Origin of the sequence: Allomuricauda sp. F6463D (assembly GCF_023015965.1) — a bacterium.
Taxonomy (GTDB): Bacteria; Bacteroidota; Bacteroidia; order Flavobacteriales; family Flavobacteriaceae; genus Flagellimonas.
In genome coordinates, this window is the sequence record NZ_JALKAN010000004.1 from 57,672 (window position 1) to 115,342 (window position 57,671).

Below are 57,671 nucleotides of genomic sequence, written 5' to 3' on the forward strand. Positions count from 1 at the left end.
GAATATAAATTGGTCAAAGATGAAACGGTAAACGCTTGGTGTATGCCGGGAGGTAAAATTGTTTTTTACACTGGAATTTTACCAATTACCCAAAATGAAACTGGGATTGCCGTGGTAATGGGTCATGAAGTAGCTCACGCTTTGGCCGATCATGGTGCCCAGCGTATGAGTGCAAGTACCATTCAACAAATAGGGGCAGTTGCTGGCAATGTGGCGATACAGGATGAAGAAAAAAGAAACATGTTTAATCAAGCTTATGGATTGGGATCACAATTGGGGGTAATGCTGCCATTTAATAGAAGTCATGAAACAGAGGCCGATAAAATTGGACTTCAGATCATGGCCATTGCAGGCTATAACCCGGATGAGGCTGCGGAACTATGGAAACGCATGAAGGCAGCATCGGGCGGACAGGCACCACCTGAATTCTTGAGTACGCACCCTTCCAATGATACAAGGATCAGTAACTTGACCGCATGGGCTCCTGCTGCTAAAGAAGAAGCCAAAAAGTTTGGCGTAACCTCTTTCAAATAATGAATCATTATTGTACAAAATAGAAAATGTCATTTCAAAGTTGATTTGAAATGACATTTACTTTGTAACAAAAAAACTATGGCGCAAATACTGGCATTGAAAGGAAGTAAAAAACTATTAAATGCCTGGGCGTTTTACGATTGGGCCAATTCTGTTTACAGTTTGGTTATTTCCTCCGCTATTTTCCCACTTTTTTATGGGCTTTTGTTTAGAACCGCAGGTATTGAACAAGTCACTATTTTTGGCGGTGAGATAGCACGGGCCCCTTTGATCAGCTACGTTACATCGTTGGCCTTTATTTTTATTGCCATTGTTACCCCACTTGTTTCCGGTGTTGCAGATTATTTGGGAAACAAAAAGGTGTTTTTAAAATTCTTTTGCTACTTGGGAGCAGCTTCGTGCATTGGATTGTATTGGTTTTCTTTGGAGTATATCTATTTTGGTCTTCTCTGCTATTTTTTTGGACTTGTTGGTTTCTGGGTAAGTTTTGCCATTAACAATTCATACTTACCGGATATTGCCTACCCTGAGCAACAGGATCGTATTAGTGCCAAAGGTTTTTCGATGGGATATATTGGCAGTGTTATTTTGCTGGTCTTCAATTTGGCCATGGTAATGAAACCAGATTTTTTTGGCATTACGGATAGTGGTGGTGAAATCGCTGAGATTAAAGCCATGAAATACTCTTTTATTTCTGTTGGAATTTGGTGGATTCTTTTCAGTCAATACACTTTTGCTCATTTGCCCAAAGGCTATAAAAGGGAGGGCAAACGGGACCATATTGTGCTTAATGGTTTTAAGGAGTTGAAACTTGTTTGGCACCAATTGGGAGAAAATCAAAAATTAAAACGATATCTAGGAGCCTTTTTTGTTTACAGTATGGCCGTACAGACCATTATGCTCATTGCTACCTATTTTGGAGAAGAGGAAATTGTTTGGGGTTCCGATAACGAACGTACCATGGGTTTGATCGTTAGTATTTTACTTATCCAGATTGTTGCCATTTTGGGAGCTACCGTTACTGCATGGGCTTCTAAAGGATTCGGGAATATCAGAACACTTGTTGTGATCAATGTTATCTGGGCTTTGCTCTGTATTTATGCCTATTTTTTGCAAACCCCAATGGATTTTTACATTGCTGCCGGATTGGTAGGGGTTGTAATGGGGGGCATCCAAGCACTGTCACGTTCCACTTATTCCAAGTTTTTGCCCGAAACCACGGATACTACTTCGTTTTTTAGTTTTTATGATGTGGCCGAGAAGATCGGTATCATCATAGGAACCTTTTTGTATGGTGTTGTGGCGCAACTCACGGGGAGTATGCGCAACAGTACAGTATTCTTAGGAATCTTTTTCTTGATTGGCATATTCTTACTACTGCGTGTCAATAAGGTTAAACCGTCAAATTAACCCATAAAAAAAACCCTGACTAAATCAGGGTCTTTTCTGTTTTTGATTGATGATAAACTCGGTGTTATCCTTTTGTTATGTCTCCCGAACCGGAGGCTTTTGAAGATATTTTTTTTGGGTTGCCACGGTAATGGATATCTCCAGAACCGGATACTCTAGCATCAATGGATTCGTTGGCGGTTACTTTGATATCGGCAGAGCCTGAAACTGTAGCTTTCACAAAATCAGCTTCCAGATCATATGCTTTAATGTCGCCAGAACCAGAAACCCTTACTGTAAAATCGGTGGCCCTACCAGAGAGATTTATATCGCCTGATCCTGAAAGTGACGCTTCTAAATCATCTGCCTCCACCAGTAAGGTTACATCTCCGGAGCCTGACATACTTGCATTAAATGAATCGGACCGTATCATGGTTTTTCCAACAACGTCGCCTGAACCAGACAGACTCACAAACGCAATGGATTCCACTGGAACGATGATTCGGATGCCTTTGTTCCAGCTAGATGGTCTCAGATTTTTGCCTTTTTCGGTCTTGATTACCAATTTTCCGTTTTTTACTTCTGTGGTGATATGTTCCAATAGGTTTGATTCGCCTTCAAGGGTAATCTCCCCTTCATTCCCGGATACCAGTTCCAAATCAAACCATCCGGAAAGAGCCACCCCTTCGTAATCACCCACGGAGCGTTCAATTGTGACGTAGTCGCCGTTTCCTTTTACCCTGTTTCCCCATTGAGCACTTGTACAGGCAATCATTCCCAATGTAAGCGTAAGTGTGATAATTTTTTTCATGATCTTGTGTTTAAAGTTGTTTTTGATTTGATGTTAATTTTGATAAAAAGTGATTCCGCCGTAGTCACTGGTAATGTTCAACCTGTTTCCGGAATTTGACTTACCGTAGTAACCACTATAATATTTTTCGGTAGATCTTTCCTTGCTTATATTGATTTCAAAATCATCTTTACCACTTACCCCGGCATATTCGGTGGTAATTTCAAAATCAAAGTTGTACCCAGGATCATAGCCAATTTTGATCCCTGTATAGTCGGAACGGATTTCTACGTTTCCGGCGTCTGGAGTTAATCGGTCGATTCTAATGGAACCGTAATCGCTCATTATGTCCACATTGCCATGCACATTACCCAATTTGACACCGATATAGTCTCCGTTTCCATCTACGTTTTTCACATTTCTCACATCAATAGAGCCGTAACTGCTGGTGTATTCCAAGTTTTCCATTTCTTCAACAACAGCATTGGTGTAGTCGGCCTTAATAATAAGGTTGCCTGCTTTTTCAATTGTAAATCCGGAGTAATCGGCCCTAATTTCTGCACTGTTCACATAATCAAAGGTGGAACGGGAAGTGTAATCAAACCTAAGCTCGTTATTGCGCCCACGCAGTTCTCCTATTTCCAAACTTCCGTAATCACAACTTATTTTTGCATGCCCGTCAATACGATCCAAGAGAATACTTCCGTAATCATTGCTCAGGTTAACATTGTTTTTTACGGGTAACTTAATAGTATAATTTACTTGGACACTTATATTTTTGCGTTTTCCCCAACTCCATCCCCAGCTATTGCTGCGATCTCCAAAACGGGTAGTGGCCGATACCATGTTTGCACTGTTTTCAAAATCCACGTCAATTTCGTTCAATCGTTCTTTTACACGGTCTTCGTCGTTGCCATTGGTTTTTATATGTACTTCGATGACCACACGGTTTTCGTTCCAAGAAGTTACGTTAAGGTTCCCGTAGCTGTTTTTAACCTTAAAAAGGGCATCTGGATTAACATTGTATTCTTTTTTTATGGTTTTTTCTTTAGTGTACCTGCCATTTAATTTGTCGTTGCCACTATTGGCGCTGATAGCAAGCGGAAATAAAGCCAGGGCGAAAAAGATGTATTTAAATTGTAAAGCTTTCATCATTCTGTGAGTTTAAATTTTTAATATTTTCTATTTGGCTCAAAACTTCTTTTAAAAGATCTATTCGTGTTTGAAAATTGGTAATCATAGCGCTCAAGATTATTTTACTGTCGCCACCGTTGACCATGTCGCTCTCAAGGGCTTCATAGTCTTTATCTAGCCGTTGGAGTTGCGCCATGGCATCATTTACCAATTGTGCTGTTTCTGGTGTTTTCTCGCTTTGGAGCACCTCAATTTGCTCTTCGATAAGGTTTGCAAAGTAGAACTCGGTTTTGGAAACCTCGGGTGCCATTCTCACTACTTGTTGTTTGATCGTGGGCTTGGGCCCAAATGCTTGGTATCCCAAAAGCACCACTATGGCAATGGAAGCTGCAACCGATAATGGTTTCCACCATATTCTTTTCTTTTGGTTCAGGACAACGGTGCCCTGCTTTTGGTTCAATTTTTCCAAAAACCGCTCTTGGTGCCCGCTTTGTGGCTCCGCTACATCAAGCTCTCCATGGAGTCTCTCAAACAAACTATCTAAACTATCTTTGTTCATATCTAAACATTTACGGTCAATTTTTTTCTCAAGCTTTGTTTGGCCCTCGAAATCATGGTTCTACAATTAGCATAGCTAATATTCATTATTTTGCCTATTTCTTCGTAATCATACCCTTCGATTAAATGTAAGGTCAAAGAAACTCTGTAATTATCTTTCAAACTGTTCATGGTTTCCATCACTTTTTGAGCCTTCAGTTCTGTATAGCCATTCTGGTCCGAAGCAACTGCATCATTATCTTCGACCTTGTACATTACATTATCCAAATCGACAGCGTATTTTTTCTGCTGCTTTCTGTAATGGTAAATACTGTTGTTGATCACAATCCGCTTCAACCATGCCCCGAAGGTGACGTCTCCTTTAAAGGTGTGCAGTTTGGTAAACGCGCTCAGGAACGATTCCTGCATCACATCCTCAGCCTCAGCAGTATGTTTTACAATCCTTAAAGCGGTATTGTACATCGCTTTGTAATAACGGTTGTAAATCTCTAACTGAGCACTTTGTTTCCCCTGCATGCACAATTGGAGCAGTGTGTCAATATGTTCATTTTGTTGGCTCAAAAAATGAATGCTTTGTCTTATAGATTACCTAATTTACCAATTGTTACACTTTTTTCTTAAAATTTGATTTTTAATGGCACAGGAATTGCCAACTAATGGATGATAATAAGCTTCTGAATCCTTATAAATATTGATTTTTAAGGCTTTACGAGAGTTTAAAGATGGAATAAAAATGTTGGTTGTTTGTTTGTTATGACAAAATGACCGAAAAGATGATATGGGAGAGATGAAAATTACCAAATTTGACAATATAGAGTTACAGGGATTGGATGAAGATGCGGAGTTGATACCGTTGTTAACCCCTGAAGATGAGGAGCAGATGAACAAAGAGAGCTTACCGGAGACATTGCCGGTACTGCCTCTACGAAATACTGTTTTGTTTCCTGGTGTTGTAATACCGATTACTGCAGGGAGGGACAAGTCCATTAATTTGATCAAAGATGCCAACAATGGCACCAAGACTATCGGGGTAGTTTCCCAAAAAGATGAAGCTGTTGAGAACCCGGGGGTGGAAGACATAAATACTGTTGGGACAGTGGCACGAATACTTAGGGTACTACAAATGCCGGATGGGAATACCACAGTGATCATTCAAGGAAAAAAGAGGTTTAAGATAGATGCCGTCCTTACCGAGAAACCATATATCACGGCCAAGGTGAGCGAGGCAGCTGAAGAACGCCCAGATGATAAAAACACTGAGTTTGAGGCTATTATAGATTCAATCAAGGAATTGGCATTTAAGATCATTAAGGATAACCCGAATATCCCGAGTGAAGCCACTTTTGCTATCAAGAATATTCAGAGTAATTCATTCTTGATCAATTTTGTGTCATCAAACTTAAACTTGGCAGTTAAAGAAAAGCAGGAGCTTTTGGAAATTGCCAACCTTCAGGAAAGGGCGTTGACTACCTTGAAGTATATGAACATGGAACTTCAAAAGTTGGAACTGCGCAACGATATCCAAAGCAAAGTACGCAGCGATATGGACCAGCAGCAACGTGAATATTTCCTTCACCAGCAAATGAAGACTATCCAAGAAGAACTTGGTGGGCTTTCGTATGAAGAAGAGGTGGATGAAATGAGTGAAAAGGCCAAAAAGAAAAAGTGGGGCAAAAAAGTACAGGAGCATTTTGAAAAAGAACTGGCCAAAATGCAGCGTATGAACCCACAGGTGGCGGAGTATTCCATTCAACGCAACTATTTGGATCTTTTAATAGACCTTCCTTGGAACGAATACTCAAAAGATAAATTTGACCTTAAACGCGCCGAAAAGATTCTGAATCGAGATCATTATGGTCTGGAGGATGTAAAACGTAGAATTATAGAATATTTGGCGGTACTTAAGTTGAGGAACGATATGAAATCGCCCATTCTTTGTTTGTACGGCCCTCCTGGAGTGGGTAAAACTTCTTTGGGGAAATCCGTGGCGGAAGCCCTTGGTAGGGAATATGTACGAATGTCTTTGGGTGGACTGCGCGATGAAGCAGAAATTCGCGGACATAGAAAAACCTATATCGGTGCGATGCCCGGTAGAATAATCCAAAGTTTAAAGAAAGCAGGGACTTCCAATCCTGTGTTTATTTTGGATGAGATAGATAAATTGGCGAGCAGTCATCAAGGAGACCCTTCATCTGCCATGTTGGAGGTGCTGGACCCTGAACAGAACAGTGAGTTCCACGATAATTTCTTGGAATTGGGCTATGATCTGTCCAAAGTAATGTTCATTGCCACAGCGAACAATTTATCCACTATTCAGCCAGCATTGCGCGACCGAATGGAAATTATTAATGTGACGGGATACACTATCGAAGAAAAGGTAGAGATTGCCAAGCGCCATTTATTGCCCAAACAATTGGAGGAACATGGCCTCGTAGGCAAGGACCTGAAAATTGGGAAGCGTCAGTTGGAAAAAATAGTGGAAGGCTATACCCGCGAATCTGGAGTCCGTGGTCTAGAAAAGCAAATAGCCAAAGTAGTGAGGTTTGCCGCAAAATCCATTGCCATGGAAGAGGAGTACAATATAAAACTGACCAATGAGGATATAGAAAAAATTCTTGGACCTGCCCGTTTGGAACGCGATAAGTACGAAAACAACGATGTGGCTGGAGTGGTCACTGGTTTGGCATGGACAAGTGTTGGGGGTGATATTCTGTTTATCGAATCCATTCTTTCCAAAGGAAAGGGAACCCTGAATATTACCGGTAACCTTGGTAAAGTAATGAAGGAATCGGCAACTATCGCCATGGAGTACATAAAATCCAATGCGGATATTTTTGGAATAGATTCCGCTGTGTTCGAGAAGTACAATGTGCATATCCACGTACCTGAAGGTGCGACGCCCAAAGATGGGCCAAGTGCAGGTATTACCATGCTGACATCCTTGGTATCGCTCTTTACACAACGTAAGGTGAAAAAGAGTTTGGCCATGACGGGTGAGATTACACTTCGCGGCAAGGTGTTGCCCGTAGGTGGAATCAAAGAAAAAATATTGGCTGCCAAAAGAGCCAAAATCAAGGAGATTATCCTTTGTGCGGACAATAGAAAAGATATTGAAGAAATCAAGGAGGAATATGTAAAGGGACTTACGTTCCATTACGTGACCGATATGAGCGAGGTAATCGATTTGGCCATTACCAAACAAAGGGTGAAAAATGCTAAAACCCTATAATGGTATGATACAAATCATAAAGCAGTAATAGCTTTTCTGATTATTTTTGGCGCATGGGAAAAATAACAATAGCAATTGATGGTTATTCCTCTACAGGAAAAAGTACCATCGCCAAACGATTGGCTTCAGCTTTAAATTATATTTATGTGGACACCGGGGCCATGTACCGGGCGGTGACCCTTTTTGCACTGCAACAAGATATCATCAACAATAAAGGGGAGGTGGATGACGCTGCTTTGGTGGCAAGATTATCCGAAATACACCTCAAATTTGTTCCCAATAAAGCTACGGGTCGTTCCGAAATGTTTTTGAACGATGAAAACGTGGAACAGGAAATCCGATCTATGCGGGTTTCAGGTTTTGTAAGCCCTGTTGCTGCCATAAAGGAGGTCCGTGAAAAGTTGGTGAAAATACAGCAGGAAATGGGTAAGGACAAAGGCATTGTGATGGACGGCCGTGACATTGGTACCGTTGTTTTTCCGGATGCGGAGCTAAAATTGTTTATGACAGCCTCTCCTGAAACCCGAGCGGCACGCCGGTATAAAGAGTTATTGGAAAAAGGGGAGGAGGTCACCTATGCCGAAGTGCTTAAAAATGTGGAGGAACGTGACCGCATTGACTCTACCCGAAGCATATCTCCGCTCACCAAGGCCAAAGATGCCATTGAGTTTGATAATAGCGATATGGGCTTGGAAGAACAGTTTGAACGTATCCATGATTACTCGCAACGGGTGATTGCGAAGGAAGGGTGAGAACTATTAAGTTGTGGAGTTGTACTTAGGTCGGTTATGCGTGGTTGAGTTAGACCTTCGTATGTAGGCATAAAATAGGGAATAAGCACTAAAGTGAGGATCTAGCAACAAGCAGCTATTTTTTACACCGGGTTATACTTAACATTTTTTTATTTAAAATCTACCCTTGGTCTTTTGCCCAATATCCACATTAAAATTCCACCAGTTAAAAACATCCAAATAGAATAGGCTGCTGTTGGAATTCCCATTTCTACATTGTTTAATATGGAAGTGGCAATTACAAAAGCTAACGTACCATTCTGTATCCCACTTTCAATTGTGATTGAGATAGTGTTTTTCGCATTCAACCTAAATAATTTAGCGGTCAGGTAACCCAATCCCATAGTTACTATATTAAGTATCAATGTAACTAATCCAGCAGCTTTCATTCCGTCTACAAGTTTATCAATATTGGCGGCCAAAACTGCTATAAACACTAATATAAAAATGACTGTTGAGGCATTGCGCATTGGCTTTTCCATCCGTTTTGCAAAATTGGTTTTGTGTTTACGAACGAACATTCCAATCGAAATAGGAATAACTGTGATTCCCATTATTTGTATTATGGTATCTAATATTGGTAATTTGATTGTAACATCGGTGTTACTACTAAAATACTCCAATGTATAAGAGAGAATAAACGGTATGGTCAGGATGGTTGTTAAACTAGCAATAGCAGTTAATGTGACCGATAATGCAATATTCCCTTTGCAAACCTGTGTTATTAAATTACTGGTTGGTCCACCAGGGCAACTAGCTAAAATCATTAATCCAATTGCGATTGTGGGGTTTAGATTAAAAACTATAGCTAGTGAAAACCCAATAAGAGGTAAAAAAACAAGTTGATTGGTAAAACCAATTAGAATTGCTTTTGGCTGCTTTATAATTCTAGTAAAATCGGCTGGAATCAAAGTCATTCCCATTCCTAGCATTATAATAGCAAGGGACAACGGTAAAAATACTTTACTAATTAGTTCAGCTAGACTCATAAGTTGGTAATTTATTTAAAGTTTCTGGTGCATATTAAGCCCAACTTTATTTAGATATTAATTATTTCGCCCGATTACTGAAATAAGTGCGGCATGGGAAGTGAAGTTAGTTTTTTTTACTTAAAATTCCGGTATGGATTTGTGGATGTATTTGTTGAGTTGACAAAATACAGTTTTGAGTTTACGTGGAATTCCTTAAAACTAAAAAGACGCTTAAAAGAACGCCTTTTTTAAAAGTTCTTGACTCCCTACTATTACTCACAACAGGTGATTGCGAAGGAGGGGTGAGAAGAGAAATTTTCTCCGATAGAAATACCTCGCTACAAGAATGCAGTTAATGGAATGTAATAGGAAACCTAGTAAATTGTCGCGCTGGCCAGTCTTTACTCAATCTTCATTGAAAATATTTAGATAAAAAAGATTGAAATCATCCGAATTAATCACAGTAATATCCATCCAGCCATCAGCATTTATATCCCCAACTTCCACATCGTAAGTTCTCGCGGACATATTGGTCAAATTAATCTCGTCAAAGGTTTCACCATTGAGATTCATAAAAACGGTGTTTGGTTTTAAGTAATTGCCGGTAACAATATCCATAAAACCATCTTTATCAAAATCGGCAAGAGCAATACTATACGTGTCCGTATCATCATTGCCATAAGCTACAGTTTTATCAAAAGTAAAATCTTCACTTCCCAAGTATATACTGTTGGCACTGTTGAGGTTTCCGGTAATAATATCCAAGAATCCATCATTGTTCATATCTGCCACTGCAACAGATCGGGTCTCAAAAGTGCCTGTTCCAAAATTCATTTTTTTCTCAAATGTTCGATTGCCCTTATTTATAAATATCTCATTTGGAATGTTATCCCTGTTGGCAAGAACCAAATCTGGTAAGTTGTCGTTGTTTAGGTCTTTTATGGCAATGTCTATAGTTGAATTTTGTTGTGTTTCCAATTTAACGCAGTCAAAGTTTAAGGACCCGTTATTATAACAAATCATGTTCTGTTGTCCTCTATTTGTAATGATAAAGTCGATAAAACCATTATTATCAAGGTCTGCAATTGCCACGTTTCTGGCGTTGGAAATTTCACCCACTTCCGAATGAAATTTAAAACTTCCTGTACCATCATTTACATAAATTTTATGTGATGCCTTATCATTAATTTCTATAATATCTAAATCACCATCATTATCAAAGTCGGCCAATTCCGCGGCATAGGAGGTTGAATGTATGGTTCCTAATAAACTCATAGAATTAAACACCTTTCCAGAATTGAAGAAGATAAAATTTGTTTCGGGCCAATGCCTGCCATTGGATACAACAGCATCCAGTTTACCGTCATTGTTCACATCGCCAAGGCTAATCGATGAGCTTCTTTGCTTTTTAGTGCCAAAACTATATCTAGGTTCCTCTTCGTTCATATCATTTCTGCTAAAGAACCCCCGTTCTTGGGCGGAAGTTGACATAGCTAGCAAAACAAAATAAAGCAAGATGATTTTTTTCATTCGTAAATGTAAATAGGTTTTAGATGAGATCTTTTTCTATTGACTTGATTTGAAGCATCGGTTAACAACTTCAATATGGGAAATCAAGGTACTATTTTTCTGGGTAAGATTCTAAAGAGACTGGGGGAATATGTTGTAAGGTTAATAGAGAACCGCATTATAAAGGTGTAATAATCTACATGGATTGTCGTAAGTGTACATAAATGCTCAGGTTTCATTTATTTAGTAGATTCATAGGAGGCTTATACGACCTCATAGTTGGTGATTTTATCATCATTTAAAATTTTTCGGACGGTAGCCCAAAAACTCAACAACGAACTTGTTGACCTATCTGAAAGTTCAGAAAGCAATAATAAATTATTTACAAACTGTATTATATTGTCATGGTTTGGTTGATGATAAGCCATATTCCATTTCGGAAAATATCTTTTGTCAATAGAATTTTCCCAAAGTACGGTTACCGTATGGTGTCTATCATCGGCTTGGATTTTTTCAAACACCTCAAGTACATCGTTTTTATTTCCTTCCAAAATTTGTACGAAATGGTTGTTATGGTAAATGAGGCAACCAGTAATATCTTTTGCTGAGTTCACTTTTATGGCAGTCTCAAGAATATTGTCTAACTCTTTATGGCTTAACTCTGGTTGTGATATTGAATGGTAATTTAATTGATACATATTTTTATTCTGACCTTGTGCGATTGGTCAAAGATATAATTCGTTTTTAATTACGAGATTAACCTGTTCGGAATTCAGCTAGGATATAAATCTTAAAATTGACTTTAATATTGAATTTTCATTTTGGATTGATAGATTCATTAACAAAGTTGAAGAAGTGCCGTTATGGGTAAGGTGCAAACCCAGTAAACAAAAAAGACGCCCAACGGGCGCCTTCTTATTATATTAATATCGGTAAGTATTAAATGTTTGGAATCACCAATACTTGATCCGGATGTATCACGTTCGGGTCCTTTAAAATATTGGTGTTTGCATCAAAGATCTTAGTGTATTTCATGGGGTCACCATAATATTGCTTCGCTATTTTACTCAAAGACTCCCCACTCTTTACCGTGTGTCTGTGGTACACGGATTCATCTTCCACGGTAAGGTTCGCTTTAATATCAGAAGGGCTTTCCCCGCCAATTTCCTTGATCTTATCCCACAGCAGGTTTTTTTCATACTGTGTTTTGGTCATCCCTTTTATTTTTAAGACATCACCTTCAACATTCACATCGCCATTTTTTACATTCAATTCTTCACCTAGGTCCAAAACAGGTTGATATTTTGCTTTAACGCTCATAATTTAATTTTTTATAGTTAACATTTTAGAACTTCAATATAATCAATATGACCATATTTTACTATTAAATAATTGTAATACTTTTTTTCTTGAAACTAAAACTAGGGGCTTTGTATATCAATAATTTAATTGTATTTTTGCACCCCTTTTAGCAAGGAGGCAAGAGAAAAAGGGAATTAAGAAAAGTATTTTAAAAACCACTTCCGCGGTAATTGTTTAACTCTTGTAAAACGTGGAATACAAATTTTAATCAGCAAATGGCTGAAGAAAAGCAAAACGTTGAGGTAGAAGAAACTGCCACAGCAACAGAAGTAAAAGAAACAGAACCCAAGCAAGATCCACAAGAATTTCTTGAAAATTTTGACTGGGACAAGTACGAAGAAGGAATTGAGCGCGTAGATGATACCAAGCTGAAGGAATTCGAAACACTTGTAGAGGAAAACTTTGTGGACACTGCCGATGAGGAAGTAGTGGAAGGAACAGTGGTTCACATGACAGACCGTGAGGCGATCATTGACATCAATGCTAAGTCCGAAGGTGTGATTTCCTTAAATGAGTTCCGCTACAACCCCGACCTTAAAGTTGGTGATAAAGTTGAGGTACTTATAGATATCCGTGAGGACAAGACCGGTCAATTGGTATTGTCTCACAGAAAAGCAAGAACAATCAAGGCATGGGAGCGTGTTAACAACGCACACGACCAAGAAGAGATTGTAACTGGATTCGTTAAGTGTCGTACCAAAGGTGGTATGATCGTGGACGTATTCGGAATTGAGGCGTTCTTGCCAGGTTCTCAGATTGATGTTAAGCCTATCCGTGATTACGATCAGTATGTAGGTAAGACCATGGAGTTCAAAGTAGTGAAGATCAACCACGAATTTAAAAACGTAGTAGTATCCCACAAAGCTTTGATCGAAGCGGATATCGAAGAACAGAAAAAAGAGATCATCGGCCAGTTGGAAAAAGGACAGGTATTGGAAGGTGTGGTCAAAAACATTACATCTTACGGGGTATTTATCGACCTTGGAGGTGTGGATGGATTGGTTCACATTACCGACCTTTCTTGGAGCAGGATCAACCACCCGAACGAGGTTGTGGACCTAGACCAGAAATTGAACGTGGTTATCTTGGACTTTGATGATAACAAGTCAAGAATCCAGTTGGGTCTTAAGCAATTGGAGAAACACCCATGGGATGCTCTTGGAGATGAGATCAAAGTTGGTGATAAAGTAAAAGGTAAAGTTGTTGTAATCGCAGATTACGGTGCCTTTATCGAAGTTGCTGAAGGTGTAGAAGGTTTGATCCACGTATCAGAAATGTCATGGAGCACGCACCTAAGGTCGGCCCAAGACTTTGTGAAGGTAGGAGATGAAGTTGAGGCAGTAGTATTGACCTTGGATAGGGAAGATCGTAAAATGTCGTTGGGTATCAAGCAATTGACACCAGACCCATGGACTGATATTACCACTAAATATCCTGTAGGATCTAAACACAAAGGAATCGTTAGAAACTTTACCAACTTTGGAGTATTTGTTGAGTTGGAAGAAGGTATTGACGGTTTGATTTATATTTCTGACCTTTCTTGGACCAAGAAAATCAAGCATCCATCAGAGTTTGTTGCCGTGGGCGACACCTTGGAAGTGGAAGTATTGGAATTGGACGTGGAAGGACGCAAATTGAGCCTTGGACACAAACAAACCACAGAGAACCCTTGGGACAAATACTCCGAAGAGTTTGCTGAAGGTACCGTGCACAAAGCTGCAATTGCAGATGTTGTTGATAAAGGAGCAACTATTAACTTCAACGAGGATATCGTTGGATTTGTTCCACAACGCCACATGGAAAAAGAAGACGGCAAGAAACTTGTAAAAGGAGAAGAAGCCGAATTCAAGATCATCGAGTTCAACAAAGATTTCAAAAGAGTTGTGGCCAGCCACACAGCAATCTTTAGAGAGCAAGAAGACAGAAATGTGAAAGCTGCAGCCAAGAAAAGAGCCTCATCTAGCGATGAAGCAGCTCCAACCCTTGGTGATGCCAACTCCGCATTGCAAGCATTGAAAGATAAAATGGAAGCCGATTCCAAGAAAAAGTAATCGGACTTTTCAATGATACAAAGCCCCACTGGAAACAGTGGGGCTTTTTTATGTCCCAAACATTTTAAAGAATTGCTTACTTTTGTGTTCAACCGCGTTGGTCGCACATAGCATATGAGTCAAAAAGTACTGCTTACTTCAAAAGAAATCAACATCATACTGCACCGGTTGGCCTGTCAACTAATGGAAAACCATTTAGATTTCAAGGATACCGCACTTATTGGTATACAGCCCAGGGGTGTGTATTTAGCAGAAAGATTGGTGAAGATTCTTCAAAAAGAATACAAGATCAAACATATTGACCTTGGGTTCTTGGATATCACATTTTTTAGGGATGATTTTGGTAGAGGCGAAATCCTAAAGGCCAATTCCACACAAATGGATTTCTTGGTGGAAGATAAAAAAGTAGTGTTCATAGATGATGTACTGTATACCGGAAGAAGTATTAGGTCGGCATTAACAGCGATTCAATCCTTTGGAAGGCCAAGTAATATTGAGCTTTTAACATTGATAGATAGAAGATTCAGTAGACATTTGCCCATACAGCCCACATATAGGGGTCGACAGGTAGATGCAATCAATGATGAAAAAGTCAAAGTCATGTGGGAGGATAACGATGGAGAGGATATAGTGTATTTAGTAAGCAAATAAAATATAATGGGCGAGTTAAGTGTAAACCACTTGTTGGGAATTAAGTATCTGGATGAAAAAGATATATCCCTCATTTTTGAAACCGCCGATCATTTTAAGGAAGTAATCAATCGTTCCATTAAAAAGGTACCGACGCTACGGGACATTACCATTGCCAATATCTTTTTTGAAAACAGTACCCGTACCAGGCTCTCTTTTGAACTGGCCGAAAAGCGACTTTCTGCCGATGTTGTCAATTTTTCAGCAGGGCAATCATCCGTAAAAAAAGGGGAAACACTAATAGATACCGTTAACAATATACTGTCCATGAAAGTGGATATGGTGGTGATGCGCCATCCAAATCCAGGTGCGGGTATATTTTTATCAAAACACGTAAAGGCGGCAATAGTTAATGCAGGCGATGGAGCCCATGAACACCCTACGCAAGCTTTGTTGGATTCTTATTCCATACGCGAAAAACTCGGCGATGTAGGCGGGAAAAACGTTGTAATTGTTGGAGATATCCTTCATTCAAGGGTCGCTTTATCCAATATTTTTGCCTTAAAGTTGCAAGGGGCCAATGTAAAAGTCTGCGGTCCACGCACCCTTATTCCTAAGCATATCGAATCGTTAGGGGTAGAAGTGGAGACCAATTTAAAAAATGCATTAGAGTGGTGCGATGTGGCCAATATGCTGCGTGTTCAGAACGAACGAATGGATATTAGCTATTTTCCATCCACACGGGAGTACACACAACAGTTTGGAGTAAACAAGGAGCTCTTGAACAGTTTGAAGAAGGAAATTGTGATCATGCACCCGGGGCCAATTAATCGTGGAGTGGAGATTACCAGTGATGTGGCCGATTCGGACCAATCCATCATTTTGCACCAAGTTGAAAATGGAGTCGCAATTCGAATGGCAGTACTTTATTTATTGGCATCAAAAATTAAGTAAAAGATGATTTTCGACAAAGAAGGAACAACAACTATTGTTTTCCAGGAAAAAACAACACTTTCTGGATTTTTGGAACACCTGAACAAAGCATACCCTAAACTAAAGCATGATAATATAGTTGTCAATCTTTTTTCCTTTGAAACCTTAAAAGTTGACAACTTGCTGGAGTTTTTGGATATGTCCAATACCCACAAAAGTTTTGGAAAATCCTTTATTTTGGTTACCGACAAACTGAGCTATGATGACGTTCCCGACGAACTCAGTGTGGTGCCCACGTTGCAAGAAGCCAAAGATCTCATCGAAATGGAAGAAATAGAACGTGACCTAGGAATTTAAAATTCAAAGTGAAGAATTGAAAATGCTGTTATTTGGGTAATCAAAATATCATACATAAAAAGAGTTTTGATTTTGCATTGGAAATTGTACGTATGGCCAAGTACATGGAAAAAGAGCAGAAGGAATTTGTATTGTCAAGGCAGTTATTGAGGTCAGGAACGGCAATTGGCGCATTGGTCAGGGAGGCAGAGCACGCTGAAAGTAAAAAAGATTTTATTCATAAAATGTCCATTGCCTTAAAAGAAGCCAATGAAACTAGATACTGGATGGATCTTTTGAGCAAGTCTGGATTAATTGGAAACTTGGATTCCACAAAGGCTGATAATGAAATCGAACAAATAATTCGACTTTTAGCCGCTATTGTGAAATCATCAAAACGGAATTATTCAACTATATAATGGAGACTTTCAATTTTCCATTTTTAATTTATCATTTGTGAAACTTACCATTCTAGGTTGTTATGCCGCTACACCACGAACATTTACAAATCCGACATCACAAGTTCTCGAAATAAAAAACAATCTTTTTTTAATCGACTGCGGGGAGGGAACTCAAGTTCAACTTAGAAAGTATAAAGTAAAGTTCTCCAGAATCAACCATATTTTTATATCGCATCTACATGGTGATCACTTTTTTGGTCTGCCCGGTCTTGTTTCCACATTTCGGTTGTTGGGAAGAGAAAAAGAATTGCATATTTATGGACCCAAGGGGATTAAACAAGCCATTACACTGTTTTTAAAACTTGGAGATTCTTGGACCAATTACCCACTTGTGTTCCACGAGTTGGAATCAAAAGAATCCGAGCTCATTTTCGAAGATGAAAAGCTTACGGTTCGAACCATTCCGTTGATCCATAGGGTATATACCAATGGTTTTTTGTTCCAAGAAAAAGTAGCCCCAAGAACTCTTAATATCGAAGCGACCAGAAAGTACAAGATAGATAAGAGCCAATTCAATAATATCAAAAATGGGGCCGACGGTTTGGATGCATCGGGAAAAATAATTCCCAATAAGGAGATTACACTAGCACCCCCTAAACCGAAAAGTTATGCTTTTTGTAGTGATACGATGTACAATGAAGCGATGTTGCCTATCATCAAAGATGTAACAATACTATACCACGAATCCACCTTTTTGGAATCAGAATCCCATCTTTGCGAAAAAACCAAACACGCTACAGCCAAACAAGCAGCGCAAATCGCTAATAAAGTCAATGCAAAACATCTTATTTTGGGGCATTATTCCACGCGCTACAAATCCATTCAACCATTTAAAATAGAGGCTAGTGAAATTTTTGCAGCAGTAGATTTGGCCGAGGATGGGAAAACCTTTGGATTCGACAACTAAAGGGTTTTTACAAAACTTTTACAACAAGGTTGCTTTGAGGGGATTCGAATTTTACCGAACTTCACATTATGCAAAAAGATTTGAGCAACTATAGGAAATCTTACGAAAAAAGTGAATTGACCGAAGAGACGGTAAAAGAAAACCCTATGGAGCAATTCCAAAAGTGGTTTTATGAGGTGGAAGCTTCCGATGGGGTGGACGAACCCAATGCAATGACAGTTTCTACCATTGGGTTGGATGGATTTCCAAAGAGCCGGGTTGTTTTGATGAAAAAATTCACTTTTGAAGGTATTATATTTTATAGCAATTACCAAAGTGAAAAAGGCAAGGCCATTGAGGCTAATCCGTCGGTTTGTTTATCATTCTTTTGGCCTAATATGGAACGACAGGTCATTATAAAGGGCACTGCGGAGAAAATTGCGGAAAACCTTTCAGATGGATATTTTGAATCCCGACCTATCGGAAGTCAGTTGGGTGCTATGGTTTCCGACCAGAGCAATGTAATCCCCTCACGAGAATATTTGGAAGAAGAGTTGATTAAGCTTGAAAAAAAATATGAAGGGAAGGAAATTCAACGACCTCAATTTTGGGGAGGATATTTGGTTCGGCCCATTTCCATGGAATTTTGGCAAGGACGCCCCAATAGATTACACGATAGGATTCGATATGCCCTTCAAGAAGATTATAATTGGAAAATAGAACGATTGGCACCCTAATCTTTATACAATGAAACAATTGATATTGATGCGCCATGGGAAATCCTCATGGGATTACAATGTATCGGACAAGGATAGGCCTTTAAAACAACGAGGGATAAACGATGCGCACTTGGTATCAAAAACTTTTAAGCTTCATATCCCGAAAATCGATTATATTTTTTCGAGTCCGGCCAATCGTGCGTTGCACACCAGCATGATCTTTGTAAGAAACATGGAGTTTGATTTATTAAGATATAGTGTAGACAATTCATTATATGACTTTTCAGGGGCTAGTGTGGAGCAATTTGTTAGGGCAATCGACAATAAATTAAATACGGTTGCAATTTTTGGACACAACTATGCCTTTACTTCACTTGCAAATACTTGGGGAGATCAGTATATTGAGAACGTTCCTACCGCAGGACTCGTACACATTACATTTGGTGTGGACGATTGGTCCGAAATAAAAGCAGGAACCACAACACAAATGATCTTTCCAAAACACTTGAAAAAATAAATGGTAAAAACAAAAAACGAATATATCAACAGGGAAATTAGCTGGTTAAAATTTAACGCTAGGGTACTACAAGAAAGTAAGGACCATAGAGTTCCACTAATTGATCGCTTACGGTTTCTAGGAATTTTCAGTAATAATCTGGATGAGTTTTTCAAGGTTCGGTACGCTACGGTAAAACGTATTGTAGATGCTGGAAAAACTGGTAAGAGTGTCCTGGGTGGGGAAAAGGCAAAAGACCTTTTGGAGGAAATCACCAAAATAGTAATTGCCCAACAGTCACGTAGTCTTGAAATTTTTAAAGAAATTGAAAGAGAGCTCCGTGAAGAAAATATTTTCATAATAAGAGAAACAGAGGTTAAAGAAAGTCAAGCCGAATTTATCCGCGATTACTTCTTTAAAAAGGTAAATCAAGAATTGATGACCATTATCCTCAATGATCTTACCGAGTTTCCTCTATTAAAAGACACTGCTGCTTATTTAGCCGTAAAGATTGTGATGAACAACGGTACGAGCATGGGTAGGCACAATAGATATGCCTTGATTGAAATACCGAAAGGAATAGATCGTTTTGTAGTGTTGCCCAAAGAAGGTGAAAAGGATTATATCATCATGCTGGATGATTTGATACGGTTTTGCCTAGACAGTGTGTTCACTATGTTTGATTTTGAATCCATTTCTGCCCACATGATCAAAATTACTCGTGATGCCGAGCTGGATATTGACAATGATTTGAGTAAAAGTTTCATCGAAAAAATTTCATCAAGTGTTGAGCATAGAAAAATAAGTGACCCCGTTCGGTTCGTTTACGATAAAAGTATCGATAAGGATACCCTTCAATTTCTAAAGGAAAAAATGGACATTATGGATACCGATAGCGTAATTCCCGGTGGACGGTACCATAACCGAAGGGATTACATGGGGTTCCCGAGTTTGGGCAGGCAAGACCTGATGTACAATAAGATTGAGCCCTTGCCTGTAAAAGGACTTAGCATGAAAGGTAGTATACTGGATATTATCGCTCATAAAGATTATATGATCTATGCTCCATACCACACCTTTAGTTATGTAACCAAATTTTTGAGAGAGGCAGCACTTGATCCTCAGGTTCGTTCAATTAAAATAACCATATATCGATTGGCCAGTGATAGCCAAATAGTATCTGCCTTGGCTAATGCCGTTAAGAATGGTAAGCAGGTAACCGTGCAAATAGAATTACAGGCCAGGTTCGACGAACAAAACAACATTCAATATGCCAACCAATTGCAAGATGAGGGGGTAAAATTAATTTTTGGTGTCTCTGGTTTAAAAGTACATAGTAAAATTTGTATGATAGAGCGAGAGGAAGAGGATGGGTTAAAACGTTATGGCTTTATAAGTACTGGTAATTTTAATGAGTCCACTGCTAATATTTACACAGATTACACCTTATTTACGGCGCATCAGGGTATTTTAAAGGATATGAACAAGGTGTTCGGCTTCTTTGAGACGAACTATAAAATCAACAAATACAAACACCTTATTGTATCTCCACATTATACCAAATCTACCTTTATGAAATTAATAGATGAGGAGATAACCAATGCCCAAGCAGGAAAACAAGCTTACATCAAAATAAAAATGAACAGCCTTACCTCTTACAAAATGGTAGATAAGCTTTATGAGGCCAGCCGCGCAGGAGTGAAAATTCAAATGATCGTTAGAGGTGTTTGTTGTCTTATCCCCGGTGTGGAAGGTATGAGCGAGAATATTGAGGCCATTAGCGTGGTGGATAAGTTTTTGGAGCACCCTAGGTTATTTATTTTTGGAAATGGGGGCGACCCTAAAATATATATATCGTCTGCAGATTGGATGACTAGAAACCTTGATTTTAGGGTAGAAGTAGGTTGTCCCATTTATGATCCGGATATTCGCGTAGAATTGCTCGATACTTTTGATATCTCATGGCGAGATAATTCTAAAGCACGTATTTTTTCTGCAAAACAGGACAATGCATATAGAAAGCGTGCGGATGGAGAACCTGAATTTAGGTCTCAATTTGAGATGTACGAGTATTACAAACAAAAGTTGGAATCTTAAGGTTACTGGATTTGGTTATACGAAAATTTGCAGCAATTGATATTGGGTCTAATGCTATTAGATTACTTATAAATAATGTTATAGAATACCAGAACAAGCCTACTGTTTTTAAAAAAAGCGAATTGGTGAGGGTACCCGTCCGTTTGGGAGAAGATGCTTTTTTAAAAGGGGAAATATCGGAACACAACCAAAACCGTTTGGTGAAAAGTATGCAATCTTTTAAGCTGTTAATGGATGTGTATGGTGTTGAAAAATACATGGCCTGCGCCACTTCTGCTCTTAGAGAGGCAAAAAATGGTGCTGCCGTGGTGGAGAAAGTAAGAAAAGAATCAGAAATTAACATTCAAATCATTGATGGTAAACAAGAAGCTTCGATTATTGCTTCTACTGATTTAAAGGATATTATTAAAAATGATAGGCTTTATTTATATGTGGACGTTGGTGGGGGAAGTACAGAGTTTACAATCATTGATAAAGGTATGCCGTTGTTTTCCAAATCCTTTAAGATTGGTACGCTTAGAATATTGAACAAATTGGTCGACGATTCGGTTTGGGATGAAATAAAGGTATGGATCAAATCACATACGCCTATGGATAAAACAGTGGAAATCATTGGGTCTGGTGGAAACATAAATAAGCTCCATAAAATGTCGGGTAGAAAGGTTGGGCAACCTCTTTCCTATATTTGGTTGAATGCACAATATCATTTTTTGGAAAGTATGGATTACGAGGACAGAATTTCGGAGCTGGGCCTAAACCAGGATCGTGCGGATGTTATAATACCTGCAACCAAGATATTCCTAAATGCTGCCAAGTGGAGCAAGGCCAAAAAAATCCTTGTGCCCAAAATTGGCTTAACCGATGGCATGATTAAGACGTTGTACTACCAAAAAGATTAACCATGCATGGTTTCTTTTGTACCGAGATTTTTCATTAATTGGGCCTCGTACTCCAATAGTTCCTCCCATTTTTTGTCCACTAGCTCTCTTTCGCCGTATTCACGGGCAAATTTCAGGAACATGGTGTAGTGGTTTGCTTCGCTAACCATTAGATTGCGGTAAAATTCGGAAAGTTCTTTATCGTCCAACGCTTCCGAAAGTAACCTGAAACGTTCACAGCTGCGAGCCTCTATAAGTGCGGCATATAAGAGTTTATGCACTAAATGGGTTTCCCTACTGCCACCCTTGGGAAAGAACTTCATCAATTCGATTACATATTCATCTTTGCGCTCACGTCCCAAGACCCATCCACGAGCTATAATTTTATCATGCACCATGTTAAAATGTCCCATTTCTTCACGGGCAAGTGCGGTCATTTCCTTTACCAATTCCGACTTTTCTGGAAAACCAATAATCAAAGAAATTGCTGTACTTGCGGCCTTTTGCTCACAATAGGCATGATCCGTCAAAATTTCTTCGATATTTTTTTCAACAATGTTTACCCATCTTGGGTCCGTTGGTAGTTTTAGGCCTAGCATGAATATGTTTTAAAAAGTTAAAATACAAAGATAATTGTATTGTACGGTAAGTTTAAAAATCCAGGTCAAACTCTTTTCTGAGCAAATCCAAATTTGGGTTTTTTTCCCTTAATTTTTCATATTTCTCCTCTGGGGTAAAAGCAAACTTTTTAGCCACTAGCTCATTAACGGTTATGTGGAGGACAATGGAATAGTTGTTCAGTTTTTGTTTAAGGTAGTCCAACATCAAACTTTGTTCCCGTTCTATCTCCTTTTTCATGGTGCCATTGGGAAGCTCTATCCAAATGGTATTGTCATTTTTTAATTTGGGTACATCGGTCTGCAGGTTGCTTGCCAATATTTTTTTTCCTTGTTTTTCCAATTTGTGCACAAAATCATCCCAATGTTGCTGCATGTCTTTTTCTTCGAAAACATCTTTTGGTAAATCTTCTTCAGAAATACTAGGGGATTTGGTGCTCTCGTGAGCTTTTTTAACCTTAATGCTGGAGAGTGAAAGCCCAGAAACCCTTTTTTCAGGGGGCTTTATGTTTATTTTTTTTGGTTGATAATGTTCTTTGGGTTCACTGACCACTTCTTTTGCAACTTCTTTGGGTGCAGTAACTGTTTTTGGGGCATTTGGTTCACTTAACGGTTTTTCCACTAAAGCAGACTGCGTGGCAGCATCATTTTTCGGGGATGTGGAAGTACCGTTTGTTATTGTTATTTTTCCTGCAAAATGGGAAGCCGGTATTATGAAATTAGAGTTTTTTTTTTCTCCATCGAAAGTGATGGATGCTAGTTTCATTAGAGTAAGTTCGACCAGTAATCGCTGGTTCTTACTGGTCTTGTATTTCAGGTCACAATCGTTTGCCATATCAATGGCCTTTATAAGGAAGTCTTTTGATGCCTTTTTTGCTTGATTTTGATATTGTTGTTTCACATCGTCGCCCACCTCTAAAAGATTTAAGGTGTCGGGATGTTGGCAAACCATCAAATCCCTAAAATGTGAAGCCAATCCGGTAATAAAATGATGACCATCAAACCCAAGGGACAAGGTCTTGTTAAAAAGAATCAAAAGTTCGGGTATGTCGTTCTCCAGAATTAAATCTGTTGCAGAAAAATAGATGTCATAATCAAGAACATTGAGATTTTCTGTCACTGCTTTTCGGGTAAGTTCATTTCCCGAAAAACTGACCACTCGGTCAAAAATCGACAATGCATCCCGCATAGCGCCATCGGCTTTTTGTGCAATAATGTGCAAGGCGCTTTCCTCTGCTTTTATACCTTGTTGTTCAGCAATATATTTTAAGTATTCTGAAGCATCCTTGACCGTTATTCGTTTAAAATCAAATATTTGACACCGAGAGAGTATGGTGGGGATTATTTTGTGTTTTTCGGTGGTTGCCAAAATAAATATGGCATGTTTGGGCGGTTCTTCCAAGGTCTTTAGAAAAGCATTGAATGCAGACTGGGACAGCATATGTACTTCATCTATAATGTACACCTTGTATTTTCCTGTCTGCGGTGGAATCCTGACTTGGTCTATCAAACTACGAATATCGTCCACGGAGTTGTTGGAGGCAGCATCCAACTCAAAAATATTAAAGGCAAAATCCTCATCCTCCCTTTCGGTTCCATCTTGGTTTATTTTCTTGGCCAAGATACGTGCACAAGTCGTTTTGCCAACACCTCTTGGACCACAGAACAAAAGAGCCTGTGCCAAGTGGTTATGTTCAATAGCGTTCATTAAAGTATTGGTAATGGACGATTGGCCCACAACATCCTTGAACGTTTGAGGTCTATATTTTCTAGCTGATACAATAAATGGTTCCAATGCTCTGAAAAATAGAATTACTACAAATATAAAAATAGGATTGTGCAAAGTTGGCCACAAGTGCAGCGTAAAGCCTTTTTTTATTAACAATTGGGTTACCTTTGTAAATAGCAGGCCACCTTATCGCTGCAAGTATGGGCAACTGTGCTTGAAGAGGAAAGTCCGGACACCAAAGTGCAGCATAGCGGGTAACGCCCGTCCGCCGAAAGGCGAGGACCAGTGCAACAGAAAGCAAGTACAGTTCGGCTGTAGTGAAATCGGCAAACTCTATGCGGTGAAACGTCATGTAAACCAGCGCTTTAGAGCTGCACGCTCGAGTTGGAGGGTAGGCGGTTGGAACACTTGGGCAACCATTTGTCTAGATAAATGATAAGGATATACAGAATCCGGCTTACGGCCTGCTTTTAAACTGCTTCGAAGAAGCTAAAAATACTTCCCCCATACTTTCGTTGTTCCGAAAATTTGGGATACTCGGAAAGGTTGGTTTGTTCGGAATGTTCTACGATTAAAAGTCCTTCTGAAAGCAAGAGTTCTTTTTCAAAAACAATATCCGCAATATTTAAAAATTGTTCATGGTCAAAACCGTAAGGTGGGTCGGCAAAAATTAGGTCGAATTTTTCGGAGGTGCGTTGCAAAAACTTGTACACATCGGACTTTATGGTGGAAATGGGGAAATCCAGTTCTTGTGCGGTTTTTGAGATGTAACCTACACAACCTTGATGGCCATCCACAGCGGTTATTTTTTTGGCGCCTCTTGATGCAAATTCATAACTAATGTTACCAGTACCAGAAAATAGGTCCAACACTTTTAGTTCATCAAAATAAAAACGATTGTTCAGGATATTGAAAAGAGCCTCTTTTGCCATATCGGTCGTGGGCCTAACAGGTAATTTTTTTGGGGCAGTTAATCTTTTACCTTTATATTTTCCTGAAATAATGCGCATTTAAAGGGAGCTTAAAAAAGAAAAGTCTATGCTTTCGTTCTCCAATTGCTCATTGTGCAATGAAGTATTTCCCGGTACAAATACAGAAATGTTGGAGATATATTGGTGGCAAAGGTCATAAATTGCATCCCCTTCTTCAATTGCTCCAAAAAGTTTAAGTTGTACTTTTTCCATATCTATTTGCAATTGTTCCAAGCTGAACAATAGATAATACAGAAAGTCCTCTTTGGCATTATATTCAAATTGGTTATAAAAGAGTAGTTTTCTATCGGATATAACCATCACCTCCATTTCGCGCTCCGCCACTTGTACATAGCAAACCGGTTCCACATTGGTTCGATTTTGATTTAATAATATATTGATGAGAACTGTACCACTATGTTTGAACTCGAACGCTCCAAAAAGTTCGAAAATATAGTTGTTTATATTCGTGTATGGGATATATACATTGATGATATCTTGGTTGGGAATTTCATCGTAAGCGATAAGGTCGTTTGCCATTATCTTGGTATTGAACTTTAAGTAATTAGGTAATTCTTCCTTGTTAAAAAGAGGCTTGGGTACAAGTCCAAACATATTGTTCTTGTGTATTACCATTACTTCGGAAAAATTCTGTCCTACCTCACCACGCTCGCCAATTTTTTTCTTTAACTCCTTGAGCATTAAGTAAGGAGTAAGTTGGGTTTTGAAATTTAACCGCTCAAAGGCAAGGATTTTATTGGCAATGGTATCCAGTACACAAAAAGAAAGTCCATTCAAGCCAACTTGAATGGACAATTTCCTATAGGTTTTATTTGTTTCGTTCTGTACTATAGCTAGTTGTTGTTTTTCCTATCATAGATAGGAGGCCAGTTACCATTTGTACTTACATCTGTCAAAGAACCAACTTTGATTTCCGTGCCATTTACTTCTTCAACACTTTGATGTGAATTTTCTCTTTCAACCAAATCTTCTGGCTGATCATAGAGAAGAACATCTTTTTTCACTTTTGCTTCAAAAACGGGAGCTTTATATCCACTCTTGTCGATTATGTCCGCCTTCATTTCAAATTTTTCATTGTTTTGAGCAAAAGGAACATCCATCATTGTTTTGTAACGGTCATCTGCTCCAAAGAGAGAATCTTTTACTTTTACAGTTCCCAAAGTGTCAATAATAATGGTGTCCTGTTGCATTTCAATTTGATACACTCTATCGTATCTCATGAACGAGGAGTCACGTTGGGTTGTAATGGTGTAGTTACCAGTGTCGATGAACTTGATCAAGCTTTCAAAATCACCTGCATATTTGTCATTTACTGTTTTGTAAGCTTCTTGAGAATCCCTAATGTCTTTTAGTTTATTTATAACTTGGGAAAATCTTTCACTTTTTACCTGATTGAACTCGATGGGGGCATTGATGGAATCGTATATTTTAAAACCAAGGTAAATGCTCAGAATTCCGAACAGAATTACTAAAATAGGCTTTACTTTTTGGGGTAAAAATCTATCGATCACGAAAACAAGCCCGATGGTCACAAGGCATATTAGTACAACAATAAGAATTAAGTTTAACATATCTGATACTGTCTTTCAAAGTTAATTTAGTGGTTACCGACAAATCTACAATATTTTTTTTATTGCGAAACTTTTTGCTTTAAAAAAGAGCACTATATTTAGAGCGCATGAATGATTTTACTGTAGCAGGATTTTTAAAGATTTTAAACGACAAATTCCCCCATGTACCTACTCCAAAACAAGACGTGGCACTTAATATGCTGGCTAACTTTGTTTTAGAGGGTAAAAAGGACGATGTGTTCTTGTTGAAAGGATTCGCGGGAACGGGGAAAACTACTTTGGTGGCAACTTTGGTGAGCAGCCTCTGGAAGGTTAAAATGAGTGCGGTTTTAATGGCACCTACCGGTAGGGCAGCAAAAGTGATGTCCGTTTACTCGGGAAACAAAGCGTTTACCATTCATAAAAAGATATACTTTCCAAAGAAACAAACGGGTGGGGGAATCCAATTCGTACTAGCTCCCAATAAACATCGAAATACGGTTTTTATAGTGGATGAGGCCTCCATGATTCCCGATACTCCAGCTGACTCAAAATTGTTTGAAAACGGTTCGCTATTGGACGATTTAATGTTTTACGTTTACTCGGGGCATAATTGTAAATTGATTTTAATTGGGGATACGGCCCAGTTGCCTCCAGTAAAATTAGAATTGAGTCCAGCTCTTGATGAAGATCGCTTGTCCTTAAATTATGATAAAGAAGTTGATTGTTTGGAGTTGGATGAGGTAATGCGGCAATCAGGCGGGTCGGGTATCTTATATAATGCGACCAATCTTAGGGAGCAGTTACAATCCGAGTTTTTTGAGAATTTTAGCTTCGACTTGGGTAGTTATCGAGATATTGTCCGGTTGATTGATGGTGGTGAGATACAAGAAGCCATAGATTCTTCGTATGCTCAAAATGGAAAAGAACAGACGGCAATAATTGTTCGTTCCAATAAAAGAGCCAATCTGTACAACCAAAATATTAGGGAACGGATTCTTTTTTTAGATAATGAAATCTCTGTCGGCGATTATATGATGGTGGTCAAGAACAATTATTTTTGGTTAAAACCCAATTCAGAGGCAGGCTTTATCGCAAATGGTGATATTATCGAGGTGTTGGAGCTTTTTTCCATCAAGGAACTTTATGGATTCAAGTTTGCAGATGTCAAGGTTAAAATGGTGGATTACCCCAATCAGAAACCATTTGAGACCGTTCTTTTATTGGATACCATATCTGCGGAAACTCCATCATTGTCTTATGAAGATGGTAATCGGCTCTACCAAGAGGTAATGAAGGATTATGCGCATGAGAAGTCAAAATATAAAAAGTTTCTGGGTGTTAAGAATAATAGGTTCTTCAATGCTCTTCAAGTGAAATTCTCTTACGCCATTACTTGCCACAAATCCCAAGGGGGACAATGGGACACTGTTTTTGTAGAGCAGCCATATTTGCCCAACGGTGTGGATAAAGATTACTTGAGATGGCTTTACACTGCAATAACAAGAGCCGAGCGGCAACTGTACCTTATAGGTTTTAAAGATGATTTTTTTCTTGACTAGGAATACCCTATTTTAGACTTTTAGACAACAGCATGAATATAGAACCGGATACAATAATAAGTTTGTTCCTTGGAATTGGACTGGCAGCTTCTGTTGGTTTTCGTGTTTTTCTACCTCTTTTTGCCCTCAGTTTTGCGGCATATATTGGGGTTTGGGACCTTAACTTAAACTGGCAATGGATTGGGAGCCTGACCGCATTAATAACCTTGGGAGTTGCAACAATGGTCGAAATTTTCGCCTATTTCATTCCATGGGTGGACAATGCCTTGGATAGTTTGGCGATTCCCTTGGCGGGAATTGCTGGAACAGCTGTAGTGGTATCCACCGCAGCAAATTTAGATCCCGTGGTCACCTGGTCTTTGGCCATTATCGCCGGAGGTGGTACTGCTACCGTTATAAAAGGCGCCAATGCAGCTGGTAGGCTAACATCTACGGGCAGTACGGGGGGATTGGCCAACCCATTGGTGTCCACGGTGGAAACTGGTGCGGCCGTGGCCGTAAGTACCGCATCGATTTTAGTGCCACCCATTGCAGCAATCCTCGTCATTATCATTCTATTGATCATATTTAGGATTTATAGAAAATTGAGACCCAAAAAAAAATAAGTATCCATATCAACCAATAGATTTAAAAGTGAATATAATTTCCATGATTCCCGCCCGCTATCAAGCCTCTCGGTTTCCAGCCAAACTTATGCAGGACCTTGGCGGTAAACCAGTAATTGTTAGGACTTACGAAGCAGCTGTCAATACAGGGCTATTCAATGAAGTTTATGTGGTTACCGATAGCCAAGTTATCTCCGAAGTGATTACAGGAGTAGGAGGCAAAGTGATTATGAGCAAAAATACACACGAAAGCGGAAGCGATAGAATCGCAGAGGCCGTGGAGGATATGGATGTGGATATTGTAATCAATGTACAGGGCGATGAACCCTTTATAGATTCAGAAAGTCTGAAGAAGATTATTAAAGTCTTTAAAAATGATACAGTTGAAAAGATAGATTTAGCTTCTTTAATGACCCCGATTACGGATTGGGAAGAAATATCCAATCCAAACACGGTAAAAGTTATAGTTGACAACCAAGATTTTGCCCTATATTTTTCTAGATCACCAATACCTTACCCAAGGGATAAAGAAGTTGAGGCAACATATTTCAAGCATAAGGGTATCTATGCTTTTAGAAAGAGGGCGCTTATGGATTTTCAAAAATTGCCCATGTTGCCATTGGAGGCCAAAGAAAAAATAGAGGCCATACGGTTTTTGGAGTATGGTAAAAAAATTAAGATGGTAGAAACCCATGTCACCGGAATTGAAATTGACACACCAGAGGATCTGGAAAGAGCAAGAAAGGTATGGAAGTAGACTTTTCCAAAATAAAAACAATTGGCTTCGATGCGGACGATACCCTTTGGGTAAACGAAACCTATTTTAGGGAAACGGAAGAAAAGTTTGCAGCACTTTTGGAGGGCTATGAAACCAAAAATAAAATTGACCAAGAGCTTTTTAAAATGGAAATGGCCAACTTGGATACTTATGGTTATGGTATAAAAGGATTTATGCTTTCTATGATAGAATCTGCATTGGATCTTTCCAATCATAAAGTTTCGCAGAAAACCATTGCCGAAATTTTGGATCTTGGAAAAAGTATGATATCCCATCCAGTAGAGTTGCTCGATGGGGTTGAGGAAGTACTATCAAAATTAAAGGGAAACTATCGATTGATCGTACTTACCAAAGGTGATTTATTGGATCAGGAACGAAAGTTAGAAAAGTCGGGACTTTCCAAATATTTTCATCATGTAGAAGTATTGAGCGATAAAAAAGAGAATAATTACAGTAACTTACTAGAGCATTTGAAAATAGATGTCAATGAGTTTTTGATGATAGGTAACTCCTTAAAATCGGATGTGATGCCTATCTTAAATATAGGAGCCAAAGCGGTTCATGTGCCTTTTCATACAACTTGGGTGCATGAATTGGTACCGGAAGACCAAATGGTGAACAACCATTTAAAGCTTAGCACCCTCAAAGATATCTTGAAGTATTTGGACACTAATGAAGACAGAAAATAATTTGAAAAGACAGAAAACAACTTCAACCGATAAAACATTGTTCAAGAACTTTCCTATGGTTCCTAGAGTTGTGTTTGGAGCGGGATGTTTTTCGCAATTGGGGGATATTTTGTTGCCCATGCGCAAAAGTTCGGAAGCACCATTTATATTTTTAGTGGACGATTTTTTCGAGAATGAAAATTTTATGGCCAAGCTGCCCTTAATGTTCAATGATGAGGTGATATTCATCTCGGCGGAAGAAGAGCCCAAAACAGCTCAGGTAGATGTTTTAGTTGCCCGAATTAGGGAGAGATACAGTGAATTACCTTCAGGCGTAATTGGAATAGGTGGGGGGACGTTACTTGATTTAGCCAAAGCAGTATCCATTTTATTAAACAATAAAGGGCTTGCCAAAGACTACCAAGGTTGGGATTTGGTTAATAAACCTGCACTTTATCATGTAGGTATTCCTACCATTAGTGGTACCGGAGCCGAAGTATCCCGTACCACCGTTTTGTTGGGGCCAGAAAAGAAATTGGGCATTAATTCCGATTTTACCACTTTTGATCAAGTGTTGCTTGATCCTGATTTTACCAAAACTGTTGCTAAGGAACAATGGTTTTATACCGGTATGGATTGTTATATTCATTGTGTGGAATCTTTAACCGGTACATATTTAAATGCTTTTAGTCAAAGCTATGGGGAAATGGCAATGGAGCTTTGCAAAGAAGTGTTTCTTGGAGACATACCAGCCAAAGAGTCAAGAGATAAATTAATGATGGCATCTTGGCATGGAGGAATGAGTATTGCTTATTCGCAGGTGGGTGTGGCGCATGCCATGAGTTATGGTCTGTCCTATCTTCTGGGTGTTAAACATGGTATTGGGAATTGTCTGGTTTTTCAGCATTTGGAAGAATTTTACCCAGAAGGAGTCTCATTGTTCAATAAAATGATGGCTAGACATGATGTAATATTGCCAAAAGGTGTTTGTGCGGAACTTACCCAAAACGATTTTGATGTTATGGTAAATATATCTTTGAGCTTGGAACCCCTTTGGGAAAATGCACTTGGTAGAGATTGGAAAACCATAATGACCCCAGAACGTCTACAGGCATTGTACGAAAAAATATAGGGTTCATTGTAATTCACAATCTTTACGAATAAATGCAAAAACTTGCCAAGTTTATTTATTTTACACTATTGGGATGGAAACTTAAGGGTTCTTTTCCCAATGTGAATAAATGTGTAATTATTGTAATACCCCACACACATTGGTTGGACTTCTTTTTAGCACTCTTAATTCGTAAGGTAATTAAGAAAGAAATTAACTTCATTGGAAAAAAAAGTCTCTTTAAGCCACCGTTCGGATGGTTTTTTAGATGGACAGGTGGTGCACCCGTAGACCGTTCCAAAAATTCAAATACGGTAGATAGCACTGTCCAGATTTTTAATTCCAGAAAAAAATTTCGTTTGGCATTGGCACCAGAGGGAACCAGAAAGAAAGTAACAGCCCTAAAAACTGGATTTTATCATATTGCAAAAAAAGCAAATGTGCCCATTGTAATGGTAGCTTTTGATTTTGGAAAAAAGGAAATTAAAATAGGCGAACCTTTTTATCCAACTGAATCCCTAAATAAGGATTTCGAAAAAATCCACGAATTTTATAAAGGTGTAAAAGGTAAAATCCCCGAGTATAGTTTTTAAAAATAATTCCTGCATGCTGTGGAATACGTTCTGTGTACCATGTTGTTTAATTAAATGACGGACTTACATAATATTATATGTATGTGCGTTGATATTTGTTCGAAACTAGTATGATAATCCGTTAAAAAATAGAATTCATTCACTAGAAAATAAAATCGTAAAAGAACTTGGTGGTTGTAAAGATGATAAAGAAGTGATTTAAACTTTTTTGGAATCGATAGATAGGGCTACGGACATTTGAGTTACCACACGTAAATACCATAACCCATGAACAAAGTACTCGACAGATATATCATAGAAATGGAGATAGTCCCACACATACAATTACCGAAAAGAGGTTTTGCCCCAACGGCTCCCTTCGAGATCGTCAATGTAATACGCTACAAGTTGAAGACGGGCGTGCAACGGCAGTGTGGATGACAGGGACGTATATTTTGACCGGAATCTTTATGCGTAGTGGTATGCCGTGTAACGCACCAATGCATGGATCGACAGTTTCAGGTCACTGCTCAACAGATTCGATACCTCCGTTGAGAGCTGGAAAGGGTTCAACTACTTATCATTTATAGTAATCGCCCTAAAAAAAATCAAATCAAAAAAGTTTAAATGAGTTCGTATTATGACTTGTACCGCACTCAAATTTTTTAAACATCTTTATAATAACTTTATTCACTTTAGATTAGTGCATACCGTTTAAGATTCAATAAGTCATAAACGTATTTGTTCTTTCTGATTATTACATCAATTTAATGAGAATCAAACTTAAGATATATATAACCCCTTCAAAAAAAGAAGAGAAGACTTCATGTGGTGCCCTTGCTTTTTAGTAGTTCGTAGGATTAAATAACTTAAAACTGGACAACTGACAACTCTTGTTCAAAAGCAATAAAATAGGTCAATTCCTTTTTTGTTCCGTAAATGGGCACTATTTTGATGTGACATTGATACATTTCTCCATTTTTGCGATAATTAAGGATAGTACCGGTAAACCTATGTTTGTTATTTAATTGCTTATGGATTTCTTGTTTTGTTTTTTCGGAAGTTTTGACACCTTGAAGAAAATTAGGCTTTTTTCCTAGCGCATAACTTTTGGAATAACCCGTCATCATATGAAAACCATCGTTTACCCAAACAATTTGGCGATACACATCTGTTAGTACCAAAGCATGGTAGGTATTCGTTTTGATTTGTTCCTGCAATTCAAGACCAACATCTTCCTTTATGATAGTTTTGAGCTGCCTTAGATCATTCTCTTTTTTGAGCTCACCAAGCAACTTGTGATAGTTTTCAAGATAAAAATCAAAACTGATCAATGGTGATAAATAGGTTTTGTCCTGTGAATCCATGATTGTTTTTTTTAATATTCTTTTCTCATAAAACCGGGATGGGATTTTTGTCCTTGTCCAATGCCACAAAGGTGAATTGTCCACAAATGGCTTTTTCTCGAATATTGGAATACATTTCTTCCACAAAAATGTCCACTTGGACCTTCAAACTTTTATTTCCCACTTTTACCACGGTACCCACAAGTTCTATGATGGTCCCTGCTGGGATGGGATGGTCAAAATCGATACGATCGGTGCTAACGGTGACCATCCGTTTTCTACTGAATCGTGTTGCGGTGATAAAAGCCACTTCATCCATTAAGCTCAGGGCAGTGCCCCCAAAAAGTGTATCGTAATGATTGACCGTATTTGGAAAAACGGCCTTGAAGATACTGGTCCTTGATTTTTTTATTCGTTCAAATATTTCCATTGTTCTTTTTATAATAGATTCCTAAGATCTTTTTCAGGGATTGTTGATGTTTTACATTTTGGTATTCTGATTTCAGTACGTTCAGACAATTGGTACAAAGACAATCATCATATTTAAGGTTGATGTATTCCCACTCATCTTTATTCAGTTCAACATTGGCACATTGACAGAGAGTAATGGATCCCATCTTACATTCAAATATGGTGTTACACCGTTGACAATATTTATTCTCGTGATGTGCCATTATATTAAGGGGCCAATACGGATATTGGCCCCATTTGGTTTAATTTGAAGGTTCGCCAACAGCTTCTCGCATCTGTTGTGCAGCGGAGACCATAACCTTTAAGGCTTCTTTGGTTTCCTCCCATCCTCTTGTTTTTAGTCCACAATCGGGGTTTACCCAAAGTTTGGAAGCCGGCAAAACGTTTTCCGCCTTCTGCAATAGATTCAAAATCTCATCGGTGGAAGGAACCCGAGGTGAATGGATATCGTACACTCCTGGACCTATGTCGTTGGGATAATCAAACTCATAAAATGCATCCAACAGTTCCATTTGTGAACGGGAACATTCAATGGTGATCACATCCGCGTCCATATCCGCAATACTTTGAATAATGTCGTTGAACTCGGAATAGCACATATGGGTGTGAATCTGTGTGGAATCCTTTACCCCACTTGTGGATAACTTGAAGGCTCCGATGGCCCATTTCAAATACTCGTCCCAATCCTTTTTACGCAGTGGCAAACCTTCGCGAATGGCGGGTTCATCTACTTGAATTATGTTAATGCCTTCTTCTTGAAGGTCTAACACTTCATCTAAAATGGCCAATGCAATTTGCTCGCAGGTGGTCGAACGGTCTTGGTCGTCCCGAACAAAGGACCATTGTAAAATTGTGACGGGCCCTGTGAGCATTCCCTTTACGGGTTTTTCCGTCAATGATTGCGCAAACGATGTCCAATAGACCGTCATAGGATTTGGCCGCGAGACATCTCCATAAATAATTGGAGGTTTTACACAACGCGACCCATAGCTTTGTACCCAACCATTTTGGGTAAAAGTGAAACCTTCCAGTTGTTCCCCAAAATATTCCACCATATCGTTACGTTCAAATTCCCCGTGTACGGGAACATCAAGACCAATTTCTTCTTGTAAGGCAATGGCCTCGGTGGTTTTTTCCATCAAAAAGTTAATGTAGTCCTGTTCTTGAAGCGCTCCTTTTTTGAATAATGATCTGTTCCGTCTAACTTCTTGGGTCTGTGGAAAAGAACCAATAGTGGTGGTCGGAAAGAGCGGCAGTTTTAAATGTCTCTCTTGCAGTATCTTCCTTTTTTCAAAGGGAGATTGTCTGCGGTAGTCCTTTTCATCCAATTGCTCTACCCGTAGTTTTACTTTAGGTTTATGGATCAACTTGGAATTACGTCTCCTATCCATTGAGGCTGCATTGTCCAAAAAGAGTTGGTGGGAGCTGTAATTAGGGTTTTGTGCAAGTTTTTTCAGACTTTGGAGTTCTTCCAACTTCTGTTTGGCAAAGGCCATCCAATCCTTCACTTCGTTCGAAAGTACTTTTCCGTTTTGTTCCAAATCTAAATCATTGGGAACATGCAATAGCGAACAGGATGGAGAGATAAAGATGCGTTCTTCTCCCAATTGTTCCCTGGTCTTCTCAATAAGCTTCAATGAGGAAGAAAAGTCATTTTTCCAAACATTGCGCCCATCAACAACACCTAAGGATAAGAATACGCTTTTTTTGAGCTTTTTTGATTCCAAAATCACGTTCAACTGGTTTGGTGCTCGCTTTAAATCCAGATGCAAAGCGCAAACAGGTAAGGAAAGTACCGTTTCAAGGTTGTTTCCATATTCCCCAAAATAACTGGCCAATAAGGTTTTTAAATTTGGGAATGATTCGGCAATTCCCTTGTAAACTTTGCTGATGGCTTCTTGCTCTCCATGGGAAAGATCTGTGGAAAGTATGGGCTCGTCAAATTGTACCCAAGTAGCTCCGGCATCCACCAGTTTTTCCAAAATGGAATAATAGATGGGAAGTAGTTTGGGTAACAGTTCAATGCTGTGAAAACCCTCTCCCTTTTCTTTTCCCAACAATAGATAGGTGACCGGGCCCAAAAGCACGGGTTTTGTGTGGATGCCCAATGCCTTTGCTTCTTTGAACTCGTCCACAACTTTTTGGGAAAGTAATTCAAATTCTTGGTCTCGGGTAAATTCTGGGACAATGTAATGGTAGTTGGTATCGAACCATTTGGTCATTTCCATGGCTATGACATCAACACCGTCTTTTTGCAAGCCTCTGGCCATTGCAAAATATAGATCCAGAATGTTTTTTCCGGATTCTTGGGTGCTTTTGTAACGTTCAGGAATGGCTCCAACCATTAAGGTTGTGTCCAATACTTGATCGTAAAATGAAAAATCGTTGGAAGGAATCAGGTCTATTCCCTTTTCGTGTTGAAGCTTCCAATTTTCTTTTCGAATGCTTTTTCCGGTCTTGATCAGGTCTTCCAAAGAGATCTTGTTGGACCAATACTTTTCGCAAGCTCTTTTCAGCTCGCGGTGGGCCCCAATTCTTGGGTAGCCCAAATTGCTTGTTTTCATTGCTAAAGCTTTTATAAAATTGAATAATTAGATAAAAGCTCCTTAGCTCAACTTCGCAATGCCTTAAACAAGAAGAACGTGGATAGAACTTGCCCCAGGGTGTCCGGAAAAGTTCAAACGTTCGACCTGCCCTATACGCGAAGGCACCGTCAAAATCCTACAATGTAGGAACGATATGGGCAGGTATCCTGGCTTGTTCGATTTTTGTCTACCTTCTCATCCTTGATTAAAGAACAATGGTATTGAGGACAAAAACATACTATTCCAAAAATTGGAATCGGACTTACAGTTGCGCGTCAGCTCGTGATTTAAACACGATTCCCTTTTAATCCCGACACGTGTCGGGAACCCTCATCGTTTTGATAAAGAAATTAAGTAAAGAACTTATTTACGTGTAAAAGTATGTAATAATCTGAAGTTATATGTGTTTTGAAGAGTTTTATCGTAGAAGCAAGGTATTGTACTTATTCATCCAATAAATTGTATTGTAGGTTGCCTGTCAATTACTTTATCCAGTAATCGTTGAACATTGTTAAGGTATTTCAATATATGTGCTATCCTGATGAGGATAAGGGCGAGTGGTTCGCCTCACGAAAAGTCGGGCCCCAAAATCCGCACTTACACCAACAGAACCATGGCTTTCACCTTCATAAAATTTAAACATCCATTCAAAGTTAGCGCTGTCTTAGTAGTCATTTAGTTTTTTATGAAGGGCAATCAAGGCTTGATGGTGCTCCTTGCCCGAACCAGGGGCCGTTAGCTTTGGCAACAAAGAGTATTTTATCTTTATGCTGTGGGGTAATTCAACCCTTTTTTATTTGGTTTAACAAAAGGTTTTGGTCCCACCACAACTGGGGTCGATCATTATATAAGCATCGTATAGGTTGGGTGTATGTATAAAACAGTTCATGGTTGCCAACCCTCCGAACGAATGCCCAGTTAAATTCTTAAAACCATTGATACGGTATTTTTCGTTGATTATTGGTTTTACTTTGGATGGGACTTACAATTGGAACCACCAAAAACGGAAAAATTAAACCAGCTTAATTTTAGCTATAATCAAAACTGAATCAGCCACTTATTAATGATTTTACCATGATCACTTTTTCCCGTTTCGAGTGGTATTCTATGACCGTTTTTGCAGCCTTGTTCAAAACAGCATACATTGACTTGAAATTAGAAAAGATTGGAGGTTAGCATTTAGTTTCTCTTCGATGGGATGTCTTTTTATTTTTTTCTTTAATCCCATTGACTTTTTTGGATTGATATTCTGGAATTCAATCTAATATAAACAATTATAAAAAATAAAACCCCTCTGTAAAATAGAGGTTTATGCGAGTATTATAAGGTGTTTCAGGGATTACTCCTGCATGCTGTGGAATACGTTCTGTACATCATCATCCTCCTCGATTTTCTCAAGAAGTTTCTCCACATCTGCAGCCTCTTCTTCGTTAAGTTCTTTGGTGACTTGCGGAATACGGTCAAATCCAGAAGAAATGATTTCAATTTCTCGTGATTCCAGTTCTTTTTGGATAGCTCCAAAATTTTCGAATGGTGCATAAATATGAATACCGTCTTCATCCACGAACACTTCTTCGGCACCAAAATCGATCATTTCCAGTTCCAGTTCTTCCGGGTCAATGCCATCATCGCTTATAGTAAAGCTACATGTATGGTCGAACATAAACTCTACAGAACCCGAAGTGCCCAAACTACCGTTGCATTTATTAAAATAGCTCCGGATATTGGCCACGGTACGGGTATTGTTGTCCGTTGCGGTTTCAATTAAAATGGCAATACCATGGGGGGCATACCCTTCAAAAAGCACCTCTTTATAATCGCCCTGACTTTTGTCCGATGCTCTTTTAATGGCCCGTTCAATATTGTCTTTTGGCATATTTACCGCCTTGGCATTCTGTATTACGGCGCGTAATTTGGAATTGGCGTCAGGGTCAGGACCACCCTCTTTAACTGCCATTACTATATCTTTTCCAATTCTGGTAAAGGCTTTGGACATAGCTGCCCAACGCTTCATTTTGCGCGCTTTTCTAAATTCGAATGCTCTTCCCATATAATCTTAAATTCTGGATGAAGGCAAATTTAACAAAAAATGCTCCTTTGTCAAGCTCAATATGCACTACATTATTCTACTATTTCCTCAATGGATTTTGCAAGGTCAATATCCTTTTGGGTAATACCACCCGCATCGTGGGTGCTGAGCTTTATCGTAAGATTGTTATATACGTTTTCCCAGTTGGGATGATGGTTTTGTTTTTCGCATTCAAAGGCAATATGGGTCATCACCGAGAACGCTTCTTTAAAATCCTTAAAGGTGAAGCATTTTTGAATCATATTATCATCTAAGGTCCAACCCGAAAGGTCTTTAAGGGCATTTTCTATTTCAATGGCGTTTAATTTCTTCATAAAACTGTTTTCCTAGAAGATAATCAATTAAACAGCGAAAAGAAAACTATACAGGAAGATGATGGTCAATAATTTCTTGACAGCTAATACGAAGGTTTTTTGGCAAGATATTATCCTTGGGCAGGGCCGCCAAATAACGGTCTTCGTTGGTTGTATACACCCTTTTATAGATTGGGTGATAGTTACCAAGATGTTCGATAACCTCCTTTATAAATTCCTCGTGTTGAATAAGGTCGCTGCTACCCAAATGAAAAATACCCGTTTTGTTCCTGTTGATCAGGTAATGGATTTGTTGGGTGAGCCTATCGTCATTGGTTACATTGATGATGAGGTTGGGGAAAACTTCAATAGGTTCATTGTTTGCTATGTTTTCCTTGATTTCTTTGATTCTTGGAGAAGCGTTTCCAAAAACCATGGGCACTCTAAGAATAGCGGCTTTGTTTTTTGGCAACCGCATAATCATGTTCTCAATTTTTATCTTGAGCCGTCCAAAAACACTTAAAGATAGTGTTTTGTCATGCTCGTATGATGGGAATTTGCTGTAGGCATCAAAAACATTGGCCGAAGAGATAAAGTACAGTTTGGTGTCTGTCTTTATAATATATTCCATCAGGTGCTGATGCGCCTGTATCTGTGCTGGAAAATTCCCTCGAAGGGAAGATACGATGATATCCGGTCTTACCTGTTCTAGAATGTGAAATATATCATCCTCTTCTAAGTCGTATCTGTAAAACTGTTTATTTTCCGCAAAGGAGTTATTGGAGAAATAAGTGCCGTAGGTATCAAAATAGGAGCAAAGTTCTTTGTATATGGCATTGCCTACAAATCCACTTGCTCCTAATATTAAAATCTTTTTTTTATCCAAAGACAACTAGGTGTTTTTGTAAAATGGCAGTTTTACGATGGTTGCCAAAACACTGTTCTTACGAATTTGTATATGAATAGGTGTATCGACTTTAGAAAATTCTGTGTTGACGTATCCTAGTCCGATTCCTTTAGAAAGAGACGGAGACATAGTTCCCGAGGTTACTTGGCCTATCTCATTGCCATCAACATCTGAAATTGTATATCCCGATCTAGGGATTGCGCGCTCTTCCATTTGGAAAGCGATTAATTTTCTTTTGGGGCCTGCCTCTTTTTCTTTGGCAAGATTTTCACTGTTCACAAAATCTTTGGTAAACTTGGTAATCCAGCCCAAACCAGCTTCAAAAGGAGAAGTAGTATCATCAATGTCGTTGCCATATAGACAATACCCCATTTCCAATCGTAATGTATCACGAGCTGCTAAACCAATTGGTTTGATACCAAAATCGGCGCCAGCTTCCAATACTTTGTCCCACACTTGTTGCACTTCCGAGTTCTTGCAATAAATCTCAAAACCTCCAGAACCGGTATAGCCCGTTGCTGAGATAATCACATGCTCAATCCCGGCAAAATCCGATACAACAAAGTTGTAGAATTTAATAGATGATAAATCTACAGAGGTTATGGACTGCATTGCTTCAACAGCTTTTGGTCCTTGGATTGCCAAAAGCGAATAATCATCAGAAATATTTCGCATGTCCGCACCAATAGCTTCATTATAATTGGAAATATGTTCCCAATCCTTATCAATGTTGGATGCGTTGACAACTAAAAGGTAAGTTTCGTCCTTGATTTTATATACAATAAGGTCATCGACAATACCACCTGTTTCGTTGGGCAAACAACTATACTGCGCTTTGCCTACTGTTAATTTGGAGGCATCGTTGGTCGTTACTTTTTGGATAAGCTCCAAAGCCTTGGGCCCTTCTATCAAAAATTCCCCCATGTGGGAAACATCAAAAACCCCGACACCTTTACGTACGGTATCGTGTTCAATGTTTATGCCTTCATAGGAAACGGGCATGTTGTAGCCCGCAAAAGGCACCATTTTAGCTCCCAATGCTTCATGCGTTTTAGTAAGTGCAGTATTTTTCATTGACTCTGTTTTTACGATTTGCAAATTTATGGAATTAATTGAGGATACGCTTATTTTAGGCTGCTATGATTTTTTATGAGCCATAGCAGTGCACAGGTAAAACCTTGGTCAAACCCGTAATTTGGGACAAGCAACAATTATGGTAGAAACTTTATTGTGCCAACGGAATGGATTACCTCTATAATCTAAATCTCTTTATTTTTAAGGGGTTTGAGGAACCAAATGCGATGCATTTTATTGTTTTCGGAAGGACAACAATAACCATCGAGGTTATTGAGGCCAAAAAAAACAACTGGGTCACTTGGACAGTTTTAAACTAACAAAATAAGATTAATGCTTTAGTAGAAATTGTTTTAGCTCTTCATACGTGGCAATGGAAATGGATTTTTTGTCCTTGTTCATTACCTTTTTTATTTGTGGCGGGATTTGCGGGGTCAACCCTAAAGTTTCTTCGACCACATCCAAAAACTTTACGGGATGTGCCGTTTCCAAGAATATACCATAGGTATCTGGATGGGATTTTTGAAATTCTTTCAACCCTAAATATCCTACGGCCCCATGAGGGTCCATAACATATCCTGTCTTGGAATGGATAGCTTTCATCGTGACTTTGGTCGATTTATCTGTAAAAGAGTAGGAGGAAAGATGTTTTTGGAGCGTTCCGAGATCGTCCTTGTACAAATGTCTGATACGGATAAAGTTGCTAGGGTCTCCCACATCCATGGCATTGGAAATGGTGGCGATGGATGCCATGGGCTTGTACACCCCGTTTTCCATAAACTTTGGGACCACATCGTTTGCATTGGTGGAAGCTACAAAGTGTTTTACTGGCATGCCCAGTTTTTGAGCGACCATACCTGCGCAAATATTTCCAAAATTTCCTGACGGTACAGAGAACACAATTTCTTTTCCTTTTGATTTCGCCTGTTTGTAGGCAAACAAAAAGTAGAACAGTTGGGGTAACCATCTTGCCACATTGATGCTGTTGGCCGATGTCAATTTTTTATGATCTGTGATTTCGGTATCCAAAAAAGCGGTCTTTACCATACGTTGGCAATCGTCAAACACACCGTCTACCTCCATGGCCTCGATATTTTGGCCTAAGGTGGTCAACTGTTTTTCTTGGATTTCGCTCACTTTTCCACTAGGGTAGAGGATAAGCACCTGTACGCCATCGACACCTAAGAAACCATTGGCAACGGCTCCTCCTGTATCCCCTGAGGTGGCAACCAGAACTGTTACATCTTGTTTTTCTCCCTGTGAAAAGTAACCCAGGCAATTGGCCATAAACCGGGCACCTACATCTTTAAATGCCATAGTGGGGCCGTGGAAAAGTTCCAGGGTAGCAACATTCTCTTCAATGTCCACCACGGGGAAATCAAAATCAAGTGTATTGGAAATGATTTCTTTTAGGGCATTATCGGGAATATCATCGCTGACAAATTGATGGATGGCACGAAAAGCTATTTCGTGATTGGACAATTCTTCGATGTTTTCAAAAAAATCTTGAGAAAGCGGTGTTATGCTCTCTGGAAAATAAAGTCCCTTGTCGGGAGCAATTCCTGCAATGACCGCTTCTTTGAATGAGGCTTGGTTACTTCTGTTATTTAGACTATGGAATTTCATTGGATCAATCAATTTTTTTTACACCTTCGCTGTTAACTTTCGATATATGGATATCAAAATCCACACCTATATTTTTATAGGTCTCTTTCATGGAATCTGCTACTCTTGTTGCGATTTCCTCGCCTTTGCTCAAGGCAAAAATTGACGGCCCGGAACCGGAAATACCACTTCCGAGTGCTCCTGCCTTTACAGCATTGGTTTTGATATTGTCAAAAGCAGGGATTAGAATAGAGCGGATGGGCTCTACAATATGATCGTGCAATGAGCGACCTATGAGTTCATAATCATTTTGGAAGAGGCCGGCGATAAGTCCGCCCAAATTGCCCCATTGTTGGATGCCTTGTTGCATGGATATCGTGGTCCTTAAAATTTTACGTGAATCAGAAGTTTTTATTTCTATCTGCGGATGAATCACAGTTGCGTACAATTCTGAAGGTGTTGGTATGGGAATAATATCGAGCGGTTCATAACTTCTTACTAAGGTGAATCCGCCAAAAATGGCAGGGGCTACATTGTCTGCATGGGCCACATCGCTAGCCAATTTTTCGCCTTGCATAGCAAATTGCACCAACTCCAATTTGGAGAAGGGTCTGCCCAAAAACTCGTTCATGGCCCAAACTGCACCTGCCGAACTTGCGGCACTGCTTCCAATACCGCTCCCTGGTTTGATTCGTTTGTCTATAACAATCTCAAATCCCCCGTCGTAACCGCTTTTTTCCAAAAGAGCTAAACCTGCTACGCCGGCCACATTGTTTTTGGTTTCCAGCGGAAGGTCTTGGCCAATTATTTTGGTGATTCGAATTCCTTTTTTAGAAGTTTTTCTAACAATCATTTCATCGCCAACGGAATCCAACGCCAAACCCAAAACATCAAATCCGCAAGAAACATTGGCTATGGTTGCGGGGCAAAATACCTTTAATTCTTCCATACCTTAAAAATTTCCTATTCGAACAATATCCGCAAAGATACCCGAAGCTGTTACATCTGCTCCTGCTCCTGCTCCTTTTATAATCAAGGGTTGGTCCACATAACGGTCGGTAAAGAACAATACGATGTTATCACTTCCTTCCAAGTTGTAAAAATCGTGACCTTTGGGGATTTGTTGTAATCCAACCTTTGCCTTCCCATCTTCAAATTGGGCCACATATTTAAGCTTGCAATCTACAGCGTCGGCATCATTGTATAGTTGTTGGAATTTAGCTTCATATTTCGTCAAACTTTCAAAAAATGCTTCATTGGAGTCGGCATTTAAACTTTCTTCGGGTAGAAATGCTTCATTCTCTATGTCATCGATATCCAGTTGATAACCACTTTCGCGCGCTAGAATAAGAATCTTCCTCATTACGTCTATTCCGCTTAAATCTATGGTCGGGTCAGGTTCGGTATAGCCTTGTTCCTGCGCTTGTTTTACCACATCGTGAAAGGTGGTTTTATCATTAAAACTGTTAAATATAAAGTTGAGGCTGCCAGATAATACAGCTTGTATTTTTCTAACCTTATCTCCTGATGCGATTAAATGTTTTAGGGTGTCGATAATAGGTAAACCAGCTCCTACATTGGTTTCGAACAAATAGGGAGCATTGTATTGTTTGGCCAATTGTTTTAACTCCTTATAATAACCATAATCCGAAGAAGAGGCGATTTTATTGCAAGTCACCACAGAAATACTGTTTTTGAGGTATTTTGAATAACTTTCGGAAACCTCGGCGCTGGCGGTATTGTCCACGAAAATACTGTTACGATAGTTTAACGAATTAATGCGGTCAAAAAATGCTTCTTTATCCGTTGGGATTCCATTGGCCAAAGCGTTTTCCCATTCTTTCAGGGAAATACCGCCTTCATCAAAAATCATTTTTCTGGAATTGCTGATTCCAATGACACGGACATTGAGTTTGAGCTCTTCTTTTAAATACGTTTTCTGTTGACGGATTTGTTCCAAGAATTTTGAGCCAACGTTCCCAACACCCATTACAAATAGATTGAGTTGTTTTATGTTTTCTTCAAAAAAGGTTTCGTGCAATGAGTTGAGCGCTTTTTTAACATCTTCCTTTCTGATGACCGCCGAGATGTTCCGTTCAGAGGCTCCTTGGGCAATTGCTCTAATATTTACATTGTTTTTACCCAGTGTGCTGAACATTTTTCCACTCAAACCTTGATGACTCTTCATATTGTCCCCAACCAAGGCTACGATTGTTAGGTCTTTTTCAACAATGACCGGTTTTATTTTTCTTGTTGCAATCTCATATTCAAAAGTCTCATTGACCACCTCTTCGGCTATGTCCGCATCTTCATCAGCTATACCAACACAAATTGAGTGCTCGGATGATGCTTGGGTTATTAATACAATACTTATGTTTTTTAGCGATAGAGTTTCAAAGAATCGTTTGGAAATACCTGGTATTCCAATCATGCCAGGTCCTTCCAAAGATAGTAAGCTAATGTTGCCTACATGGCTAATTCCCCTTACAGTTTTACCATTTCCGTTATGGTTTTTGGTAATTAGAGTGCCGGGGTTTTCTGGGTCGAAAGTATTTTTAATGGCGATTGGGATGGCCTTGCCCAGTACGGGTTGAATTGTTGGTGGGTAAAGCACTTTAGCCCCAAAATGGGAAAGTTCCATGGCTTCTTGGTAACTGATATTTGAAACACATTTTGCCTGTTTCACCAGTTTAGGGTTAGCGGTGTACATTCCACTTACATCTGTCCAAATTTCCAAAATATCTGCGTTTACCGCAGCAGCGATAATAGCGGCCGTGTAATCGGACCCACCTCTGCCCAAGGTTGTTAAATCTCCTGAAATGCTCGATGCCACGAAGCCCGGAAGCATGGTTATTTGGTGTTGGTTGGATGCAAAGTATGTCTCGCAATCTGCGTTTGTTTTTTTAAATTCGACATTGGCCTTTCCAAAATTATTGTCTGTAGTGATAAGTTCCCTACTATCTTTAAAAATAACATCCAATCCTTCGGATTTCAGGAATTCACAAATAACAAAAGAAGATAGCAATTCGCCATAGCTTACAATTTTGTCGGATAGTTTTGGTGTAAGCTCACCAATTAGAAAAGCTCCCTCCAATAGTGTTTCGAGTATATTGAGTTCACTTTTGACCTTGCTCAGGGCGGCACTTTGTGATTTGACAGGGATTAATTCCCTGATGGCTGAAATGTGCCTATCCTCAATTTCTTTGAGACTACTTTTATATTTTACATTTTGTTCCGACGCAAGGTTTGAAGCGTTGAGCAGTAGGTCCGTAATCCCGCCGAATGCTGATACCACAACGGCAATTTTTACCTGCTTTTGATTACTGAGGATGGATTTGACCTTATTGATATTTTCTGGATTGGCAACAGAAGTACCACCAAACTTTAAGACTTTCATAAAGAAATTTTATTGTAAAAAATTGAAAATAGGTTAAAAAACGGACGGAATTATATATAGCAGACTTACCCCAATGGGGTGGTGGTAACAATAGTAATGATGGATGAAAAAGTGTTCATCAAATTAAGGTTAATATCCGTTGGTTTTAGTTCCATTACTTTATAATGAGATGATAAAAGTAGTACTTTTGAATACTTCATCAAATCATTGGTGTTGTTTTTGTGAAATCCTTACGAATAATCAATATTTTTTGCCGAATGAAAATTTTTTCCGCATTACAAATCTATGAAGCTGATAAATCAACAATAAAAAAAGAGGGGATTGCTAGTGATGAATTAATGGAAAGAGCGGCAATACAGGTATTTGAATGGATGCATTCCCGATTGCGCGGTACTCAAGTCAATATAAATTTGTTTTGTGGAATTGGCAACAATGGCGGAGACGGAATGGTCTTGGCAAGGAAGTTGAACGATCATGGTTATTCGATCAAAGTGTATGTGGTGAACTATAGTGAAAAGCGGTCCAAGGATTTTTTATTGAACCTGGAGCGTTTGAAGGATGCGAAGGTTTGGCCAGACTTTATTAATGAGGAAAGTGATTTACCGGAAATAACACCCAAAGACATTGTTGTGGATGCTATTTTTGGAATTGGCTTGAACCGAACTCCCGATACTTGGGTGGGTAATTTAATTGCACATATCAATACATCAAAAGCATTTGTATTGTCCGTGGATGTTCCTTCAGGTTTGCCTTTAAACCAAAGTCCATGGAATTCTTCTTATGTTATACGTGCCAGTTACGTATTGAGTTTTCAGGTGCCCAAATTGGTTTTCTTTTTACCGGAAACAGGGGAATATGTAAACCAATGGGAATTGCTGGATATTGGGTTAGATCAAGATTATATTGCTGATGCCGAAACCGATTTTGAACTTATTGGAAGACCCGAAATATTACCATTATACCGTCCACGAAGTAAATTTTCCCATAAGGGAACCTACGGTCATGCCGTGATTATTGGTGGTAGTTATGGTAAAATTGGCGCTGTTCAGTTGGCAAGTAATGCTTGTTTAAGTGTTGGGAGTGGTTTGGTTACTGCTTTTATACCAAAATGCGGTTATGATTCTTTGCAAACCGCGGTGCCTGAAGTAATGGTACTAACGGGATCTAGAGAAAAAAATATTTCTCAAATAGAAATACCTTTTAATGCTTCGGCGGTGGGTATTGGTATGGGTATTGGCATGGATGAGGATACTGTGTCCGCCTTTGATTCTTTTTTAAAGAGGAATGGATCACCTTTGGTAATTGATGCTGATGGTTTGAACATTTTATCCCAAAACCCTGAATTGCTGTCCAATGTTCCCAAGTTATCAGTGTTGACTCCTCATCCAAAAGAATTGGAAAGGTTGATTGGTTACTGGGCTTCAGATTTTGAGAAGTTGGAAAAAACCAAGGCATTTGCTTTTAAATATGATTTAGTTGTTGTAATTAAAGGAGCACATACAATAACTATATACAATGGTAAAGGATATGTAAACACTACTGGAAACCCGGGCATGGCAACAGCAGGTAGTGGTGATGTGTTAACCGGAATGATTACAGGGCTGTTGGCCCAGGGGTATACCTCTATAAATGCTGCAGTTTTTGGTGTGTATCTGCACGGTTTGGCAGGTGACTTGGGTGTTTCATCAAAAGGTTATGAAGCATTGAAGGCATCAATAATCGTAGAAAATATAGGGAGTGCTTATATGGAACTTTTCCGTCAGCCTGAAATGGAGCAAAAAGACACTAATGCATAGAGGTATTAGGCGCTGTTCCTTCCTTTTTTAATCTTTAATCTTTTTTGAACCCATGCCAGTGCATTATCAAATTCTATAAAAAATTCCATAGGTTTTTTATAGAACATTTTTTCGATATTGAAATTATGCATATCAATTTCCTTTTTGGAAACAATGGCAAAGGCTTTAAGATTGTCCAATCCCCGTAAGTAATTGTATACAGTTGGATCTATTGCATATGAGTTTTGTCTAAGGCTTATGTAGCCAAAATTCTTGTCCCTGAAATGTATTTCAGAAATTCCTATAATCTGGTAAGTTCTTTCTAATGTTATGGTGGCTCCTTCATCAAAAGTAGATACCATATAGTCATCAAATACCTGTACTGTTCCTATTTCTAGTTGGTACTCCCGTACCACCATTGCCTTCTTTTTAGAAGTTATTTTCATCCCCAAGTAATTATAGTGTCTCGTGTACGAAATTATGGGGCATGGGCAGTGTGGTGAAAAATAATAGACTAAACGCTAAAATATCGTGTGTATGGTAATTGATAGGTATAAAAAAAGCTGACAATTGTCAGCTTTTTTTATTTTGTTCTGTTACGATCACTTTTCAGCTTCGGGTGATTTTTCAGCTTTTTTAATTTTAATGGTGAGTTCTTCTTTTTTCTCATCCAAATCCATAAAAATACTGTCACCTTCTTCCAGTTTGGAGTTTACGATTTCCTCGGCAAGTGCATCTTCGATATATTTTTGAATAGCTCTCTTTAAGGGTCTGGCTCCGTATTGCTTGTCAAATCCTTTATCGGCAATGTAATCTTTCGCCTTGTCGGAAAGGTTTAGGTCATACCCTATATCCTTTATTCTTTGATACAACTTGTTCAACTCGATATCGATGATCTTGTGAATATCTTCTCTTTCCAATGCGTTGAATACCACTACATCATCTATTCTATTCAAGAATTCGGGTGCGAACGCCTTCTTTAAAGCGTTTTCGATGACGCTCTTTTGGTGAGTGTCTGCTTGTGCTTTTTTAGCAGCGGTACCAAAACCTACGCCCTGTCCAAAATCCTTCAATTGTCTTGCACCGATATTGGATGTCATAATAATTATCGAATTCCTAAAATCGATTTTACGTCCTAAGCTATCGGTCAGGAATCCATCATCCAGTACTTGCAGCAACATGTTGAATACATCTGGATGCGCTTTTTCCACCTCATCCAATAAAATTACGGAATATGGCTTACGTCGTACTTTTTCCGTCAACTGTCCTCCTTCTTCGTAACCAACATATCCTGGAGGTGCTCCAACTAATCTGGAGATAGCGAATTTTTCCATGTATTCGCTCATATCTATTCGGATAAGTGCGTCTTCGGAATCAAATAGTTCCTTTGCCAGTATTTTGGCCAATTGAGTTTTACCAACTCCGGTTTGACCAAGGAATATAAACGAACCAATAGGTTTGTTTGGGTCCTTAAGGCCTGCACGGTTACGTTGGATGGCTCTTGCCACTTTGGATACGGCTTCATCTTGACCAATTACAAAACCTTTAATCAGGTTGGGTAGTTCGGCCAATTTGTTGCTTTCGGTCTGTGCTATTCTGTTCACGGGAATACCGCTCATCATAGAAACCACATCGGCTACGTTGTCTTCGGAAACGGTTTCTCTGTGCAATTTACTTTCCTCTTCCCAGCGCTCTTGTGCGGATGCCAATTCTTTTTCGAGACGTTTTTCATCGTCCCTAAGTTTTGCGGCTTCTTCGTATTTCTGCTTTTTAACCACAGTGTTTTTGAGCTCACGAACATCTTCCAACTGGCTTTCCAATTCCAAAATTTGTTTGGGGACATCCATGTTTACAATATGTACTCTTGATCCTGCCTCGTCCAAGGCGTCTATCGCCTTGTCTGGTAGAAACCGATCGGTCATGTACCTATTGGTGAGTTTAACGCAGGCCAAAATGGCTTCATCTGTATAGTTGACATTATGGTGCTCTTCGTACTTTCCTTTGATGTTCATCAAAATTTCGATGGTCTCTTCCACGGTGGTAGGTTCTACCATCACTTTTTGGAAACGACGCTCAAGTGCTCCGTCCTTTTCTATGTATTGTCTGTATTCGTCCAGTGTAGTGGCTCCGATACATTGAATTTCTCCTCTGGCCAAAGCGGGTTTGAACATGTTGGAAGCATCCAAACTACCTGTGGCGCCACCGGCACCAACAATAGTGTGTATCTCATCAATGAACAAGATGATATCATCGTTCTTCTCCAACTCGTTCATAACGGCTTTCATTCGTTCCTCGAATTGGCCACGGTATTTTGTACCTGCAACCAAAGAAGCCAAATCTAAAGTTACCACCCGTTTGTTGTAAAGTATCCGAGATACTTTTTTATTGATGATGCGCAAGGCCAATCCTTCAGCGATTGCACTTTTACCAACTCCGGGCTCACCTATAAGTAATGGATTATTCTTTTTTCTTCGGCTAAGTATTTGGGAAACACGTTCTATTTCTTTCTCCCTTCCAACCACCGGGTCCAATTTATTGTCCTCTGCCAAACGGGTAAGGTCTCGCCCAAAATTGTCCAAAACAGGTGTCTTGGATTTTTTATTGCCCTTTTGAGATGAACCGGAACTAAAAGAACTTTCTTTACCATCTCCCATATCATCTGATTCTCCAGGGAAAGATTCTGCCTGGGGGGTATCTATAAAGTCATCATCACTGGTGATCATGGATTTGAACTGTTCTTTGACGTTGTCGTAATCCACTTTCAGTTTGTGCAACAGTTTAGTTGTGGGATCATTCTCGTTCCTTAAAATGCAGAGCAACAGGTGTGCTGTGTTTATAGAAGAACTTTGGAAGAGTTTTGCTTCCAAAAAGGTGGTCTTCAATGCCCGTTCTGCTTGTCGGGTCAAATGAAGATTCTTTTTATCCTTCTGTATTGTTCCTGTATTGGGATTTGCGGGACTCAGTATTTCCACCTTTCTACGAAGGTGGTCCAAGTCCACATCAAGTGCATCCAAAATATTAATGGCTTTGCCATTCCCGTCTCTTAATAGACCTAGCATAAGGTGCTCCGTGCCAATAAAGTCATGGCCCAGTCTCAGGGCTTCTTCCTTGCTGTATGCTATAACGTCCTTTACGCGGGGGGAAAAATTATCGTCCATACGTTTCCTTTTCAGCAATTAAAATTAATAAAAGTATTGTTACGGTGGTCAAATACCGTACCCTTATTCGATAAAGTAGTTGTAAATGTCGGAATAATTGATGTTTTACCGTGTTTTAACAAAGCTTTATTATCGCTTTGTTGATAAACTACTCACTGTTGATAATTTTTTTAATAAACTATTCGTAAAGCGTTATAAAGGCTGCTATTTTCTGTATATTGCCATGATAATTTAACCACAAAAAAAACAATAATAGATAAGCATGGCGGAAGGAGAAAAGTTAATTCCTATTAATATAGAGGATGAGATGAAATCTGCCTACATTGATTATTCAATGTCGGTCATTGTGTCACGTGCCCTGCCAGATGTTCGTGATGGTTTAAAACCTGTTCACAGAAGAGTGCTCTATGGAATGCACGATTTGGGGGTAAGGTCCAATAGTTCTCATAAAAAGTCTGCCCGTATTGTTGGGGAAGTTTTAGGTAAGTACCACCCACATGGTGATTCTTCGGTTTATGATACTATGGTGCGTATGGCCCAGGAATGGAGTCTTAGGTATATGCTAGTAGACGGTCAGGGTAACTTTGGTTCCGTTGATGGGGACAGCCCAGCGGCAATGCGTTATACCGAGGCCAAGATGCGCAAGATTGCAGAGGAGATGTTGGCGGATATAGACAAGGATACCGTTAAGCATCAACTTAATTTTGATGATACCATTGAAGAGCCTACGGTACTTCCAACACGGATTCCAAACTTATTGGTAAACGGAGCTTCCGGTATAGCGGTTGGTATGGCCACAAACATGCCTCCACACAACTTATCAGAGGTGGTTGATGGTACAATTGCCTATATAGAGAACCGCGATATCGAAATCGATGAGCTGATTACGCACATCAAAGCTCCTGATTTTCCAACAGGGGGAATCATTTATGGATATGATGGTGTAAAGGAAGCTTTCCATACGGGAAGAGGACGTGTGGTCATGCGGGCGAAAGCAACAATTGAAGAAGTTCAAGGGAAGGAAAGCATAGTTGTTACAGAAATCCCTTATCAAGTCAATAAGGCGGATATGATCAAAAAGACCGCCGATCTAGTCAATGAAAAGAAAATAGAAGGTATTTCCACTATTAGGGATGAATCCGATAGGAACGGAATGCGTATTGTTTATATTTTGAAGCGAGATGCCATTCCGAATATTGTACTTAATATGTTGTATAAGTACACTGCCCTTCAATCTTCTTTTAGTGTTAACAATATTGCGCTGGTAAAAGGCAGGCCGGAATTGTTGAACCTAAAGGAAATCATTCATCATTTTGTGGAACATCGGCACGAAGTAGTGGTTCGTAGAACCAAATTCGAGCTTAAAAAGGCAGAGGATCGTGCACATATTTTAGAAGGTCTTATAATTGCCTCGGACAATATTGATGAAGTAATTGCCATTATTAGAGGTTCCTCCAATGTTGAGGAAGCCCGTAACAGTTTAATTGAACGTTTTAAACTTACCGAAGTTCAGGCCAAGGCCATTGTGGAAATGCGATTGCGCCAACTTACTGGTCTGGAACAAGGTAAATTACGTGAGGAACATGCAGAGCTTTTAAATACCATCGAGGATTTAAAAGATATTCTTGAAAAGGAAGAACGTAGGATGCAGATCATCAAAGATGAACTTCTTGAGGTTAAGGAGAAGTATGGTGATGATAGAAGATCTGAAATCAATTACGCCGGAGGTGATTTGAGTATTGAGGATATGATACCGGATGAACAAGTGGTGATTACCATTTCCCATGCCGGGTACATTAAAAGAACTCCTTTGTCGGAGTATAAAACCCAAAATAGGGGAGGAGTGGGCCAAAAGGCATCCTCTACCCGAAATGAGGATTTCTTGGAACATTTGTTCGTGGGTACCAATCACCAGTACATGTTGTTCTTTACCCAAAAAGGAAAATGTTTCTGGATGCGTGTATTTGAAATACCGGAAGGAAGTAGAACATCCAAAGGTAGAGCGATACAGAATTTGATCAATATTGAGCAGGATGATAAGGTAAAAGCATTTATCTGTACACAAGACCTCAAGGATGAGGAATATGTGAACAATCATTTTGTGATTATGGCTACCAAAATGGGTACAGTTAAAAAAACGTCTTTGGAGCAGTACTCGAGACCACGTCAAAATGGAATTAATGCCATTACCATTAAAGAAAATGATGAACTGTTAGAGGCTAAATTAACAACAGGTACAAGTCAAATTTTCCTTGGTCTTAAATCAGGAAAAGCCATTCGTTTTGAAGAATCCAAAACAAGGCCAATGGGCAGAAATGCATCGGGTGTAAGGGGTATTAGGCTCGCTGATGACAATGATGAGGTTGTTGGTATGGTATCTGTACATAATTTTGAGGACAATATTTTGGTGGTTTCCGAGAGAGGTTATGGAAAACGATCCAATATAGAGGATTACCGTATAACCAATAGGGGTGGAAAAGGTGTTAAAACCATCTCCATTACCGAAAAAACAGGTGGTCTTGTCGCGATTAAAAATGTTACGGATACAGATGATCTAATGATTATCAACAAATCAGGGATCGCCATTCGAATGGGGGTTGAAAATTTAAGGGTGATGGGAAGAGCTACTCAGGGAGTTCGTTTAATCAATCTTAAGGACAATGATTCCATAGCAGCAGTTGCCAAAGTAATGAAAGAGGATGATCCAGTGGACGAAGTCGATATAAGGGACATCGAAGTTAAGGGGGAAGATGGCACGGCTATTGATAATAATACCGATGAAAAGGAATAAATTCAACTAAGTAATAATAAATAAACACTAAATAATTTCAATTTTAAACATGAGAACAAGAATATTAACACTATTAGCCATAGGAGTTTCCGTAATGGGCTTTGCTCAGAAGGATGAGATGAAGACGGCGGAAAAGGCGCTTAAAGATGGTGATGCAGCAGCTGCTAAAGCGGCTTTGACAAGTGCAGCATCTACCATAGATTCGGCCAAAGATAAAGATCAGGCCGAGTATTATGCACTTTTGGGAAATGCTAATTACGAATTGGCCAAGAAAGGCGATGTATCCGCTTTTCAATCTGCAGTAGATGCTTATAATAAAGTGATTGCTGTGGAAGAAACCAGTGGTAAATCCAAATTTAGTGCTGTGGCACAAGAGAAAATGTCTCAAATGACGGCTGATTTGGTTAACTCTGCAGTAGAGGACAACAACAATAAGAAGTTTAGTGAAGCTGCAGAGAAGCTTTATATGAGCTATAAGCTTAGCCCAAAAGATACAGTTTATCTGTATTATGCTGCTAGCAGTGCTGTAAATGGACAAAATTATGACGAAGCTTTAAAATATTATACAGAACTGAAGGATGTGGGATACAACGGAGAGTCTGTTACCTATACAGCAGTTAATGTAGAGTCCGGAGAAACAGAAACTATGGATATGGCCACACGTGACCTTTATGTAAAAGCTGGAACTCACAAAGACCCAAAAGAAGAGGTTAGTCCTTCAAAAAAACCTGAGATCGTAAAGAACATCGCATTGATCTACCAACAAATGGGTAACAATGAAAAGGCAGTAGAAGCTTATGCTGATGCAAGGGTTGAAAACCCAGATGATGTGAATTTGGTATTGGGAGAAGCTAATTTGTACTACGCAATGGGCGATAAGGACAAGTTTAAAGATTTAATGGCACAAGCCTCTGCAATGGCTCCAGATAACGCCGATTTGCTTTATAATATTGGTGTAATCAATATGGAGCAAGGCAACCTAGAGGACGCTAGGGATGCTTATAAAAAAACATTGGCTATTGATCCAGGTTATATCAATGCTCTATTAAACCTTTCCACTACTTATGTTAATGAAGGAAATGGGCTTATTGATGAAATGAATGCTTTGGGAAATTCAAAAGCAGACATTGCTAAATATGATGAGCTTAAAGAAAAAAAGGATAGCCTTTTTAGAGAAGGAGCAACTGTTTTGGAAGATGCTCTTCAGTCCAATCCGGACAATGAAAGTATCCTAACGCAATTGAAAAACATTTATGGAGCTTTGGGTGACAATGAAAACTTCATGAGGATTAAAAAGCTTTTGGGAGAATAGTAATTCTTCTCTTCAGTAAAAAAGCCCCAATAACTTTGGGGCTTTTTTTATATCACCTTTTTAATGACCCTTAGTTGATGGGTGTATAATTTTTCTTCCGAATTAAAGATTCCAGTATGATCTATTCTATCTGTTCGAACGTGGCCATTTACATGGATAATGTAATTGTTTTGTAATATGATTCCCACGTGGTTGATTACTCCTTCGTTATCATCAAAAAAAGCGAGATCACCAGGCTCGCTCTCTTCTATAAAACTTAATGCCTCACCTTGTTTGGATTGTTCCGCTGCGGTTCTCGCCAGTGAATGTCCGTTGATTCTGTAGACCATTTGGGTGAACCCGGAACAATCTATTCCAAAAGGAGTTTTACCCCCTGCTAAAAACGGTGCTTTCAAATACAGGATAGCCGTATCCACCAGACCATTTTTTGGTTTTTTTCCTGAATGACTACTTCCTTCAAAGGTGTGATTCAGTATTGGGAGTGTGTTCATCATAGAGCCCATAAGAATAGGTAGCAGTATACCATCCTCCGTACAAATATGGGATATGACATCGGAGCATATTTTATGAGGTTTCAATACCTCTATTTCGTTAAAAATCCCTTCAGAAATATAGGTAAGTTGTTTGTTGGAAATCCAACCTTCAAAATTGTCATAAGCCGTCCGAACTCTGCTCCATTTTTTTCTACTTTCCAATATTTTAAAGTGCTCCCCATATAATAATTGGGAAGACATTTCGGCACAATCGTCCGGATGTGTTCTAACGGGAACAATACTTAGAGGACAAATTCCATATTGCATTTACTGTACGGATTGAATCACTAATTTCTTTCCAAAATGATTGATGAAGCTCCACCACCGCCATTACAGATGGCTGCAGCTCCAAGTTTGGCATTATTTTGTCTTAATATGTTCAACAATGTAATCGTGATTCTGGCTCCAGAGCATCCCAAAGGGTGTCCCAAGGCTACAGCGCCACCATTTACATTTACATTTTTATCATTGAGCCCAAGAATCTTCATATTGGCCAGCCCAACAACGGAAAAAGCTTCATTAAACTCAAAAAAATCGATGTCCTCAATAGAAACACCGGCCCTGTCCAGCGCTTTAGGAAGCGCTTTTGCGGGAGCCGTTGTGAACCATTCGGGTTCGTGGGCTGCATCGGCATACCCTTTAATAGTTGCTAAAGGAGTAATTCCAAGCTCCTTGGCCTTATCTTCACTCATCAAAACAACGGCAGCGGCACCGTCGTTAATCGTGGATGCATTAGCCGCGGTAACTGTACCATCTTTGGAGAAAGCAGGTCTTAACCCGGGAACTTTTTCAAATTTTACATTTTTATATTCTTCGTCTTCATTCACTATAATAGGCTCGCCTCTTCTTTGTGGCACTTCAACTGGAATTACTTCATCATCAAATTTACCAGCTTTCCATGCTTCGGCCGACCTTTTATAAGATTGTATAGCGAATGCATCTTGGTCTTCTCTACTAAATTCATATTCGGTTGCGCAAGTATCTGCACAAACGCCCATGGCATTTTGGTCATATACATCAACAAGTCCATCTTTTTGCATTCCATCCACTAAGGTTGAGGGGCCAAATTTGGTTCCTTTCCTCATATGAACATAGTGAGGAATCAAACTCATGTTTTCCATGCCCCCTGCCACTACAATAGAGTTTTCCCCCAAAGCAATGGATTGTGCTGCTTGCATAATTGTTTTCATGCCCGAAGCACATACTTTATTAATAGTTGTGCAGGGCACTGTATTTGGTATTCCAGCAAAAATTGCAGCTTGTCTGGCGGGTGCTTGTCCAGTTCCTGCCTGTACTACATTGCCCATCAATACTTCTTCCACCAACCTTGGCTCAAGACCTATTTTGTCCAAGGCACCTTTGATGGCCACAGCTCCTAATTTTGGAGCGGGAACAGAGGATAGAGCGCCCATAAAGCTTCCAATTGGAGTTCTTGCGGCCGAGACTATTACTACTTTCTTCATATGTACATTTTTACTATTGCGAAAATACTAAATTTAAAAGCAAACCTATAAGTGTCATATGCAGCGGACATCTTATATATATTTTCTATTTTTGAAACTAACAGTTTTATGTAATGGGAAAAACTTTGGATAACGTTTATAAACACCAATCGCTGGTCTACAAATATTTCCTGTATGTTGTTTCCATAGCCATTATCGTATTTTTTTTCCCAAAGGGAGGTAAATTTAAATATGATTTTCAGAAAGGTAAACCATGGCAATATGAGAATTTATATGCTCCCATCGATTTTTCCATACAAAAGACGCAACAGGAAATAGCGGACGAGCAAGAATCCATTCGAACAAATAAAACTGATTACTACACCTTTGATGCCTCCATAGTTTCCAATGTCAAGGCAGCGGTTTTGGAAGACCTGAACGTGCTGTTTCAATCAGAAGGGTTTTCATCACTCCAGCGACAATCTTTACTGGAACTGGCGCCAGAGGCGGTAGAAATGATTTATACCCCCGGAATCTTTCAAGATATACCACAATCAAAATCTACTGTTGTAGTAAAAAACAATGAGGCCCAGCAGATTGCCACAAGTGATTATTTAGATCTTGAACAAGCAAAAAAGGAGGTGGTCGAATACCTTCCTAGGGAAAATGTTTCGGGTCTTGATCGTTTGCAGGGAATCATCAGAAATCGTCTTAAGGCTAATCTTTTGTATGATGCCACCCTAACAGAGAGTGCACTGAATGATAATCTTTCAAAGATTTCGTATACCCGAGGCGAAGTAGACCAAGGAAAATTGATTATTGCCAAGGGAGAAATTGTGGAATCTGAAGATTTTAAAATACTGAATTCTTTAAAGGACGAGTATGAATCCGAGCTTTGGATGGGAAGCAATTATTATTTTATACTTCTCGGTTATACGATTTTAGTTGCACTGGT

53 protein-coding genes, 1 other RNA gene, 1 pseudogene and 1 riboswitch (2 of these 56 cut by a window edge) are annotated in these 57,671 nt (G+C 39.2%); of the genes and pseudogenes, 26 read left to right on the forward strand and 29 right to left on the reverse strand.

Features of this window, described 5'->3' with window-relative positions; all coding sequences use genetic code 11:
* A protein-coding gene (locus MWU56_RS15290) for a M48 family metallopeptidase (protein WP_247045866.1) crosses the window boundary here: on the forward strand, positions 1–534 show its 3' portion. The gene continues 276 nt to the left of window position 1, outside the view; only the last 534 of its 810 coding nucleotides appear in the window; the start codon falls outside the window, past its left edge; it ends in the stop codon at positions 532–534.
* A 78-nt stretch (positions 535–612) separates the two neighbouring features.
* Positions 613–1,944: an MFS transporter gene (locus MWU56_RS15295; RefSeq protein WP_247045868.1), complete on the forward strand. Its 1,332-nt coding sequence runs from the start codon at positions 613–615 to the stop codon at positions 1,942–1,944.
* A 64-nt stretch (positions 1,945–2,008) separates the two neighbouring features.
* Here the strand turns inward: MWU56_RS15295 and MWU56_RS15300 are convergent, their stop codons facing one another.
* Genes MWU56_RS15300 through MWU56_RS15315 form a run of 4 tightly spaced genes read right to left on the reverse strand, consistent with a single transcriptional unit; the run spans position 2,009 to position 4,966 of the window.
* The gene (locus MWU56_RS15300) at positions 2,009–2,734 is read right to left on the reverse strand and encodes a head GIN domain-containing protein (RefSeq protein WP_247045870.1); all 726 of its coding nucleotides are present in this window, start codon (positions 2,732–2,734) and stop codon (positions 2,009–2,011) included.
* A 33-nt stretch (positions 2,735–2,767) separates the two neighbouring features.
* A complete protein-coding gene (locus MWU56_RS15305; protein ID WP_247046042.1) occupies positions 2,768–3,865 on the reverse strand; it encodes a hypothetical protein in 1,098 nt (365 codons plus the stop codon).
* Positions 3,846–4,406: a hypothetical protein gene (locus MWU56_RS15310; protein ID WP_247045872.1), complete on the reverse strand. Its 561-nt coding sequence runs from the start codon at positions 4,404–4,406 to the stop codon at positions 3,846–3,848. The genes MWU56_RS15305 and MWU56_RS15310 overlap by 20 nt, the downstream gene beginning before the upstream one ends.
* A 2-nt stretch (positions 4,407–4,408) precedes the next feature.
* Positions 4,409–4,966, reverse strand: coding sequence for an RNA polymerase sigma factor (locus tag MWU56_RS15315; protein ID WP_247045874.1), 558 nt, complete (start codon positions 4,964–4,966; stop codon positions 4,409–4,411).
* Between the two features lie 217 nt (positions 4,967–5,183).
* On the opposite strand from MWU56_RS15315, the gene lon reads away from it, so the two are divergent.
* Both lon and cmk read left to right on the forward strand, forming a co-directional pair.
* Positions 5,184–7,634: an endopeptidase La gene (gene lon / locus MWU56_RS15320; protein ID WP_247045876.1), complete on the forward strand. Its 2,451-nt coding sequence runs from the start codon at positions 5,184–5,186 to the stop codon at positions 7,632–7,634.
* Between the two features lie 53 nt (positions 7,635–7,687).
* Positions 7,688–8,386, forward strand: a complete 699-nt coding sequence (cmk, locus tag MWU56_RS15325; RefSeq protein WP_247045879.1) for a (d)CMP kinase — start codon at positions 7,688–7,690, stop codon at positions 8,384–8,386.
* A 149-nt stretch (positions 8,387–8,535) separates the two neighbouring features.
* Here cmk and MWU56_RS15330 read toward each other — a convergent pair whose 3' ends face one another.
* The 4 genes from MWU56_RS15330 to MWU56_RS15345 all read right to left on the reverse strand — a co-directional run bounded on the left by MWU56_RS15330 (position 8,536) and on the right by MWU56_RS15345 (position 12,225).
* Positions 8,536–9,414, reverse strand: a complete 879-nt coding sequence (locus MWU56_RS15330; RefSeq protein ID WP_247045880.1) for a bile acid:sodium symporter family protein — start codon at positions 9,412–9,414, stop codon at positions 8,536–8,538.
* Positions 9,415–9,801: 387 nt separating this feature from the next.
* Positions 9,802–10,926 carry an FG-GAP repeat domain-containing protein gene (locus MWU56_RS15335; RefSeq protein WP_247045882.1) on the reverse strand — a complete coding sequence of 375 codons (1,125 nt, stop codon included), beginning with the start codon at positions 10,924–10,926 and terminating at the stop codon, positions 9,802–9,804.
* Between the two features lie 242 nt (positions 10,927–11,168).
* Positions 11,169–11,603 (reverse strand): BLUF domain-containing protein, encoded by a 435-nt coding sequence (locus MWU56_RS15340; protein ID WP_247045884.1) that lies wholly within the window; start codon positions 11,601–11,603, stop codon positions 11,169–11,171.
* A 241-nt stretch (positions 11,604–11,844) separates the two neighbouring features.
* Positions 11,845–12,225, reverse strand: coding sequence for a LysM peptidoglycan-binding domain-containing protein (locus tag MWU56_RS15345; protein ID WP_247045885.1), 381 nt, complete (start codon positions 12,223–12,225; stop codon positions 11,845–11,847).
* Positions 12,226–12,482: 257 nt separating this feature from the next.
* Here MWU56_RS15345 and rpsA point away from each other — a divergent pair, with 257 nt between their 5' ends.
* The 10 genes from rpsA (at position 12,483) to MWU56_RS15395 (ending at position 21,775) form a co-directional block, all read left to right on the forward strand.
* Entirely contained in the window at positions 12,483–14,318 is a 1,836-nt protein-coding gene (gene rpsA, locus MWU56_RS15350) for a 30S ribosomal protein S1 (protein WP_247045887.1), read from the forward strand.
* 114 nt (positions 14,319–14,432) lie between these two features.
* Entirely contained in the window at positions 14,433–14,969 is a 537-nt protein-coding gene (gene pyrR / locus MWU56_RS15355) for a bifunctional pyr operon transcriptional regulator/uracil phosphoribosyltransferase PyrR (RefSeq protein ID WP_247045889.1), read from the forward strand.
* 6 nt (positions 14,970–14,975) lie between these two features.
* Positions 14,976–15,902 (forward strand): aspartate carbamoyltransferase catalytic subunit, encoded by a 927-nt coding sequence (locus tag MWU56_RS15360; RefSeq protein ID WP_247045890.1) that lies wholly within the window; start codon positions 14,976–14,978, stop codon positions 15,900–15,902.
* Positions 15,903–15,905: 3 nt separating this feature from the next.
* On the forward strand, positions 15,906–16,238 hold the full coding sequence (locus MWU56_RS15365) for a ribonuclease Z (RefSeq protein WP_247045892.1): 333 nt from the start codon (positions 15,906–15,908) through the stop codon (positions 16,236–16,238).
* A 32-nt stretch (positions 16,239–16,270) separates the two neighbouring features.
* Complete coding sequence (locus MWU56_RS15370) at positions 16,271–16,636, forward strand: four helix bundle protein (RefSeq protein ID WP_247045894.1); 366 nt, start codon at positions 16,271–16,273, stop codon at positions 16,634–16,636.
* A gap of 37 nt (positions 16,637–16,673) precedes the next feature.
* Entirely contained in the window at positions 16,674–17,585 is a 912-nt protein-coding gene (locus tag MWU56_RS15375; RefSeq protein WP_247045896.1) for a ribonuclease Z, read from the forward strand.
* A 68-nt stretch (positions 17,586–17,653) separates the two neighbouring features.
* Positions 17,654–18,301: a pyridoxamine 5'-phosphate oxidase gene (gene pdxH, locus MWU56_RS15380; RefSeq protein ID WP_247045898.1), complete on the forward strand. Its 648-nt coding sequence runs from the start codon at positions 17,654–17,656 to the stop codon at positions 18,299–18,301.
* Positions 18,302–18,311: 10 nt separating this feature from the next.
* Positions 18,312–18,800 carry a SixA phosphatase family protein gene (locus MWU56_RS15385; protein WP_247045900.1) on the forward strand — a complete coding sequence of 163 codons (489 nt, stop codon included), beginning with the start codon at positions 18,312–18,314 and terminating at the stop codon, positions 18,798–18,800.
* Positions 18,801–20,876, forward strand: coding sequence for a polyphosphate kinase 1 (ppk1, locus tag MWU56_RS15390; RefSeq protein ID WP_247045902.1), 2,076 nt, complete (start codon positions 18,801–18,803; stop codon positions 20,874–20,876).
* A gap of 11 nt (positions 20,877–20,887) precedes the next feature.
* Entirely contained in the window at positions 20,888–21,775 is an 888-nt protein-coding gene (locus MWU56_RS15395) for an exopolyphosphatase (RefSeq protein ID WP_247045904.1), read from the forward strand.
* On the opposite strand, the gene MWU56_RS15400 is transcribed toward MWU56_RS15395, so the two are convergent.
* The gene (locus MWU56_RS15400; RefSeq protein ID WP_247045906.1) at positions 21,772–22,353 is read right to left on the reverse strand and encodes a tRNA-(ms[2]io[6]A)-hydroxylase; all 582 of its coding nucleotides are present in this window, start codon (positions 22,351–22,353) and stop codon (positions 21,772–21,774) included. The two genes, MWU56_RS15395 and MWU56_RS15400, sit on opposite strands and share 4 nt — an antisense overlap.
* Before the next feature lie 52 nt (positions 22,354–22,405).
* Entirely contained in the window at positions 22,406–24,166 is a 1,761-nt protein-coding gene (locus MWU56_RS15405; RefSeq protein ID WP_247045908.1) for a DNA polymerase III subunit gamma/tau, read from the reverse strand.
* 107 nt (positions 24,167–24,273) lie between these two features.
* Here MWU56_RS15405 and rnpB point away from each other — a divergent pair.
* An RNA gene (gene rnpB / locus MWU56_RS15410) (RNase P RNA component class A) lies at positions 24,274–24,575 on the forward strand.
* Here rnpB and MWU56_RS15415 read toward each other — a convergent pair.
* From MWU56_RS15415 to MWU56_RS15425, 3 genes are read right to left on the reverse strand one after another with little or no spacing between them, the layout of a single operon-like run.
* The gene (locus tag MWU56_RS15415; RefSeq protein ID WP_247045909.1) at positions 24,571–25,110 is read right to left on the reverse strand and encodes an RsmD family RNA methyltransferase; all 540 of its coding nucleotides are present in this window, start codon (positions 25,108–25,110) and stop codon (positions 24,571–24,573) included. The two genes, rnpB and MWU56_RS15415, sit on opposite strands and share 5 nt — an antisense overlap.
* Positions 25,111–25,887: a DUF3822 family protein gene (locus MWU56_RS15420; RefSeq protein ID WP_247045911.1), complete on the reverse strand. Its 777-nt coding sequence runs from the start codon at positions 25,885–25,887 to the stop codon at positions 25,111–25,113.
* Between the two features lie 38 nt (positions 25,888–25,925).
* Positions 25,926–26,663: a hypothetical protein gene (locus MWU56_RS15425; protein WP_247045913.1), complete on the reverse strand. Its 738-nt coding sequence runs from the start codon at positions 26,661–26,663 to the stop codon at positions 25,926–25,928.
* Between the two features lie 107 nt (positions 26,664–26,770).
* Here MWU56_RS15425 and MWU56_RS15430 point away from each other — a divergent pair, with 107 nt between their 5' ends.
* The 7 genes and pseudogenes from MWU56_RS15430 to MWU56_RS16685 all read left to right on the forward strand — a co-directional run.
* Positions 26,771–28,204, forward strand: coding sequence for an ATP-dependent RecD-like DNA helicase (locus tag MWU56_RS15430; RefSeq protein ID WP_247045915.1), 1,434 nt, complete (start codon positions 26,771–26,773; stop codon positions 28,202–28,204).
* 32 nt (positions 28,205–28,236) lie between these two features.
* Positions 28,237–28,809, forward strand: coding sequence for a DUF4126 domain-containing protein (locus tag MWU56_RS15435; protein WP_262917842.1), 573 nt, complete (start codon positions 28,237–28,239; stop codon positions 28,807–28,809).
* A gap of 43 nt (positions 28,810–28,852) precedes the next feature.
* Positions 28,853–29,566 (forward strand): 3-deoxy-manno-octulosonate cytidylyltransferase, encoded by a 714-nt coding sequence (gene kdsB / locus MWU56_RS15440; RefSeq protein ID WP_247046045.1) that lies wholly within the window; start codon positions 28,853–28,855, stop codon positions 29,564–29,566.
* Entirely contained in the window at positions 29,557–30,276 is a 720-nt protein-coding gene (locus tag MWU56_RS15445) for an HAD family hydrolase (protein WP_247045917.1), read from the forward strand. The genes kdsB and MWU56_RS15445 overlap by 10 nt, the downstream gene beginning before the upstream one ends.
* Entirely contained in the window at positions 30,260–31,387 is a 1,128-nt protein-coding gene (locus tag MWU56_RS15450) for an iron-containing alcohol dehydrogenase family protein (RefSeq protein WP_247045919.1), read from the forward strand. The genes MWU56_RS15445 and MWU56_RS15450 overlap by 17 nt, the downstream gene beginning before the upstream one ends.
* A 32-nt stretch (positions 31,388–31,419) precedes the next feature.
* Positions 31,420–31,959, forward strand: a complete 540-nt coding sequence (locus tag MWU56_RS15455; RefSeq protein WP_247045921.1) for a lysophospholipid acyltransferase family protein — start codon at positions 31,420–31,422, stop codon at positions 31,957–31,959.
* Positions 31,960–32,431: 472 nt separating this feature from the next.
* Positions 32,432–32,569: pseudogene (locus MWU56_RS16685) on the forward strand (IS5 family transposase); the annotation flags it as partial.
* Between the two features lie 238 nt (positions 32,570–32,807).
* Here the strand turns inward: MWU56_RS16685 and MWU56_RS15460 are convergent.
* The 12 genes from MWU56_RS15460 to MWU56_RS16585 form a co-directional block, all read right to left on the reverse strand.
* Positions 32,808–33,305, reverse strand: a complete 498-nt coding sequence (locus MWU56_RS15460) for a PAS domain-containing protein (RefSeq protein ID WP_247045923.1) — start codon at positions 33,303–33,305, stop codon at positions 32,808–32,810.
* Positions 33,306–33,330: 25 nt separating this feature from the next.
* A complete protein-coding gene (locus tag MWU56_RS15465) occupies positions 33,331–33,714 on the reverse strand; it encodes an acyl-CoA thioesterase (protein ID WP_247045926.1) in 384 nt (127 codons plus the stop codon).
* The gene (locus MWU56_RS15470) at positions 33,701–33,958 is read right to left on the reverse strand and encodes a cysteine-rich CWC family protein (protein ID WP_262917843.1); all 258 of its coding nucleotides are present in this window, start codon (positions 33,956–33,958) and stop codon (positions 33,701–33,703) included. Before MWU56_RS15470 ends, MWU56_RS15465 begins: the two co-directional genes overlap by 14 nt.
* Positions 33,959–33,997: 39 nt before the next feature.
* Positions 33,998–36,319, reverse strand: a complete 2,322-nt coding sequence (gene metE / locus MWU56_RS15475; RefSeq protein WP_247045930.1) for a 5-methyltetrahydropteroyltriglutamate--homocysteine S-methyltransferase — start codon at positions 36,317–36,319, stop codon at positions 33,998–34,000.
* Positions 36,320–36,479: 160 nt separating this feature from the next.
* Positions 36,480–36,687: riboswitch (cobalamin riboswitch) on the reverse strand.
* 992 nt (positions 36,688–37,679) lie between these two features.
* A complete protein-coding gene (locus MWU56_RS15480) occupies positions 37,680–38,390 on the reverse strand; it encodes a YebC/PmpR family DNA-binding transcriptional regulator (protein ID WP_247045932.1) in 711 nt (236 codons plus the stop codon).
* A 71-nt stretch (positions 38,391–38,461) separates the two neighbouring features.
* Positions 38,462–38,743 carry a 4a-hydroxytetrahydrobiopterin dehydratase gene (locus tag MWU56_RS15485; protein ID WP_247045934.1) on the reverse strand — a complete coding sequence of 94 codons (282 nt, stop codon included), beginning with the start codon at positions 38,741–38,743 and terminating at the stop codon, positions 38,462–38,464.
* A 46-nt stretch (positions 38,744–38,789) separates the two neighbouring features.
* Positions 38,790–39,608 carry a sugar nucleotide-binding protein gene (locus tag MWU56_RS15490; RefSeq protein WP_247045936.1) on the reverse strand — a complete coding sequence of 273 codons (819 nt, stop codon included), beginning with the start codon at positions 39,606–39,608 and terminating at the stop codon, positions 38,790–38,792.
* A 6-nt stretch (positions 39,609–39,614) separates the two neighbouring features.
* Positions 39,615–40,703 carry a glycine cleavage system aminomethyltransferase GcvT gene (gene gcvT, locus MWU56_RS15495; RefSeq protein WP_247045938.1) on the reverse strand — a complete coding sequence of 363 codons (1,089 nt, stop codon included), beginning with the start codon at positions 40,701–40,703 and terminating at the stop codon, positions 39,615–39,617.
* A 330-nt stretch (positions 40,704–41,033) separates the two neighbouring features.
* Positions 41,034–42,329 carry a threonine synthase gene (gene thrC, locus MWU56_RS15500; protein WP_247045940.1) on the reverse strand — a complete coding sequence of 432 codons (1,296 nt, stop codon included), beginning with the start codon at positions 42,327–42,329 and terminating at the stop codon, positions 41,034–41,036.
* Between the two features lie 4 nt (positions 42,330–42,333).
* Positions 42,334–43,257, reverse strand: coding sequence for a homoserine kinase (locus tag MWU56_RS15505; protein WP_247045942.1), 924 nt, complete (start codon positions 43,255–43,257; stop codon positions 42,334–42,336).
* Between the two features lie 3 nt (positions 43,258–43,260).
* Positions 43,261–45,705, reverse strand: a complete 2,445-nt coding sequence (gene thrA / locus MWU56_RS15510; RefSeq protein ID WP_247045944.1) for a bifunctional aspartate kinase/homoserine dehydrogenase I — start codon at positions 45,703–45,705, stop codon at positions 43,261–43,263.
* Between the two features lie 65 nt (positions 45,706–45,770).
* On the reverse strand, positions 45,771–45,905 hold the full coding sequence (locus MWU56_RS16585) for a hypothetical protein (protein WP_262917844.1): 135 nt from the start codon (positions 45,903–45,905) through the stop codon (positions 45,771–45,773).
* 57 nt (positions 45,906–45,962) lie between these two features.
* On the opposite strand from MWU56_RS16585, the gene MWU56_RS15515 reads away from it, so the two are divergent.
* The gene (locus MWU56_RS15515) at positions 45,963–47,501 is read left to right on the forward strand and encodes an NAD(P)H-hydrate dehydratase (RefSeq protein ID WP_247045945.1); all 1,539 of its coding nucleotides are present in this window, start codon (positions 45,963–45,965) and stop codon (positions 47,499–47,501) included.
* A gap of 5 nt (positions 47,502–47,506) precedes the next feature.
* Here MWU56_RS15515 and MWU56_RS15520 read toward each other — a convergent pair whose 3' ends face one another.
* Together MWU56_RS15520 and MWU56_RS15525 are read right to left on the reverse strand one after the other, a co-directional pair.
* A complete protein-coding gene (locus MWU56_RS15520) occupies positions 47,507–47,926 on the reverse strand; it encodes an STAS/SEC14 domain-containing protein (RefSeq protein WP_247045947.1) in 420 nt (139 codons plus the stop codon).
* A gap of 156 nt (positions 47,927–48,082) precedes the next feature.
* A complete protein-coding gene (locus MWU56_RS15525; protein ID WP_247045949.1) occupies positions 48,083–50,638 on the reverse strand; it encodes an ATP-dependent Clp protease ATP-binding subunit in 2,556 nt (851 codons plus the stop codon).
* 262 nt (positions 50,639–50,900) lie between these two features.
* On the opposite strand from MWU56_RS15525, the gene gyrA reads away from it, so the two are divergent.
* Both gyrA and MWU56_RS15535 read left to right on the forward strand, forming a co-directional pair.
* Entirely contained in the window at positions 50,901–53,429 is a 2,529-nt protein-coding gene (gene gyrA / locus MWU56_RS15530) for a DNA gyrase subunit A (RefSeq protein ID WP_247045951.1), read from the forward strand.
* Positions 53,430–53,478: 49 nt separating this feature from the next.
* Positions 53,479–54,741: a tetratricopeptide repeat protein gene (locus tag MWU56_RS15535; protein WP_247045952.1), complete on the forward strand. Its 1,263-nt coding sequence runs from the start codon at positions 53,479–53,481 to the stop codon at positions 54,739–54,741.
* A gap of 47 nt (positions 54,742–54,788) precedes the next feature.
* On the opposite strand, the gene MWU56_RS15540 is transcribed toward MWU56_RS15535, so the two are convergent.
* Positions 54,789–55,541 carry a C40 family peptidase gene (locus MWU56_RS15540; RefSeq protein ID WP_247045954.1) on the reverse strand — a complete coding sequence of 251 codons (753 nt, stop codon included), beginning with the start codon at positions 55,539–55,541 and terminating at the stop codon, positions 54,789–54,791.
* A gap of 20 nt (positions 55,542–55,561) precedes the next feature.
* Positions 55,562–56,737: an acetyl-CoA C-acyltransferase gene (locus MWU56_RS15545; RefSeq protein WP_247045956.1), complete on the reverse strand. Its 1,176-nt coding sequence runs from the start codon at positions 56,735–56,737 to the stop codon at positions 55,562–55,564.
* A 113-nt stretch (positions 56,738–56,850) separates the two neighbouring features.
* On the opposite strand from MWU56_RS15545, the gene MWU56_RS15550 reads away from it, so the two are divergent.
* On the forward strand, positions 56,851–57,671 hold the 5' end (the start) of the coding sequence (locus MWU56_RS15550) for an HD family phosphohydrolase (RefSeq protein ID WP_247045958.1). 1,216 nt of this gene lie beyond the right edge of the window; 821 of the gene's 2,037 nt are visible here — the first part of the coding sequence; its start codon is at positions 56,851–56,853; its stop codon lies beyond the right edge, outside the window.

Bases quoted from the DNA above. Each gene is read 5' to 3' on its own strand.
- MWU56_RS15480 (WP_247045932.1), bottom strand. From the start codon at position 38,390: ATGGGAAGAGCATTCGAATTTAGAAAAGCGCGCAAAATGAAGCGTTGG.
- MWU56_RS15400 (WP_247045906.1), bottom strand. From the start codon at position 22,353: ATGCTAGGCCTAAAACTACCAACGGACCCAAGATGGGTAAACATTGTT.
- MWU56_RS15385 (WP_247045900.1), top strand. From the start codon at position 18,312: ATGAAACAATTGATATTGATGCGCCATGGGAAATCCTCATGGGATTAC.
- MWU56_RS15545 (WP_247045956.1), bottom strand. From the start codon at position 56,737: ATGAAGAAAGTAGTAATAGTCTCGGCCGCAAGAACTCCAATTGGAAGC.
- MWU56_RS15445 (WP_247045917.1), top strand. From the start codon at position 29,557: ATGGAAGTAGACTTTTCCAAAATAAAAACAATTGGCTTCGATGCGGAC.
- MWU56_RS15415 (WP_247045909.1), bottom strand. From the start codon at position 25,110: ATGCGCATTATTTCAGGAAAATATAAAGGTAAAAGATTAACTGCCCCA.
- thrC (WP_247045940.1), bottom strand. From the start codon at position 42,329: ATGAAATTCCATAGTCTAAATAACAGAAGTAACCAAGCCTCATTCAAA.
- MWU56_RS15295 (WP_247045868.1), top strand. From the start codon at position 613: ATGGCGCAAATACTGGCATTGAAAGGAAGTAAAAAACTATTAAATGCC.
- gcvT (WP_247045938.1), bottom strand. From the start codon at position 40,703: ATGAAAAATACTGCACTTACTAAAACGCATGAAGCATTGGGAGCTAAA.
- MWU56_RS15345 (WP_247045885.1), bottom strand. From the start codon at position 12,225: ATGAGCGTTAAAGCAAAATATCAACCTGTTTTGGACCTAGGTGAAGAA.
- MWU56_RS15365 (WP_247045892.1), top strand. From the start codon at position 15,906: ATGATTTTCGACAAAGAAGGAACAACAACTATTGTTTTCCAGGAAAAA.
- MWU56_RS16585 (WP_262917844.1), bottom strand. From the start codon at position 45,905: ATGAAGTATTCAAAAGTACTACTTTTATCATCTCATTATAAAGTAATG.
- gyrA (WP_247045951.1), top strand. From the start codon at position 50,901: ATGGCGGAAGGAGAAAAGTTAATTCCTATTAATATAGAGGATGAGATG.
- MWU56_RS15465 (WP_247045926.1), bottom strand. From the start codon at position 33,714: ATGGAAATATTTGAACGAATAAAAAAATCAAGGACCAGTATCTTCAAG.
- MWU56_RS15515 (WP_247045945.1), top strand. From the start codon at position 45,963: ATGAAAATTTTTTCCGCATTACAAATCTATGAAGCTGATAAATCAACA.
- MWU56_RS15435 (WP_262917842.1), top strand. From the start codon at position 28,237: ATGAATATAGAACCGGATACAATAATAAGTTTGTTCCTTGGAATTGGA.
- MWU56_RS15330 (WP_247045880.1), bottom strand. From the start codon at position 9,414: ATGAGTCTAGCTGAACTAATTAGTAAAGTATTTTTACCGTTGTCCCTT.
- MWU56_RS15450 (WP_247045919.1), top strand. From the start codon at position 30,260: ATGAAGACAGAAAATAATTTGAAAAGACAGAAAACAACTTCAACCGAT.
- metE (WP_247045930.1), bottom strand. From the start codon at position 36,319: ATGAAAACAAGCAATTTGGGCTACCCAAGAATTGGGGCCCACCGCGAG.
- MWU56_RS15535 (WP_247045952.1), top strand. From the start codon at position 53,479: ATGAGAACAAGAATATTAACACTATTAGCCATAGGAGTTTCCGTAATG.
- MWU56_RS15520 (WP_247045947.1), bottom strand. From the start codon at position 47,926: ATGAAAATAACTTCTAAAAAGAAGGCAATGGTGGTACGGGAGTACCAA.
- MWU56_RS15335 (WP_247045882.1), bottom strand. From the start codon at position 10,926: ATGAAAAAAATCATCTTGCTTTATTTTGTTTTGCTAGCTATGTCAACT.
- MWU56_RS15525 (WP_247045949.1), bottom strand. From the start codon at position 50,638: ATGGACGATAATTTTTCCCCCCGCGTAAAGGACGTTATAGCATACAGC.
- MWU56_RS15305 (WP_247046042.1), bottom strand. From the start codon at position 3,865: ATGAAAGCTTTACAATTTAAATACATCTTTTTCGCCCTGGCTTTATTT.
- MWU56_RS15310 (WP_247045872.1), bottom strand. From the start codon at position 4,406: ATGAACAAAGATAGTTTAGATAGTTTGTTTGAGAGACTCCATGGAGAG.
- MWU56_RS15300 (WP_247045870.1), bottom strand. From the start codon at position 2,734: ATGAAAAAAATTATCACACTTACGCTTACATTGGGAATGATTGCCTGT.
- MWU56_RS15455 (WP_247045921.1), top strand. From the start codon at position 31,420: ATGCAAAAACTTGCCAAGTTTATTTATTTTACACTATTGGGATGGAAA.
- MWU56_RS15360 (WP_247045890.1), top strand. From the start codon at position 14,976: ATGGGCGAGTTAAGTGTAAACCACTTGTTGGGAATTAAGTATCTGGAT.
- pyrR (WP_247045889.1), top strand. From the start codon at position 14,433: ATGAGTCAAAAAGTACTGCTTACTTCAAAAGAAATCAACATCATACTG.
- MWU56_RS15340 (WP_247045884.1), bottom strand. From the start codon at position 11,603: ATGTATCAATTAAATTACCATTCAATATCACAACCAGAGTTAAGCCAT.
- kdsB (WP_247046045.1), top strand. From the start codon at position 28,853: ATGATTCCCGCCCGCTATCAAGCCTCTCGGTTTCCAGCCAAACTTATG.
- MWU56_RS15470 (WP_262917843.1), bottom strand. From the start codon at position 33,958: ATGGCACATCACGAGAATAAATATTGTCAACGGTGTAACACCATATTT.
- cmk (WP_247045879.1), top strand. From the start codon at position 7,688: ATGGGAAAAATAACAATAGCAATTGATGGTTATTCCTCTACAGGAAAA.
- ppk1 (WP_247045902.1), top strand. From the start codon at position 18,801: ATGGTAAAAACAAAAAACGAATATATCAACAGGGAAATTAGCTGGTTA.
- lon (WP_247045876.1), top strand. From the start codon at position 5,184: ATGGGAGAGATGAAAATTACCAAATTTGACAATATAGAGTTACAGGGA.
- rpsA (WP_247045887.1), top strand. From the start codon at position 12,483: ATGGCTGAAGAAAAGCAAAACGTTGAGGTAGAAGAAACTGCCACAGCA.
- MWU56_RS15540 (WP_247045954.1), bottom strand. From the start codon at position 55,541: ATGCAATATGGAATTTGTCCTCTAAGTATTGTTCCCGTTAGAACACAT.
- MWU56_RS15460 (WP_247045923.1), bottom strand. From the start codon at position 33,305: ATGGATTCACAGGACAAAACCTATTTATCACCATTGATCAGTTTTGAT.
- thrA (WP_247045944.1), bottom strand. From the start codon at position 45,705: ATGAAAGTCTTAAAGTTTGGTGGTACTTCTGTTGCCAATCCAGAAAAT.
- MWU56_RS15505 (WP_247045942.1), bottom strand. From the start codon at position 43,257: ATGGAAGAATTAAAGGTATTTTGCCCCGCAACCATAGCCAATGTTTCT.
- MWU56_RS15430 (WP_247045915.1), top strand. From the start codon at position 26,771: ATGAATGATTTTACTGTAGCAGGATTTTTAAAGATTTTAAACGACAAA.
- MWU56_RS15485 (WP_247045934.1), bottom strand. From the start codon at position 38,743: ATGAAGAAATTAAACGCCATTGAAATAGAAAATGCCCTTAAAGACCTT.
- pdxH (WP_247045898.1), top strand. From the start codon at position 17,654: ATGCAAAAAGATTTGAGCAACTATAGGAAATCTTACGAAAAAAGTGAA.
- MWU56_RS15425 (WP_247045913.1), bottom strand. From the start codon at position 26,663: ATGTTAAACTTAATTCTTATTGTTGTACTAATATGCCTTGTGACCATC.